General features: G+C 62.1%; 36 protein-coding genes (1 of these 36 cut by a window edge). 10 read left to right on the top strand and 26 right to left on the bottom strand.

The window, feature by feature from the left end:
• Together VJ464_06210 and VJ464_06215 are read left to right on the top strand one after the other, a co-directional pair.
• A protein-coding gene (locus VJ464_06210; protein ID HKQ04706.1) for a hypothetical protein crosses the window boundary here: on the top strand, positions 1–522 show its 3' portion. Its footprint begins 129 nt before the window's first position; 522 of the gene's 651 nt are visible here — the last part of the coding sequence; its start codon lies off the left edge, out of view; it ends in the stop codon at positions 520–522.
• 35 nt (positions 523–557) lie between these two features.
• Positions 558–764: a hypothetical protein gene (locus tag VJ464_06215; GenBank protein HKQ04707.1), complete on the top strand. Its 207-nt coding sequence runs from the start codon at positions 558–560 to the stop codon at positions 762–764.
• Between the two features lie 27 nt (positions 765–791).
• Here the strand turns inward: VJ464_06215 and VJ464_06220 are convergent, their stop codons facing one another.
• The 8 genes from VJ464_06220 to VJ464_06255 form a co-directional block, all read right to left on the bottom strand.
• Positions 792–3,152, bottom strand: coding sequence for a hypothetical protein (locus VJ464_06220; GenBank protein ID HKQ04708.1), 2,361 nt, complete (start codon positions 3,150–3,152; stop codon positions 792–794).
• Positions 3,153–3,536: 384 nt separating this feature from the next.
• Positions 3,537–4,157, bottom strand: a complete 621-nt coding sequence (locus VJ464_06225) for a DUF1579 domain-containing protein (GenBank protein ID HKQ04709.1) — start codon at positions 4,155–4,157, stop codon at positions 3,537–3,539.
• Positions 4,158–4,188: 31 nt separating this feature from the next.
• Complete coding sequence (locus tag VJ464_06230) at positions 4,189–4,683, bottom strand: VOC family protein (protein ID HKQ04710.1); 495 nt, start codon at positions 4,681–4,683, stop codon at positions 4,189–4,191.
• Positions 4,684–4,777: 94 nt separating this feature from the next.
• Positions 4,778–5,233, bottom strand: coding sequence for a VOC family protein (locus VJ464_06235; GenBank protein ID HKQ04711.1), 456 nt, complete (start codon positions 5,231–5,233; stop codon positions 4,778–4,780).
• Positions 5,234–5,292: 59 nt separating this feature from the next.
• The gene (locus VJ464_06240; protein ID HKQ04712.1) at positions 5,293–5,679 is read right to left on the bottom strand and encodes a VOC family protein; all 387 of its coding nucleotides are present in this window, start codon (positions 5,677–5,679) and stop codon (positions 5,293–5,295) included.
• Positions 5,680–5,774: 95 nt separating this feature from the next.
• Complete coding sequence (gene lexA / locus VJ464_06245) at positions 5,775–6,383, bottom strand: transcriptional repressor LexA (protein HKQ04713.1); 609 nt, start codon at positions 6,381–6,383, stop codon at positions 5,775–5,777.
• On the bottom strand, positions 6,358–6,612 hold the full coding sequence (locus tag VJ464_06250) for a hypothetical protein (protein ID HKQ04714.1): 255 nt from the start codon (positions 6,610–6,612) through the stop codon (positions 6,358–6,360). The genes lexA and VJ464_06250 overlap by 26 nt, the downstream gene beginning before the upstream one ends.
• A gap of 163 nt (positions 6,613–6,775) precedes the next feature.
• Positions 6,776–8,740: an ABC transporter ATP-binding protein gene (locus VJ464_06255; protein ID HKQ04715.1), complete on the bottom strand. Its 1,965-nt coding sequence runs from the start codon at positions 8,738–8,740 to the stop codon at positions 6,776–6,778.
• Between the two features lie 176 nt (positions 8,741–8,916).
• Here VJ464_06255 and VJ464_06260 point away from each other — a divergent pair, with 176 nt between their 5' ends.
• A complete protein-coding gene (locus VJ464_06260) occupies positions 8,917–9,891 on the top strand; it encodes a hypothetical protein (protein ID HKQ04716.1) in 975 nt (324 codons plus the stop codon).
• Here VJ464_06260 and VJ464_06265 read toward each other — a convergent pair.
• The 12 genes from VJ464_06265 to VJ464_06320 all read right to left on the bottom strand — a co-directional run bounded on the left by VJ464_06265 (position 9,886) and on the right by VJ464_06320 (position 23,065).
• Positions 9,886–10,329 (bottom strand): peptide deformylase, encoded by a 444-nt coding sequence (locus VJ464_06265; protein ID HKQ04717.1) that lies wholly within the window; start codon positions 10,327–10,329, stop codon positions 9,886–9,888. The genes VJ464_06260 and VJ464_06265 overlap by 6 nt on opposite strands.
• Positions 10,330–10,410: 81 nt before the next feature.
• Positions 10,411–12,828 carry an ABC transporter permease gene (locus VJ464_06270; protein ID HKQ04718.1) on the bottom strand — a complete coding sequence of 806 codons (2,418 nt, stop codon included), beginning with the start codon at positions 12,826–12,828 and terminating at the stop codon, positions 10,411–10,413.
• A gap of 131 nt (positions 12,829–12,959) precedes the next feature.
• Entirely contained in the window at positions 12,960–14,120 is a 1,161-nt protein-coding gene (locus tag VJ464_06275; protein HKQ04719.1) for a DUF4388 domain-containing protein, read from the bottom strand.
• A 9-nt stretch (positions 14,121–14,129) separates the two neighbouring features.
• On the bottom strand, positions 14,130–14,510 hold the full coding sequence (locus tag VJ464_06280) for a response regulator (protein ID HKQ04720.1): 381 nt from the start codon (positions 14,508–14,510) through the stop codon (positions 14,130–14,132).
• A gap of 18 nt (positions 14,511–14,528) precedes the next feature.
• Entirely contained in the window at positions 14,529–15,350 is an 822-nt protein-coding gene (locus tag VJ464_06285; GenBank protein HKQ04721.1) for a GAF domain-containing protein, read from the bottom strand.
• Positions 15,351–15,358: 8 nt separating this feature from the next.
• Positions 15,359–15,820, bottom strand: coding sequence for a chemotaxis protein CheX (locus tag VJ464_06290; GenBank protein ID HKQ04722.1), 462 nt, complete (start codon positions 15,818–15,820; stop codon positions 15,359–15,361).
• 84 nt (positions 15,821–15,904) lie between these two features.
• Positions 15,905–16,312, bottom strand: a complete 408-nt coding sequence (locus VJ464_06295; protein HKQ04723.1) for a response regulator — start codon at positions 16,310–16,312, stop codon at positions 15,905–15,907.
• Positions 16,305–17,375 (bottom strand): chemotaxis response regulator protein-glutamate methylesterase, encoded by a 1,071-nt coding sequence (locus tag VJ464_06300; protein ID HKQ04724.1) that lies wholly within the window; start codon positions 17,373–17,375, stop codon positions 16,305–16,307. Before VJ464_06300 ends, VJ464_06295 begins: the two co-directional genes overlap by 8 nt.
• 1 nt (position 17,376) lies before the next feature.
• The gene (locus tag VJ464_06305) at positions 17,377–19,110 is read right to left on the bottom strand and encodes a chemotaxis protein CheA (GenBank protein ID HKQ04725.1); all 1,734 of its coding nucleotides are present in this window, start codon (positions 19,108–19,110) and stop codon (positions 17,377–17,379) included.
• 95 nt (positions 19,111–19,205) lie between these two features.
• Positions 19,206–20,120: a CheR family methyltransferase gene (locus tag VJ464_06310; GenBank protein HKQ04726.1), complete on the bottom strand. Its 915-nt coding sequence runs from the start codon at positions 20,118–20,120 to the stop codon at positions 19,206–19,208.
• A 15-nt stretch (positions 20,121–20,135) separates the two neighbouring features.
• Positions 20,136–20,639: a chemotaxis protein CheW gene (locus VJ464_06315; protein ID HKQ04727.1), complete on the bottom strand. Its 504-nt coding sequence runs from the start codon at positions 20,637–20,639 to the stop codon at positions 20,136–20,138.
• 47 nt (positions 20,640–20,686) lie between these two features.
• Complete coding sequence (locus tag VJ464_06320) at positions 20,687–23,065, bottom strand: methyl-accepting chemotaxis protein (protein HKQ04728.1); 2,379 nt, start codon at positions 23,063–23,065, stop codon at positions 20,687–20,689.
• Positions 23,066–23,342: 277 nt separating this feature from the next.
• Between VJ464_06320 and VJ464_06325 the strand changes: the two genes are divergently transcribed.
• From VJ464_06325 to VJ464_06335, 3 genes are all read left to right on the top strand, one after another.
• The gene (locus tag VJ464_06325; GenBank protein ID HKQ04729.1) at positions 23,343–24,047 is read left to right on the top strand and encodes a gamma-glutamyl-gamma-aminobutyrate hydrolase family protein; all 705 of its coding nucleotides are present in this window, start codon (positions 23,343–23,345) and stop codon (positions 24,045–24,047) included.
• A gap of 65 nt (positions 24,048–24,112) precedes the next feature.
• Entirely contained in the window at positions 24,113–24,703 is a 591-nt protein-coding gene (locus VJ464_06330; GenBank protein HKQ04730.1) for a Uma2 family endonuclease, read from the top strand.
• A gap of 343 nt (positions 24,704–25,046) precedes the next feature.
• Positions 25,047–28,313 carry a S41 family peptidase gene (locus VJ464_06335; GenBank protein ID HKQ04731.1) on the top strand — a complete coding sequence of 1,089 codons (3,267 nt, stop codon included), beginning with the start codon at positions 25,047–25,049 and terminating at the stop codon, positions 28,311–28,313.
• Between the two features lie 87 nt (positions 28,314–28,400).
• Here VJ464_06335 and VJ464_06340 read toward each other — a convergent pair whose 3' ends face one another.
• Entirely contained in the window at positions 28,401–29,780 is a 1,380-nt protein-coding gene (locus tag VJ464_06340; protein HKQ04732.1) for a S41 family peptidase, read from the bottom strand.
• A gap of 193 nt (positions 29,781–29,973) precedes the next feature.
• Between VJ464_06340 and VJ464_06345 the strand changes: the two genes are divergently transcribed.
• The gene (locus VJ464_06345; GenBank protein ID HKQ04733.1) at positions 29,974–31,737 is read left to right on the top strand and encodes an amidase; all 1,764 of its coding nucleotides are present in this window, start codon (positions 29,974–29,976) and stop codon (positions 31,735–31,737) included.
• Between the two features lie 42 nt (positions 31,738–31,779).
• Here the strand turns inward: VJ464_06345 and VJ464_06350 are convergent, their stop codons facing one another.
• The 3 genes from VJ464_06350 to VJ464_06360 all read right to left on the bottom strand — a co-directional run bounded on the left by VJ464_06350 (position 31,780) and on the right by VJ464_06360 (position 34,388).
• Positions 31,780–32,733 (bottom strand): aldose 1-epimerase, encoded by a 954-nt coding sequence (locus VJ464_06350; GenBank protein ID HKQ04734.1) that lies wholly within the window; start codon positions 32,731–32,733, stop codon positions 31,780–31,782.
• 77 nt (positions 32,734–32,810) lie between these two features.
• The gene (locus tag VJ464_06355) at positions 32,811–33,416 is read right to left on the bottom strand and encodes a DUF4230 domain-containing protein (GenBank protein HKQ04735.1); all 606 of its coding nucleotides are present in this window, start codon (positions 33,414–33,416) and stop codon (positions 32,811–32,813) included.
• A 108-nt stretch (positions 33,417–33,524) separates the two neighbouring features.
• Positions 33,525–34,388 (bottom strand): neutral zinc metallopeptidase, encoded by an 864-nt coding sequence (locus tag VJ464_06360; protein HKQ04736.1) that lies wholly within the window; start codon positions 34,386–34,388, stop codon positions 33,525–33,527.
• A 193-nt stretch (positions 34,389–34,581) separates the two neighbouring features.
• On the opposite strand from VJ464_06360, the gene VJ464_06365 reads away from it, so the two are divergent.
• The gene (locus tag VJ464_06365; GenBank protein ID HKQ04737.1) at positions 34,582–34,824 is read left to right on the top strand and encodes a hypothetical protein; all 243 of its coding nucleotides are present in this window, start codon (positions 34,582–34,584) and stop codon (positions 34,822–34,824) included.
• 14 nt (positions 34,825–34,838) lie between these two features.
• Here the strand turns inward: VJ464_06365 and VJ464_06370 are convergent, their stop codons facing one another.
• Together VJ464_06370 and uxaC are read right to left on the bottom strand one after the other, a co-directional pair.
• Positions 34,839–36,110, bottom strand: a complete 1,272-nt coding sequence (locus tag VJ464_06370) for a lactate racemase domain-containing protein (protein ID HKQ04738.1) — start codon at positions 36,108–36,110, stop codon at positions 34,839–34,841.
• Between the two features lie 13 nt (positions 36,111–36,123).
• A complete protein-coding gene (gene uxaC, locus VJ464_06375) occupies positions 36,124–37,557 on the bottom strand; it encodes a glucuronate isomerase (GenBank protein ID HKQ04739.1) in 1,434 nt (477 codons plus the stop codon).
• Between the two features lie 238 nt (positions 37,558–37,795).
• Here uxaC and VJ464_06380 point away from each other — a divergent pair, with 238 nt between their 5' ends.
• A complete protein-coding gene (locus tag VJ464_06380) occupies positions 37,796–41,203 on the top strand; it encodes a S41 family peptidase (protein ID HKQ04740.1) in 3,408 nt (1,135 codons plus the stop codon).
• Positions 41,204–41,393: 190 nt separating this feature from the next.
• Positions 41,394–44,241 (top strand): PDZ domain-containing protein (locus tag VJ464_06385; GenBank protein ID HKQ04741.1); only part of this gene is annotated, 2,848 nt, incomplete at its 3' end.

Raw genomic sequence — 44,241 nt, forward strand, 5'->3', positions numbered from 1 at the left:
CCGATTAAGGAAACCGGCGCCGAGGTGACGACCCGGCTGCCGATGTTCCGCCGCCTCGACGCCAACTACATGCGCGGCGCTGTGCCGACCAGCGGCGGCATCGAAACGCTGACCCGGCTGGGCGTTAAGACGGTGGTCGATCTGCGCTCGATTTATGACCACACGGATGCGGTCGGCGTGGCCGCCGAGCGCGCCGGCCTGCGCTATTACTGGCTGCCGCTGGGCGTCTGGAACCCGGCAACCGACGCGCAGGCAAGAGAGTTTGTCGCCGTGGTCACGGACGAAGCGAAAGGGCCGTTTTACGTCTTCTGCGACGACGGCCTGCACCGTACAGGCGAGATGAGCGCCATCTACCGCGTCGCCCGCCACCACTGGAGCGTCGAGCAGGCGCTGAAAGAGTTAGACGAAGTCGGTTTCAACCCCTATTACTACAGCCTGCGCAGCTATGTCTGGACCTACGCGCGCAAGTTCAACCCGCAAGCCGTGCCGAGCCAGGCGCGCCGCGTCAGCGCCTTCGAATAACGGCGGCCTGACGCCGCCGGGCTGGGGGTATAGAAATGGCTGAAGAGAAAACTACCGAGCAGGAAGAGCCGAAGAAGCGTGAAGAGACTGACCGGCAGGATTCGCGGCACCCCGACCAGTCACCGCCGGACGACGAAACGCCCGCTCATTCGATCAAGCCGTTCGGCGAAAAGATCGGCGAAGACCGCGACAATCTCCGCCGCCGCGAAGAATGGTTCCAACGTCGTTCGGGCGGCAAGTGACGCCCGTATCGCGCGACGATTGACCCGCTAAATCTTCAGCCGCCAGATGCTCCTGCCATAGGTGGCGGCGCTGAGCGTCCGATCCTTCTCGTGATAAACCAGATCAACTACCATCACATGCGGCAAGTTCCGCGTCAGGTTCATCCACGTCCCGCCGGCGTCGGGCGAGACAAAGACGCCGACATCGTTGCACACATAAATGGTATTGGGAGAGCTGCGCGGGATGGCCATCGAGTGGTGCGGCACGTCCGGCAGTTGCCCTTTATCGGCGTCCTCCCAGGTCAGCCCGCCATCCTTCGAGCGAAAGACGTGGGAATGCCCGAAGTTGGCGACCGTCGCAAAAATCTGGTTGGCGTTGCCGGGATTCGTGCCCAGGCGCGTGATGCTGTGGCCGGGCAGAGGGCCTGCCAGATTCGAGCTCCAGGTGTTCCCGCCATCCATGCTGCGGAAGAAGCCGCCGTTCTCCGTGCCGACATAGACTTGCTTGGAGTTCGCCGGCGCGATTTCGATGGCCGAGACGGTGCTGCCATCCAGCGTCGCGGAAACGGGCGTCCAGGTGTCGCCATCATTCTTTGTGCGCCAGACGCGACTCGAAGCGGTGAACAGCGTGTTACGGTCATTCGGGTCCATGGCGATGAAACACATCCAGACGCTGTTCTGCTCGTCAACCGGAGCCGGGGGCGGCACCTCCTTATTTGTGCCGTCGCGAAAACGGACGATGTAGAGGTTATAGACTGAGGCAAAGAGATGCCCGGCATCTTTCGGATCAATCACCATCCAGCCGCCGTCGCCTCCAAGAATCTCGTGGTGGTCGTCACTGCCCCCATCCGTCGTGATTAAGGTGCCGTTGTCCTGCGCGCCGCCGCCAAAGACTCTGCCGTCACTCTGAGCAACGTCTAAGTCGTAGTACATGTTCGTGGCGAGGCCATTGCTGCGATTGACCCAGGTGAGCCCGCCATCTTCACTCAAATCCATGCCGCCGTCGTTCGGGTCATAGACGCGGCCCGGCCTGCCCACGGGCATCAACAGGCAATGGTGATCGGCATGAGCGTACTTCGGGTTCGTGCCGCGGTCGGCGTCCCATCTCGTGACCTTCGTCCAATGCTTCCCGCCGTCAGTCGAGAGGTGCAAGTCAACGCCGCCGCAGATGACGTGGTTGGAACTCTTGGGATGTACGGCAATCGTGTTGCCGTAAGAGATTTGGCCTTCCTTCTTGAAATGCGTCCCGGCGACGTTCGTCCATGTCTTACCGCCGTTGCTGGTGCGGAATACACCGAGCATCTGGTCCGAAGATGCGCTCATTTCGTCGGCGGCGAACGCATACAGGACCTTGGTGTTGGAAGGACTGAGAGCAAGGCTGGTGCGGCCTATGCTGGATGCCGGCGGTAGCCCGCCTTTCAACTGCGCCCAGTTCTTGCCGCCGTCCGTTGACTTGTAGATGCCGCTGCGCGGCCCGCGGGCGGTGCATGTCGCGTAGATCGTCCCCCTGGTTTTCGGGTCGAAAACAATCGCGTGACACCAGTAGTTAGTCGATAAGACGAAGGTCTCGCGCTGCCACGTAATCCCCCCATCATGCGTAAAGTACATGCCGCCGAGATCATCCGCCCCGCCTCCGGTTTCGGCGAAGCCGACGCCGCCGATGCGGATGTGCTTCGTGTCGAAGGGGTCTATGGCGATGGCGCCGATGCGCGCGGGAATCCCCGTCTTATCCGTCGCGGCAAACAGGTGCCAGTTCTTGCCGCCATCGAGGGTGCGATAAATTCCGACCCCGGCGTATGAGTCTGCCGAGAGGTTGGCTTCGCCTGTGCCGCAATACAGGATGTCCGGGTTGACGGGGTCAATAGCCAGCGAGCCGACATTCAGAACGTCTTCGTCATGCCATTGGGAATGCCACGTCTGTCCCGCATCCGGGCTGAACCAGACGCCGCCGCCCGCCGCCCCCGCCCAAATGCGCTCGGGTTGCGCCGGGTGGCAGACGATGCTCGTCATGCGCCCGCCAATATTCGTCGGACCGACAAGCTCCCATTGAGCCGGCCCGGGAGCCGGCGCCAGCGTCTTCTTACTTTGGCCGCGCTCTCGCACCATCGTTTGTGTGGGCGCTTCTCGATATGGCCATGCCGCCCGCGCCTGGAACCACTTACTGCGTTTCTTGTGATATTCGAGGCGGGGCGGCGGCGCACCTTCCACCCCGCGCTTGCGGGGGCCGCGAATGAGTGTCGTTTGCGGCTCTATTTGGCCCGGTATCAACTCTTCTCTAGGCGGCATATCCACCTCTTTGGGAGCCACCGTTGCCTCGACCTTCGGCACGCGGGCCTTCACGCTCGCCTTTGTCCCTGCCCCGGCCTTGCTGCTTTTTTGCGCACTGCTCTTGCGTTTTCGCTTTTCCATATGACCTCCAATGACTACACAGTCGCCCCGACGCCATGCGATTTGATTATCTGATACATTGTGCCCTCCTTACTGTGGGGAGTGACGTGTTTGGCAGACTATAACTAACCACCACCAGTGTCAAGGAGGACTAAATCCGGCAATATGGCTTTCGTCACCGACGTATAAACGAGGACCGGGCGGGGGATGCGCGGAACAAGGCGAGGGCGCGGCGCGGGCGGCCGACCTCAGAGCGGGAGCCGACCTCAGGCCGCGCCGCTCGTCCAAATAAAAAGGCGAGACGGAACGTGGGGGCGCGTTCCGTCTCGCCGCAGGGGGCTAGACTCGGCAACTGCTTTCTTCATTTGTCAGGCTAAGAGCCAGACTGCGGGAACAACTGTGCGCTCACGGCCTCGCGCGCGTGTACGTGAGTTCGAGTACCTTGAACTCGTGCGGGCTGCCGACCTCGTCATAGACTTCAAAGACGTACTTGTCTTTGCTGAGCAGGCGCGTGACATATTTCACGGGCTTGTCGTGCTCGTCCATTATCGGATCGTCCATCTTGCCGAAGACGGTCATGACCTGCTTTGACGGGTCGAGCTTGCCTTCGCCGGTCGAGAGTGCCGTGCCCAGGTTATCGATGTGGAAGACCACGTAGTGCTTCTTGTAGTTGTCATAGCCGATAACGTCTATGCCTTTGAACGGCATGCCCATGATCTGGCTGCTCATTTCGCTGTAAAGAAAGCGCCCTTCCAGCATCCATTTGGCCTCGCAGGTGCCTTTTGATTCCTGCGGCGGCTTTCCCGGCTCCATCCAGGCGCGCAGGGTGATGTCCCATTTGCCGGCCATCTGATCGAGGTACTTGTGGCCTTCGCCGGGCGTCGCCACTTCCATCCACCTCTTCATCATCTCCTGCATGTTAGGGGCCGCCTTGGCGTCGCCTTTCGCCGGCTCCTGGGCGAGCGCATTGCCCTGCAATGCGGCGCAGATCATTACGGTTGTGCAAAGCACGATTCTCAATCTCATGGCTATTCTCCTTTCACCTGCTGGGCCAGCGTCAGGATGCGGCGTCGGCCTTCTGCTCGTCGCCGCTGAAAAACTTCGCAGAGGCGGCGGCCATCTCTTCGGGCGTGACATCGCGGACGTGCGTCGAGAAATTCCACTTGTGGCCGTACGGATCGCTGATGACGCCGACGCGGTCGCCCCAGAAGGTCTCTTCCACCGGACGGATGATCGCCGCCCCGGCGTTGACGGCGCGGTTGAACGATTCGTCGCTATTCTCGACGTAAAGATAAAACGCACCGCTGTTGCCGTTGAGCGTTTCCGGCGACTGCGCGCCCCATTCGGGAAACTCGTCACAGATGAACAAGTGGCTATCGCCAACCTTCAGCTCGCCATGAACGACCTTGCCGCCGTCGGGCGTGGTGTGGCGCGAGATCTCTTCCGCGCCGAATGCCTGCTTGTAAAACTCCATTGCCTGCGCCGCGCCCCTGACAAAGATCGTCGGCGTGATGGTGTGAAAACCGCTCGGAATTCTTCGCACTTCAGACATCGTTTCAATCTCCTTCGTTGTTTGAAATCTCGGGCTGCCGGGCACTCAGGCAGCGAATGATTGTTGGGTGCGTCCTGCCGAGGCCGACTCGGGCTCAGCCACATTGTTCCTGGTGTTGATCTTTGAACGCGGCGGCGCGGCGGGCCAGTTCTTCGTCCGTCACATCTTCAATGTGTGTGCTGATCCACCACTGCATGCCGGAGGCGTCCTGAACGGCGCCGCTGCGGTCTCCATAAAACTGATCCGCCACTTCGCGCACAGAAGTCGCGCCGGCGGCAAGGGCGCGCTGGTAGGTGGCGTCAACGTCTTCGACGTAGAGACCGATCATGCATGGGCGTGCCGGGTACTCGGGCTGCGCGTCGGCCAGCATCAGCATCGAGTCGCCAATGCGGAGTTCGGCGTGGCCGACCGTGCCGTCCTTGCCCGACATGCGGGAAACCTCCTGCGCGTTAAAGGCCGCTTTCAAAAAATCGATCAGCTTGGCCGCCCCCTCGATGATTAGAAAAGGCGTTAAGGTGTGATAACCCTCAGGAATCGGTTTAACTGCCATTGTCGTTTCTCCTTTCACGGTTTAGCTCACGATTTCGGGCAACGCCGCAATCGCGGTTCTCAACTCTGCCGCTCGCCGAGACAGTAACAAAGCCGGTCGGGCGCGATGACGAAAAAGACTTTGAAGGCGGTGTCGCCGTGCTGGTCAATGCGGAAGTTAGCTTCTTCTCTTCCCAGGCCATTCGCCCGCAACTCTGCAAAGGCCGCTTCGGCGTCATCTACCTCAAAGAAACAGCCTTCCTGCTCTGGGTCGCCGCCATTTTCGGCCAGCCCGATCTGAATCGTGTCGCGAGCGAGGACGGCCGACTTACAGGGCGCGGCTTGCCGCGACACGACTCGAAATCCCATGACCGTTTCGTAAAACGGGATGGCGGCTTCGACATTTTCGACCGGCAGGTTCATGGCGTCCTCGCGGTACGGCCATGCGCTTTTGAAGACTGCTTTCATCTGCGTCTCCTCGGCTTCGCGGACACACGACGAGCTAGACGGCGTCGCTTCGCGCCGGTTCAGCTTCTTGTCAGGCACGCCAAACTGGCGGCGTGTCAGTGGTGATACTTGCGAATCACGCCGATGACAACGCCCTGAATATGGACGCGCTCGGCGGGCTTGATGATGGGTTGATAAGCTGGATTGGCCGGCTCCAGCCTGATCTGGTTGGCTTCCTTATAAAACCGCTTCACGGTGGTGTCGCTGCCGTCAACGAGCGCAACGACCGTCTGCCCGTTCTCTGCCGTCTCGCGTGATTCGACGATCAAGAAATCGCCATCACGTATCTGTTCATCGATCATCGAATCGCCGCGCACGCGCAAGGCAAAGGTTCGCTTGCGTCCGAGCATGTCGGGCGGGATGACCACCGATTCATGATTCAAGACGGCTTCTATCGGCTGGCCCGCCGCGACCACGCCGAGCAGCGGTATCTCGCACGGCGCGTCATCGCTTTCGGCTTTGACCAGCTCGATGCCGCGGCTGGCGTGCTTGATGCGGCGGATCAAGCCTTCGCGCTCCAGCACAGACAACAACTGATGCACAGTTGCCGGCGAGCTGAGCCCGAGATGGCCGCGGATTTCGGCAATCGTCGGCGCGTAGCCATGAACTTCGGCAAAGCGCCGGATGTATTCGTAGACTTCACGCTGCCGTGGAGTTAAGACCATACGCATCGTCTCCCTGTCCGACCAGCCATTCGACGTCGTAGCCCATGGTATAGACGTTGCCGGCGACGGTGATGACTTCTATGCGATTGCGGCCCCGCCGCGTTTGAATGCGCCCGATCTCGGCGCCGTTGAGCAGAACTCGGTCGTGACGGCACCAGCCGCCGAAGGTGCGGATTTTCGGCCCCGGCTCAATACGCACGTTCGCCCTTAGCGCTTGCAGAAGCGTCATAAACAAACCTCTCCCGGTTCAATGTTGCCTGCTTTCGGGGGAATGAAAATCTACCGAACCTTATACGAAAATAACCGAAAATTGTCAAGCAAAATTTTCACCGGTGAGACATTTTTTCGCCTTGTCCTATGGATGAAACGCCGCGATGAGACAAGCAAAGGACTTAGCGGTAGCCTTCGGCCTGGAGAGTAAATAGCTCGGCATAGAGGCCGCGGCGTGCCAACAGGTCTTCGTGGGTGCCATCTTCGACGACGCGCCCCTCGGTCAGCACAACGATGCGGTCGGCCATCCGCACGGTCGAGAAGCGGTGCGAGATGATTACCGCCATGCGGCCGGCCACCAGCTCCGAGAAGCGCTTGAAGACTTCGTACTCGGCGCGGGCGTCGAGCGCGGCGGTCGGCTCGTCAAGAATCAACACCTGCGCGTCGCGCATATAAGCGCGCCCGAGCGCCACCTTCTGCCATTCGCCGCCCGACAGGTCTACGCCGCCTTCGAATCGCCGCCCGAGCATCTGCCGGTAGCCGCTGGTGAAGCGTCCGAGCAAGGTTGAAGCGAGTGACTTATCTGCCGCCGCGGTGATCGGCTCCGGCACATCCGCGCCTTCAGTTGTCTGTGCGGCCGCTTCGACGTCTTTGGTAAAGCGGCCCGGCTTGCCGTTGCCGGTCGTGGGTGATTCAGCGCCGTGGTCGCCGTTGCCTGGCTCATTCGCCACCGTATCGAGATAAGCGCGCACCTTGTCAATCTCGCCGACGCCGATGTTTTCGTCGAAGCGCATGGCGTAGCGCACGAAGTCTTGAAAGATGACGCTGATGGCCCGCCGCAGCGATCCCAGGTCGTATTCGCGCAGGTCGCGGCCATCGAGCAGGATGCGCCCTTCGGTCGGGTCGTAGAGCCGCGCCAGCAACTTCGTCAGCGTCGTCTTGCCGGCGCCGTTTTCGCCGACGAAGGCGACGCGCTCGCCCGGCGGCAAATGAAAGCTGACATGGCGCACCGCCCAGCGGTCACTGCCCGGATATTGAAAGCCGACGTTTTCAAAGACGAAGCCTTCGCGAATCGGCTCAGGCACAGGCACGGCCTCGGCAGACGAAGTGATCGTCGGGCGCATCTCGAAGAAATCGAAAAGGTCTTTCAGGTAAAGCGCCTGCTGCGTGATCTCGCTTGCGCCCATCAGCAGGCGTTGAATCAGGTCGCGGCTGCGCGCAAACGAGCCCGCGAGAAAGGTCAGCGAGCCGATGGTGATCGTCCCCAGCACGGCGCGCACCAGGATGATCGCATAGGCGCCATAGTACCCGGCGGTGCCGACGACAGAGAGCAAGGTCGAAATGAACGCCTTGCGCACAGAGAGCCGCTTGTTCTCTTCGTAAAACTTCTCTGACAGCGCCCGGAAGCGCTCGATCAGCCACGGCGCCAGGCCGAACATCTGCACCTCTTTGGCGGTCACGTCGCTTGCGCCAATGTAGCGCAGGTAATCCAACTGGCGGCGCTCCGGCGTCCAGCGAAAAAGTAACGAATACTCCAGCGAGGCAAAATGCGTTTCGCCCAAAAAGCTCGGCACCACGGCGACCGCCAGCAACAGCAGCAGCCACGGGCTGTAGACCAGCAGCGCGCCGCCCAGGCTGATGAGCGTGATGGTGTCTTGCGCCATTTGAATGAGCTGCATCAGCAGGCCGATTCTGCTGGTCGTCTGCCGCCGCGCCCGTTCCAGTTGATCATAGAAGGTCGGGTCTTCGAAGTGGTAGAGGTCGAGCGCCGCCGCGTGCTCCATCAAACGCACGCTCGTCAGGTTCGAGAACAAATCGCCGAGCAGGCTTTCAACGAGTGACGACGCACGCGCCAGCATCTCGCCGCCAAGCACGATGACGATTTCGAGAGCGACCAGTTGCCACAGCCGCTTGAAGCTTGCCTGCCCGTCGCGCATGGCGACGACCGTATCGATGATCAGCTTGCCGACCCACAGCGTTGCTACGGGGATGAAGGCGCGCAGCAGTCGCAGCACGACCATCACCGATGTAAAACCGCGATGCGTCTGCCAGACCAATCGCACGAGCGGCGGCACATAACGCAACGCCGCGATGCGCTCGCGCCAGCCTGGCCGCTCTTTCTGTGGTGGACGATGCGCAGACGCCATACCAAAACCGTAACGCCTGCACGCCCCTCAGACAAGGATTCTGGACGGCGCGCCCTCCGCCGGCTCTTTTTTCGCAAGCTTCATGGCCGCGCGCCGTCTTGTTCGGGCTTTCGAGTTGCAACCCCTCACCGAATGGCGTAACGTGTGTGAACTTCTATTCAGAAAGGAATTAAACAATGTCGCAAAATGACTCGTCCGACATGTCTCCGGGGGCGCTCGACGCAACGATCTCCTGGAAAATTCGGGACGCCGATTATGAGAACAGCGGCCTCGAACCGAAAATCGCAATCAACGACGGCCTCCTTGTCATCGAGCTTCATGTGGGGGGCAGCGGCCAAGGCTTATGGTATAGCCTGGGGGTATTGGAGGCAGACGGCGCAGTAAATTGGGGACAGCATCACCCACTACCCGACGTCATGATGGATAGTGGGCCGGCAATCGCGATGGACGATAGCGGGAACATCGTCACCCTCGAATTGGATTTAGACCTGAATATCTATTACCGCATCGGGGGTCCCGATGACACCCCATTCATCGGCAAGGCGATTCCGTGCAATGCAGAGGGCATCAACCCCTCGGTCTCCCTGAACAATAATGGGATCGTCGTTCAGTTCTACGAGGGTACGAAGGGGCTTAGTTACCGCATCGGCGAGTTGGAGGCGAGCCAGGGCACGATAAGCTGGCAAGCTCCAACCGCGTTCAGCTACAGCGCCGGTCATAAGCCGGCGGTCGGGATTAACGACAATGGGGTAGTGATTCTGCTCCTTGAAGCGGATGTAGGTTTCCCAGGTTCCAATGGCCAGCTATGGCAATATGTCGGGCAGTTACAGCCGGACGGACAGAGCATCGTGTGGCAGCACCATGTGGTCTACGACCTCGACGGCGTACACCCTGGGGTCGCGATCAATAACGCGGGGATCATCGTTCAGGTCAATCGGGACGCGCATGATGAATTGTGGTATCGCATCGGCAAATTAGATGGGCAGACGGTCACCTGGACCTCTCGCGTCGCGCTCAGTCAGAAGGATAAGGATAAGGGCCAGGAGCCGGCGGTGAGCCTGACTCAAAGCAACAACGTCATCGCGGTCTACCGCAAAGAAAGCACTCACACGCTGCGGCTTTCGACCGGCGTCGTCGAGGTGTCATCATGATCCCTCCGCCTGACCGGAGCAGAGGCGGCCTTCGAGGTGGTCGTACTCGTGCTGAATGACCTGGGCGCGAAAGCCCTTGATGCGCTCCTGCCGCCACTTGCCTTTGCGGTTCTGCCAGCGCAGCAGAATTTCATTATAGCGGCGCACCTTATAGTCGTAGCGCTCCTTCTCTAAACTGTAACAACCTTCTTCGTAGACAGTGGTGCCGGCTTCTTCCACAGGCGTCAGCTCCGGGTTGATGTAGACCTGTTTCAAAGCGATGAAGATGCGCACGTTGTGGCCGACCTGCGGCGCTGCCAGGCCGACAGGCTCGCCCCACGTCAGCTCGCCCTTCATAAAGGCAAACATCTCGTCCACAAAATCTCTGACCTCTTTAGTGATCTCGACCGGCGCCGACTTTTTGAACAGGATGGGGTTCGGGTACTTGATCAATTCCATGAACCTATTTTTTATCGAAGGGCGGGAAATTGCTAGCGCGGATAGTGGCGACGCGTCCCCGCGTCACTCTTCCCGCGTCGCTTATTCGTAACGCAGCGCGATCATCGGATCGACTCGCGTGGCGCGACGCGCCGGCAAATAACTGGCCAGCAGCGCGACCGTGGATAAGACGAGCGCCATGGCCGCAAACACCAGCGGGTCGCCGGCGCTGACGCCATAGAGCAAGCTCGTCAGCGCGCGCGTCAAGACGAACGACAGGGCTAGGCCGATAGCGACGCCGATCAATGCCAGCTTCCAGCCCTGAGCCAGCACCAGGTACAGCACGTCGCGGCGGCTGGCGCCTAACGCCATGCGGATGCCAAGCTCGCGCGTCCGTTGCGCCACCGAATAGCTGACGACGCCAAAGATGCCTATCCCTGCCAGCGCCAAACCGACCATGCCCAGCACGCTGACGATGGCTGAGGCCAGCCGCAGGGGGACTAAAGAGAAAGCGATCTGCCCGCTCATCGGCATCACGCTCAGCAGCGGCAGGTTCTTGTCCAGACGTTGCGTCGCCTGCCGGATGGCAGCGACTACGGCCGCCGCATCATTCGGCGCGGCGCGGACGTGCAACGTCATATTGGCCGAATACGACTGCGCGAAAGGCATGTATAAGTAAGGCGTCGGCTCTTCGCCGAGCGTTTCGTACTTGCCGTCGCGAGCGACGCCGACAATCTCAATCGGGTCCTTGTCCAAGGTGAAGCGCTTGCCGATGGCGTCCGCGTTGGGAAAGAAGCGGCGCACGAAGGCTTCGTTGACGATGGCGACGCGCGGCGCGCCCTGTTTGTCCGCTTCGCTGAACGAGCGCCCGCGCCGCAACGGCACTTCGAGGGTTTCAAAATAGCGCGCGTCAACGACGTTGCAATCAACCGGAATGCGGTCGAGTCCCGGCGGCGGCTCGACGCCTTCGATCTGAATTCCCCAGGTCATCACGTTGCCGCTGAGCGGTACGAATTGCGCGAGACTCGCCGAGCGCACGCCCGGCGTCGCCTCGACCTGCTCGATGAGCTGGCGATAAAACGCGCGGCCCTGCGCTTCGTCATAATCTTGAATGCGCAGGTTGTAGCCGACCGTCTGCACGCCATCGGGGTTGAAGCCCGGATCGATGTGCGCGGCGTTCATCAGGCTGCGCATAAAGAGGCCGCCGACGATTAATAGCACCAGCGAAATCGCGACCTGCGCGATAACAAAAACATTGCGCGCCCGCGAGCGGTGCGCGCCGCCGCCCGGCGTGTCGCTCTTGAGCGCCGGCAGCACGTCAGGCTTTGACGCTTGCAGCGCCGGCGACAGCCCGAACAACAACCCTGTCACGAGCGAAGCGATGAGCGTGAAGCCGAGCACGCGCCAATCTAATGCGAGATCGATGAAGATGGGCATATCAACCGGCAGCTTGACCGCCGCAAGCAGGTTGGTCGCCCACACCGCCATCAGTGTGCCGGCCACGCCGCCGCAGAGAAACAGCAGCAGGCTTTCGATCATCACCTGACGGATAATGCGTCCGCGCGTCGCGCCGATTGCCAGACGGATAGCGACCTCCTTGCGCCGCGCCGTCGTGCGCGTCAAAAACATTGCCGCGACGTTGGCGCAGGCAATCAACAGCACCAGCCCGACGATCATCATCAGAATGCCCATGAAGCCGACGACCGCGCCGCGCACTGCACCGGGAACGGCGCTCGCCGGTTGCAGCCGCACGCCAAGATCACGGTTGGTGTCGGGGTAAGCTTGCTGCAACTGGCCGGCAAGTGTCACAAGCTCGGCTTGCGCCTGATCAATCGAAACGCCCGGACGCAGCCGCCCAAAGGCTTGCAGCCAGCGCGAATTGCGCGTCAGCACCTCGCCGGACAAGGCCGCTTTGCGCATCGTTACCGGCACCCATAGGTCCGGGCTGACGCCGACCAGCGTGCCCCTGAAGTTTTTCTGAGCGATGCCGATGATGGTGTAAGAATGGTTGTTCACCGTCATGGCGCGACCGACCGCCTGCGGGTCGCCGCCGAAACGCCGCTGCCATAAGCTGTAGCTGATGACGACCGGATGCGCGTCCGGCGTCTGCCCTTCTTCGGGCGTGAAGAAGCGGCCAAGTGCAGGGCGCGCGCCCAGCACATCAAAGTAATTGCCCGAAACCAGATTGCCAAACGTATGCTCGGGTTGATCGCCTGTGTTCAGATAAGCTTCGAGCATGGTGTATGCGGCGATGCCTTCAAACTGGTTTGTATGATCGCGGTAATACTCATAGTCGGGATAAGAAAAGGTGCCGTACTGGCCGTGCGGTGAAGTGGCGTGCAGGTCAACCAGGCGTGACGGCTCTTGCAGGCCCGGCAGCGGGCGCAGCAGCAGCGCGTTGACGATGCTGAACACGGTCGTATTCGCGCCGATGCCGATGGCTAACGATAGCACGGCGACCAGCGTGAAGGCAGGCGTCTTCCCCAGCATGCGCATGCTATAGCGCAAGTCTTGCAGCATAATTGTTCGGTGTCCTTCCTCTAATCTCTAGTGGCTTAATCCGCCCCTGACTTGTTGGAATGTACGCGAGGTGTTGTAGAGAAGTTCCTGTGGATTCGTCTGTTGAAAGTAAGGCGGGAAGGGTTCGCGGGTTAGTTAACGCCGGCGCCGACCTGGTGTAACAGCGTCTTGTCGAGCGCCAGGGTCGCCACGCTGGTCAGCGCGACCAATTCGTCAATCGCCATCAGCGGCTCGCTGGTGCCGAAGTTGTCGGCATAGATGACGTACATGACCTGGCCATCCCTGAGCAGCGGCACCGCCAGCGCCTGCAAGCCATCGTGGCCGCCGCCGATGGCTTCAAGCATCTCGGCGTTCCAGTAACTCTGCTCCAGCGGCCCGACCACCGGAGCGCGCTCGCGCGCCACCCGCGCCACCAGCGCGTCACCCGTGAGCGGCAAGCGGATGGCGCGAATCAAGCTATCCACATTATGGCTATGCACGAAGCGGTCAACGCCGAACTGGCCGATGCCATGCAGCGCGCCTTCGTGAAGCCCGAACAATATGCCGCGTGACGCCTGCTCGCTGGCGTAGCGCATCACCAGCAAGCTGATCTCCATCAGCACCGAGTTGGCGCTCAACTCAGCCAGCAGCGCGTAAAAGCGCTCGGGGCCCGGGTGCCCGTTGCCGTTCTTTTCTGCCGCCCCATTCCCATTGCCGTTAACCGCGCGGCTCGCCGCGGGGCCGGTTGCGCCGTTCACTGGCATTCGCGCGGGCTCGGCGGCGGCGCTGGCTCGGCGCGGCGGCATCGGTTCGGGCCGGCGTTGCGCCTCGTCGCGCCGGGTCGCCGATTGCAGCAAGACCTCGCCAATATCCAGACCGTCGGCGAGCCGCACGTTGTCGCGGTCATCGGTCAATGCCGTCTCGTTGAGCAGCAATCGGAAGCTACCTTTGCCGATCTCGACCAGCCGCGACACCAGCGACGAAACGTGCAGGCTGGCGGCTTCCTGAAGCTCGCCGATGCTCAACAGCCCGCTTTCCAGCAGCAGGCTCGGCAAGCTCCAGGCGGCGCAGCTCTCGCCGATGCGGCGCAGCAGCGCCAGCGTGTCGGCATTGAGCTTGCCGCGATGCAGCAGGCTATCGGCGAGGCCGCCGCCGGGCTCCGCCTCTGCGCCGGTGATGCGGCCCGCCTCAATGACAATGCGCCCCTTGAGGCTGCCGTTTTCGACCAGCAGCGTCCCCGTCTTTCTGCCGAGACTGAGGATTTGTAAGATGTCGGCGAGCGCGAAATCGCTCAGGTCGCCGTTCAGGTGCATAGTCGCCTCTCACATGGCCAGCAGTCCGCTCACCACCTCCCGCAAGCGCGGCAACGAGATCGGCTTTAGCAAATAACAGTTGGCGCCGTTCTTCATCCCCTGTTCGACGAACGCCTCTTCGCCCTTGGTGCTGATGATGACAATCGGCACGCGGCTCTGTAACTCCGACCGCACACGCGAGACCAGCTCCAGGCCGTTGAGGTTCGGCATCATCACATCGGTTAGCACCAGATCGAACGCCTTGGATTGCATCTTGTTGAGCGCGTCGGCGCCATCACAGGCCTGCGTGATGTCGCCCTGCGAGATGCCTTCCAGGCGTGTCAGGCTCATGCAAAGCAGTTGTCTGAAGGTTGCCGAATCGTCAACCACGAGCAGTGATTTTCTCTCCATCTTTCTTTACCTTTCGCCTTAGCTTTCGCGGAGCAGGCTCATGACCCCTTCCCAGGTTTTCAGCTTGCGGTCCGTCTGCGCGTAGAGCTTCGAGCTGACGATTGCCGTCGCCGCATGGCCGGCCAACAGCTCAAGCAAGTGGTGATCTAGGTCAGTCAACTGCCGCTTGTGCGCCAGCAGTTTGTAAATCGCGATCACCCCGACCACCTGCGCTTTGAGCTTTAAGGGGAAGCAGGCGCAGACTTCCCCCGTCTCGCCGGTGTCGAGCGCGAAGAAGGCTTCGCCGCTCGCCGCCACCATGCCTTCGAGGCCCTCGCCCACCGCCATCCGATCCGCGTGCAGCATCGTCAGCGCGTCGCCCTCGTAGCCGGTCAGCGCCAGCTCGCCGCTCTCTTCGTCCAGCACGTAGAGCGCGAACTCTTCGGCGCCGATCAGGTTCAACAGAATCTCCGTGATGCAGCCGATCACCTCTTGCGGGTCGAGCGTCGAGTGCAGGTTGTAGCTGGCGACGTAGAGATTCGCCAGGCTCTCGTTCTGCTCTTCGACCTCGACGTAGCGTTGCGCGAAGTCCTTGTTCTCTTCCTCGATCTCGTGGAAGCGGCCATCGAGAAAGTCGGCCCGCTGCCGTGCGAGATCGGCTTCGAGCCGCAGCTTTTCGACCTCGCGCTTGTGCATCTCTTCGGCGCTGGCGCGCTCGGCCTCCATCTGCACCAGGCGATAGCGCAGCCGCTCGTTCTCGCTCATCAGCTCTTCGGTGAAGGCGCGGCCTCGCTGAATCATGTCCAGCAGCTCTTCGCTCTTCGAGAATACTTTTAGAATGTCTTCCGGTCGTTGGCTCATAACCCTCCTTAATCGAGATCGTGAATCATGACATTGACGCGCACTTCGCCGAACGGCGTCTGCACGGGAAAGGTCAGCGTTTCAAAGCAGACCTCGGCGCGGGCCAGCCCGCCGTCGCCGATCACCGGCGGCTCCATCCGCACGCGCCTCCCTTGATCGTTAATGGTTGAAATCGCATGGCCGATGATCATCGAGGCCAGCTCGGCGATGGCGCTCTCGGCCAGCGGCGTCATCATCGCGGGCGGCTCGTCGAGCAGCCGCCCGGCCAGTCGCATGGCGGTTGCCGAGTCCATATCAAACGTCACGCGCCCGCGCGCCTCGCCGTCGAGCGCAATGACCGTCGTCACCTCGCGCCCGGCAAGCGGCGTCGGATGCATAGCCATAGCCGCCACGTCGTCGACAGGCCCGACGATCTGCTGCAACATCTCGCCGGTCGAATCGCGGAAGGCTTTCACAACTTCGAGTCGCATAGTCTTACCCTTCAATGTGGCGCAAGCGGTCAGCTTGCGCGAGGCAATGCGCAAGCTAACCGCTTGCGCCACATTCAAACCGCTTTACGCCGCCGCGGTGAAGGCGCGGTCAATCGCCTGGCGCAACTGTTCGGTCGTCACCGGCTTGGCGACGAAGCACTTGGCGCCGGCGGCCAGCGCCTCTTCGACCTTCTCGTGATAACTGAGCGAGCTGATCATGATGACGCGGGCCGACGGGTCGTGCTCGCAGATCTGCTTGACGGTTTCGATGCCGCCGAGCCCCGGCATGACAATGTCCATCAGCACGATGTCGGGCTTGAAGCGCGCATACTCGGTCACCGCCTCGTTGCCGTTGGCTGCCTCGCGCGCCACGACGTTATCGAAAGCGTCCATCAAGCGCTTCAGGTGAAATCGCATGAAGGCCGAATCGTCCACAATGAGGCAAGTGAGCGGCGCGCGCGGCGGTGCCATCTCTCCGGTCATCTCAAACATGTTTTTTCTCCACGTAACCACTCTGTCCTATTCTCGAAATCAGATGAGGGGCGATGTCTGTGAGGGCAAGCACCTGCTTAACGCCGCCACGCTGCACGGCGACGCGCGGCATGCCGTAGACCGCGCAACTGGCCTCGTCCTGCGCAATGGTGTAGCCGCCGGCGCTGCGAATCTCGCCGAGCCCGCTGGCACCGTCGCTGCCCATGCCGGTCAGAATCACCGCGGTCGCCGCCGCCCCGAAACTCTCGGCGACCGAATTGAACAGCACATCCACCGAAGGCATGTGGCCGTTGACCGGCGCGCCCGACTCCAGTTGAATCTCCGCGCCGCCCGTCACCTTTCTCACTTTCATATGCGCCCGCGCCGGTGCCAGGTAAACACAGCCCGGCCGGGCCAGCTCGCCCGCGGTCGCCTCTTTGACCTCAAGCGCGCAGAGCTCGTCGAGCCAGCGCGCCAGCATCGCCGAAAAGGCTTCGGGCAGATGCTGGACAATCAAAACCGGCGCCGCGAAATTCGCCGGCAATCGCGGCAGCAGGTGGCGCAAGGCGTGCGGCCCGCCGCTTGACGCGCCGATGGCGACGAGCTGTGTGCGGCCCGGAGTCGCCATGACCTGCCGCTTTGCCTTTTGGCTGTCGGCGCTGCTGAAGCCGAGGTTAAGGGTTGCCACCTCGCTGCGCGCCGCGCCCTTGACCTTCGATATCAGCTCGTCGGCAAGGCCCACGATCTGCGCCGCCACTTTCGGCTTGCAGACAAAATCGACCGCGCCTTTCTCCAGCGCCTTCATCGTCGCCTCCGCGCCGCGCTCGGTAAACGAGCTGAGCATGATGACCGGCAAGTGGTACTCGTTGACGATGTGCTCAAGCGTCGTCAGCCCATCCATGCGCGGCATCTCGACGTCCAGCGTCACCACGTCCGGCTTCACCTGCTCGATCTTGCCGAGCGCGAAGTCGCCGTCTATGGCGGTGGCGATCACTTCGATCTCGTCGTCGCGCGCCAGCAGATTTGATATCAGCTTGCGCATGACGGCCGAGTCATCAACGACCAGCACGCGTATCTTGTTCATCTCAGCTCGCATAGGCCAGCTTGCCTTCTCTCTTCAGCCGCTCGAAGCGGACTGCTTTGCGCAGCAGGTTCTCGGCGTCGAGAATCAACACGATCTGGCCGTTGCCGACCAGCGTCGCGCCGGTGATCGCGTCGTTGTGCAGCCAGCGGTCGTCGAGCGCTTTGACGACGACTTCCTCTTCGCCGTAGAGCGTTTCGGCGACGATGCCATAGGTGCGGCCCGCGACCGTCACGACGATGACAAACACATGCGCAGGCTCCGTGCGCAGCCCCGCGCCGGCGCCGCCGCGGCGGCGCTCAAAGCCGAGCGCCCAGCCCGGGCGCACCACCGTGATGAAGCGGTCGCGCAGCCGATAGCTTTCGACGCCGTCAACACGGGTAATCTCCGCGGGCCGAATGCGCACCACCTCGTTGATCGCCAGCAGCGGCAGCGCCAACCACTTGCCGGCGGCGGCAAACAGCAAAGCGCGAATGATGGCCAGCGTCAGCGGCAGCCGTAACGTAAAGCAGGTCCCCAATCCCGCCTCGCTCGCCACCGTCACGGTGCCGTGCAGGGCTTCGACGGCGCGCTTGACCGCCGCCGCGCCGACGCCGCGACCCGCCACCTGTGTCAACTGCTCGGCGGTCGAAAGCCCGTCGAGAAACAATAGCTCGATGCCCTCCTGCTCGTTCATCTCGGCGGCGCGCGCGGCGCTCAGCAGGCCGGCGCTGATGGCTTTGGCCTTGAGCGCCGTCGGGCTGATGCCGCGCCCGTCGTCGCGCGCTTCGATGACAATCTGATTGCCGTCGTGATAAGCGCGCACGGTGATTCTGGCGACCTCCGGCTTGCCCGACTGCCGGCGCTCGCCGGGCGTTTCGACGCCGTGAGCGATGGCGTTGCGCAGCAAGTGCAACAGCGGCTCGTAGAGCGCGTCGGTGAGCGCGCGGTCAAGCTCGGTTTCACCGCCCAGCATCTCAAGCTCGATCTGCTTGCCGCTCTCGATGGCCAGTTGGCGCATCGGGCGGGCGAAGCGCTTGAAGATGGTGTTGATCGTCACCATGCGCATTCTCAGGACCTGCTTCTGCAATTCGCTGATCAGCTTGGTGAGGTGCAGGTGCGAGTCCCTGGCGCGGCGCACCACCTCGTTGTCGCCCATCTGCTGCTCGAACTGCGCGCCCACCTGATTCAGCACCGAGCGCGCGATGACCATCTCGCTGGCAAGGTTCAACAGCATATCGACCTTCTCGGCTTCGATGCGCACATAAGGCTCCGAGCGCCGGGCCACCGTCGGCGCGGCGGACGGCTCATCCGGCGAGTCAACGGCGGTGGCTTTAGCCGGCTTTTGATCTTTGTGCGCCGCTTCACTGATCTCCGTTTCCAGATCATCGGTCCATCGCTTCACCGAGTCAGCCGCGACATCTTCGATGGCTTCGCGGTCAAGCGACTCGCGCATCAGGTCGAGGCCGCCGAGCATGGCATCAACCGCGCTGCGGTCAAAGTCGCCGCCGCGCGCCATCACCTCGGCCATCAGGTCTTCGATGCGGTGAGCAATCTCGGCGACGCCTTCGAGCATCACGCAGACCGAATCGCCCTTGATCGTGTGCGCCGCACGACGCAGCCGCGCCACGGCCTCGCCGTCGGCGGTGCCGGCTTCCAACGCCAGCAAGTCTGCCGTCATCTCGTCGAGCAAATGCAGCGTCTGCTCGCGGTAAACCGCCAGCAAGGTCGCCATCTCGTTTTGCGTCAGCTCGTCCATCGTCTAGCCAATAAATGATGAATGCGGAATGATGAATGATGAATTGCCGGAGACAAGTCCCATGGTTGTCCGGCGGGTTTTCTGTCATTCATCATTCATCGCTCATCATTCCTCGTTTCTGCCTTCCCCTGGCCGTTGAAGCGATAGGCAATGCCTTTGTCGCGGTGCAGCATCGCGAATTGCTGCGACACGCCCTGAAGGCTCTCGGCGTGGCCGATGAAAAGATAGCCGCCGGGCAGCAAACAGTTGGCAAACCGCGTCACCAGCCGGCGCTGCTCTTCGACATCGAAATAGATCATCACGTTGCGGCAGAAGACGAGGTCGAGCGAGCGCAGGCCGTTGTCATGCTTGAGGTTGTGATAATCAAAGACGACGCGCCGCCGCAGATCATCGTTGACCACGTAATTGTCCTGCTCGCGATGAAAGTATTTCGACAGGTGCGGCTCGCGCAGGCCGCGAATCTGCTCGGCGCTGTAGACGCCCGCCTGCGCCCGTTCGAGCGCCGTGAACGACAGGTCAGAGGCGAAGACGCGCAGGTTCCAGGTCTCGGGGTCGGGCAGCCGCTCAAGCACCGCCATCGCCGCGCTGTAAGGCTCCTGGCCGGTCGAGCAGCCGGCGCTCCACAGTCGCAGCAGGCGTGAGTTGGCGCGCAGCTTATGATTGATGATCTCCGGCAGCACCACGTCGTTGAGCAGGTCGAACTGCGGCTGGTTGCGGAAGAACGAGGTTTCGCAAATCATCAGGATGTCGAGCAGCGCCGGCATCTCGCGCATCCTGGTCTTCGAGTAACGCACGACGCCGTAGTATTCGAGCGCCGTCGTGACGCCGAGCGCCGCCATCCGCCGCCGCAATCGCGATTCGAGAAAGCCGCGCTTCTCGCCGCCGATTTTAACGCCGCACTCCTCATAGATCAGCTCGCGGAAGAGCGCGAACTCGTTGTCGGAGAGTACTACAGCCGGGTGACGCAGGAACCCCGGCGCATAGATGGTCTCCGCATTCTGAAAGCTCATGGCTATCCTTTCGACTCAACCGACCTGTGCCGGCGCGACCGGCTTCCGGCGGCCTGCGAGCGCCTTCATCACGGCATCAAGCTCGCCCGTGATCTCACCCGTCAGCGCCGCTTGCAAATCCATCAGCGTCACGAAGCGCGCGTCGAGGTTGATAATCCCGGCGACGTAATCGGCGCCGACTTCGCGCATCATATCGGGCGCCGGCTCGATCTGCTCCTGACCGACGCGCACGACTTCGCTGGTGCCGTCAACAATCAGGCCGATCATTTGGCTATCTAAGCGACAGATGAGGATGCGCTGCTCATGGCTGTTGGTCAGGCGGCGGGCGCGCAGCCGCTTTCTCAGATCAACGACCGGCACGAGCTGGCCGCGCAGGTTCATCACGCCTTCGACAAACCCCGCGGTTTCGGGCACCGGCGTGATCTCGCGCATCATCACCACCTCTTTGACGAGCAGAATGTCGACGGCGAACGCTTCGTCGCCGACCTTGAAGATGATCATCTGTTGCTTTGCCGCCACGTCCCTCTCCTCTGATGTAGCGCAAGCTATTAGCTTGCGCTACATTGCTAATCGCCCTGCTGGAAGCTGAAGAATGATGCCGGGCCGGCGGGGCCGCTGAGCGGCGCTTGCGGCAGCTCGCCGGCATAGGCGTGATGCGCGCTGCTGTTGATCTGCAAGCCGCCGATGACGACGTTCAACTGCTCGACCTGCCCGACCATCGATTGAATCGTCTGCGCCGTCTCGTGGGTGCCGGCCGTCGTTTCCAGCGTGATGCTCGATATGGTCTGCATCGCCATCGCCAGGTCGCGCGTCACCCGCGCCTGTTCTTCGCTGGCGGCGGAAATCTCTTGCATCAGCTCGGAAGATTCGCGCACGGCGCTGCTCATGTCCTGGAGCGCGTGGCTCGCCTGATCCGCAAGCACGCTGCCGTTGTTGGCCTCACTGAGGCCGGCTTCCATCGCCGTGATGGCCTGCGCGGTTTCGCTCTGGATGGCTTTAATCAGGTTGCCGACGTCTTTGGTGGCCTTCGACGAGCGCTGCGCCAGGCGGCGAATCTCGTCGGCGACGACGCTGAAGCCGGCGCCCGCCTCGCCCGCATGCGCGGCTTCGATGGCGGCGTTGAGCGACAGCAGGTTGGTCTGCGCGGCGATCTCTTCGATGAGCGTGATGATCTCGCTGATCTCGTTGCTGCGCGCGCCGAGCGAATGCATCTTGCCCGAAGTCTGCTGCACGGCGGTGTTGATGCGGCGCATGGCCTCGGCGGTATCGCCCATGGCGCGGTCGCCGTGCTCGGCGCGCGCGAGCGCCCGGCGCGCCGCTTCGGCCGACATCTCGGCGTTGCGCGATACCTGATTCATCGAAGCGGCCATCTCTTCGACGGCGCTGCTGTTCTTGGTGATCTCTTCGGCCTGCCGCTGAGCGCCGGCGGCGATCTGCTCGGCGGCGGCGAGGATTTCCGTGGCGCTCGAAGAGACCGACAACCCCATGCGCTTGACCTGGACGATCATGGCCGTGAAGTCGTCAAACATCTTATTGACGATGCGGGCGATGCGCCCGACGGCGTCGTCGCCTTCGCGGGCGCGCAAGGTCAGGTCGCCGTGCGATACCGGCTTGACGACTTTGAGGAATTCCGCAAGGTGTTTTTCCAGCTCCTCTTTCTGCTCGGTCTCGCGGCGCATCATCTCGGCCAGCCGATCCATCATCTGGTTGAAGCCCTCGCCGACGCGCTGCAACTCGTCGCCGGTGGTGATGCGTGTGCGCGCTTGCAAGTCGCCCTGGCTGACGCGCTCGGTGACATCGAAAAGGCTCTGCACGGCGCGCGAGACACTGCTCGCGAGCAGCAGCGCCAGCGCCCCGAAGACCACAAACAATCCCGCGCCCCAGAGGCCAATCGTTCGCAGCATGACGGTGGCGGGCTGATAGACTTCGCTCTGGCTGTTATCAACGACAAACGTCCAGCCGAAGCCGGGATATTGTAGGCTGGCGGTCGAAGTGCCGTGCGATTGCGCGAACGACAGCAGCCGCGTATCGCCCTCCTGATCGTAGTGCAAGACGCGGCCGTCGCCGGCTGCCGCCAGCTCAAGCAAGTGGCTCTGGCGCAGCGTCTCATCAATTGGCTGGGTGCGCTTCAGCTCGTTCGGATGGAGGATGATCGTCCCGTCGCGGCTGATCGCGTAAGCGTAGCCGGTATTATATTCCTTGAATCGGGCAATGTAGTTCTGGGCGTCGCGGAGGTTGTATTTGACTTTCAAGACGCCATTGGGCTGGCCGGTCTTCGGGTGCGGGATGGCGACGCATATTTCCATCGCCAGGCCGCCGGTCACTTTGTCAAAGCCCACATCGGTGAGCGACAACCCGCCGTGCATGGCCTTCTGCCACCAATCCTCGTCGCACTGCACATAATCATCGGTCATCTGCGTCATGCCAACGGTCAGGCCATAGCGGTCGGTAAAAAAGGCGCGGTCAAAGACGCCTTTCAAATGGCTCTTGGCATCGAGCAGGGCGGTGGTCTGGTCCGCCGTCGTGTCGAGCGTGTGCGTTTTTTCGAAGCGCGCTTCGAGCGCATTGATCGCCGCGCCGCTTGGCTGCGCGTGGAGGTCGAGTTGTTTTTCGGCCTCCTGGGCGGCCCACTCGGCTTTCTCGACCAGCATGGGATCGCTGGCAATCGAGCGCACAAACTGAATATTTTCGGCGATCAGCAGATCAACCGTCTCTGCCGACGACACCGCCACTTTGTGCAGGTGGTCGCTGGAATCAATCGCCATGTAAAAGCTGCGATAGGCAATGGCGCAGGTCAGCAGGATAGACAGGCCGGTCAGCAGCAATCCGCCGACAATCAGCTTGCGGCGCACCGTCTTGATGCCGACGCGGTTCATCAGGTAGAGCAGGTCAAACTTGCGCACGCCCACACGGCGCTCCGGCGTCGAAGGTTGGTTTGTTTTCATGACTTCGCTTTTCTCGTCGCGGGGCGGAACTTTTCAATGCCGCACGTGGCACAAACACCGGAAGATCACCGGACACCATGCGAGGCGCAAACTACAAAGGGGCATCGGAGATGCGACGTTTTGATAGCGTACCTGCATTATGTCTGTCGGCGGGTGACAGTCAACAGTTTTCTTCAATGAAGCTCATGGCGGCCCCTGATGAGAGCCCCAAACATAGGGCATCTTTTGCGGAAATTCTTTAAAATAAGGAGCGGGATAAACAGTGAAGGAGACATTTATGCGGCGACCCATCATCGGCATCACGGTCGGCATCGATCACGGCGAGCGCCTGCGCGCCGGTCACGATTATCTCTACGTCAAGCGGGCTTATGCGCAGGCCGTCGCCGAGGCCGGCGGCCAGCCGGTGCTGGTCTCTGCCGAGCTTGAGCCGGCGGCGGTCGCAGAGATTTGTGACGGGCTGGTGATTTCCGGCGGCGACGACATTCCGCCGCAGCTTTACGGCGAGCGCCCCACCGCGCCGATGCGCCCTGAATCGCGCGAGCGCATCGCCTGGGAGCGGCAACTGCTCGATCACTTTTCGCAAACCGCGACGCCGCTGCTCGGCGTCTGTTACGGGATGCAACTGATCAACGTTCACTTCGGCGGCACGCTGATGCAGGACATCCGCACCGAGAATCCGTCGGCATTCGATCATGGCGGCGGCGAGCGGGCGACGGCGCATGAGATCAAGACCGCTGTGGATTCTTTTCTGCGCCCGCTTTTCGGCGAGGCGGTCATGGTCTGCTCGACGCATCATCAAGCGGTGGCGCGCGTCGCGCCCGGCTTTCGCGTCGCGGCGACCGCAGAAGACGGCATCATCGAAGCCATCGAGCGCGACCACCTGCTCGCCGTCGAATGGCACCCGGAAGCCGACCAGACCGGCGCGGCCATCTATCGCCTGCTGGTCGAACGTGCCGCCGCACACCGCCAGACGAGATCATAAAAGTGACATAAAGTACGCGATCCGTGCTATACTTCGCCGCAAGACGACTACAGGAGCAAACTGAGATGGCAACGACAATCCGCTGGACTTCGGCAGACCTTGAGAAGCTTCCCCACGACGAGACTCACCGCTACGAGATCATCGAGGGGGAGCTAATTGTGTCGAAATCACCTCACTTCAATCATCAATTGGTCTGCATGAACGCAGGCACTTTACTGAAAGGCTGGAACGACAAAACGGGAGTGGGACTGACCGTTTCCGTGCCGGGTTTGATCTTCTCTGAAGACAACGACGTGATCCCGGATGTCGTCTGGATCAGCAAGGCGCGGCTTCAGACGGCGCTTGGGGCGGGCGGCCACCTCTATCAAGCGCCCGAGTTGGTGATCGAAGTGCTGTCACCCGGCAGCCAGAATACTCGGCGCGACCGCGAGCTGAAGCTCAAGCTCTACTCGCGCTGCGGCGTTGACGAATATTGGATTATGGATTGGCCAACGCGCCGCGTCGAAGTCTTTCGCCGCACGGAAGCCGGCTTGCAACTCGCCTGCACGCTCGACGAGGGCGACACGCTCACCACGCCGCTGCTCGAAGGCTTCGCCGCCCCGGTCGCCAGCTTCTTTGAAGGCCTCCCGCCGCAGACTCAGCCGGATAACGCTTGAACATTTCAGCGGATTTCAAACGGTTCGCCTCTGTAGCGCAAGCTGTTAGCTTGCGCTACACAAAAAAAGTTAAGGGCCGCGCGAGGAGGAGCGCGGCCCGTGGTCTCAAGTACAGATTGGAAGGACGGAATCTAGCTCTCAATTAGTTGGCCTCAGTATAAGCCGTCATCCTGGCAAAATCAGTGACCGCCGTCACGCCTCAATGTTTATTCCTCACAATTCTCAGTTTTTCCAGCTGCGCCGCCCGCGCCCGCTTCTCTTGTAACCGCCAGGCTACAGCCGGCGTCTATGTTATTCTTCAGCACGCATCGATTACATTAAGGATCAATCCCAAGGAGGCTCTATGAAAAGACTCTATGCGCTTGCATTGCTCGCTCTCGCCTGCCTGCCGATAGCGGCGGCGGGCCGCGAAGCCCGGCTGGTGCGCTACCCGCATTATTACAAAGGACGCATTGCATTTACCTACCTCGGCGACGTCTGGACGGCTAACGAAGACGGCTCGAACGTCACGCGCTTGACGGTGCATAAGGCGCGCGATGTCTACCCGCGCTTTTCGCCTGATGGCCGCTGGATCGCTTTCTCGTCCGACCGCGACGGCAATCTCGATGTCTTCATCATTCCGGCTGGCGGCGGCACCGCCAAACAACTGACCTTCCACTCCGCCGACGACGCGGTGCTGGGCTGGACGCCGGATTCGCGCGCCGTCCTCTTCTCTTCGCAGCGCGGCGAAGACTTCATGCCGAAGCTCTACACGGTTAGCGTAGACGGCGGCCTGCCGCGTAGCGCCGGCCCCGACATGGGCGTCTGGGCCAGCTATTCGCCCGACGGCCAGAAGCTCGCCGTCAACCGCCGCTCGCAGGTCTACTGGCGCAAGTATTATCGCGGCGCGTATCAAAGCGACGTGACGGTGATGGACGTGGCGGCAAAGAAGTTCACCGACATCACAGACTTCAATGGCGCGGACTCGTGGCCGATGTGGGCCTCGGACGGCTTCATCTATTTCGTCAGCGACCGCGACGGCAACGGCCTGACCAACATCTGGCGCGTCGCCGAAAGCGGCGGCAAGGCCGAGCGCGTCACCACCTTCAAGAGCGGCGACGTGCGCTGGCCGGCCATCAGCGGTGACGGCAAGACCATCATGTTCGAGCATGACTTTGGCGTCTGGAAACTCGACACCGCGAGCCGCCGGGCGACGCCCATCAAGCTCGACATCGCCGCCGAGACGCAAGAGAACGCCAGCGAGACGCGCGACTTCAACTCGCAGGTTGACGATTACGACCTCGCGCCGTCGGGCCGCCGCATCGCCCTGACGATTCACGGCGAAATATTTACCGCGCCGACCGACGAAGGCGACCTGCGGCAAATCACCAACAGCCCCTGGCGCGACAAAGACCCGCAGTATTCGCCTGACGGCAAGTGGGTCGCTTTCGTCAGCGACCAGAGCGGGCGCGAAGAAATCTACATCGCCCCGGCGGACGCTAGCCTCCAGCCGCAGAAGATCACCGACATCGATGCCCTGAAGCTCAACTTCGCATGGTCGCCCGGCTCGAAAGAGATTGTCTTCACGGCGTCTGATGACAAGCTGCGCAAGTACAACGTCGACAGCAAGCAGACCGTCGAGCTGGCCACGTCGAAGTACGGCAACATCGGCGCGCCGGTCTGGTCGCCCGATGGTAAGTGGATCGCTTACGCGAAGCCCGACTACACGCGCACACAAGACATTATCTTGATCTCGGCTTCGGGCGGCGAGGAGCGCAAGGTGACGTTCGACTCGTCAAACGACATCAACCCGCACTTCACGCACGACGGGCGCAAGCTCTACTTCGTGCGCACGGAAGCCGGCGCGGGTGGCGGCGGGCAGCCGTCGGCGCAGCTTTACGCGGTCGCCCTCGAACGCCAGGAGCGCGACCCCGCCGACCCCGAAGACCGCCCCGAAACCACCGATCAAGACCAGGACGGCGCGCAACGTCGAGCGATGGGCGCGCCGCGCAATCAGCCGGTCAAAGAGATCAACATTGACTGGGCGGGCCTCAAGCGCCGCACTACGCAAGTGACGCGCATGCCGTTCGCGGTCTTCAACTACACCCTCGCGCCGGACAACCGCACGGTGGTATTTGTGACGACGGAGCCCGCCGGCACGCGCAGCATCCCTGTGATCTACTCGATTCAGGAAGACGGCAAGCGCTTGACGCGGCTGGCCGCGGGCGAAGCGCCGAGCGGCGAAGGCGAAGGCGGCGGCGGCGGTTTCTTTGGCCGCGGCGGCATCTCGAATCTGAACGTCACGCGCGATGGCCGCTCGCTCTTTTATCAGGAAGGCAACGCCGTCTATTCTCTCGCCTTGCAAGCTCAGGCGGCAGGCGCGGCGGCGGCTCCGACCGGCGCGACGGCGGGTGGCCGCGAGAGCGCGCGGCGGCGCGTCAACTTTGTCGCCAAGGTCAAGATTGATAAGCCCGAGGAATGGGCCGAAATGTTCGACGATGCATGGCGGACGATGAAGTACCGCTTCTATGATCCGCAGATGCATGGCAAGGACTGGGACGCGGCGCGCGCCAAGTACCAGCCGCTCGTCGCAGATGTCGGCGACCGGCAAGAGCTGTTAAACATCATCAACGAGATGATCGGCGAGTTGAACGCTTCGCACACCGGCGCGGCCCCGCCGACGCGCGGTCGCGAAGGCGGCGCGGCGACCGTGCATCTCGGCTTTGATCTTGAGCCCGACGCGGCGGCGGGCCGTTACAAAGTGACGGCGATTTATGAAGACGGCCCGGCGGATAAAGACTGGGTGAAGGTCAAGGCGGGCGATTACCTGATCGCCATTGACGGCAAGCCTGTGAAGGCCGGCGACGATTACTGGGAGCTGTTGAACGACCGCTTGAATCGCAAGGTGACCGTGACCTTAAACGACAAGCCGAGCGAAGAGGGCGCGTGGCGGGCGCGCATCGAGCCGGTGTCGATGCAGGCGTTCAGCCAGTTGCGTTACGAGCGCTGGGTACGGCAGCGGCGCGAGATGGTCGACAAGCTCTCTGGCGGGCGCATCGGTTACCTGCACATTCAGGCGATGAACCCGCCCAGCTTGCGCCGGTTCGAGAAAGAGATTCGCGAGAACCGCAACAAGGAAGCGCTGATCATTGACCAGCGTTGGAACGGCGGCGGCAACATCGAACAGGAGCTGCTGGCGATACTCGTGCAACGCGAATATCAAATCTGGCAGCCGCGCGGCGCCGAAGCGACGGGCCGTCCGTTCGCAGGCTTCTTCGGCCCCAAGGTGGTGCTGCAAAACTGGCGCTCGGCTTCAAACGCCGAGATGTTCCCGGCGGGCTTCCGCGCGTTGGGATTGGGCAAGGTGATCGGCACGCCAACGATGGGCGCGGTGATCGGCACGGGCAGTTATTCGCTGATTGACGGCTCGACGGTGCGGACGCCGGGCGTCGGCGTTTTCCTCGCCGACCAGAAGCGCACGAACATGGAGAACTACGGCGTGCAGCCCGACATCCTGGTCGAGAATACGCCTGAAGACAACCTCGCGGGCCGCGACCGCCAGCTTGAGACTGCCGTGCAGGAGTTGTTGAAAGAGCTCGGCTCGCGCAGCCAGCAGGCAAAGAAAGATTAAGTCCGCATCACTTCAACCGCCAAGACGCCAAGAACGCCAAGAAGAGCGAATCTATCTTGGCGTTCTTGGCGTCTTGGCGGTTGATCTTTATTTTAATATCTCAAGCGCTTTCTCTAGGGCCGTATCACGTCCAGCTTCGAGGTCAGCTTTCGGGAAGACCAGCACACGAATCTCCGGCGGCACGCCTGTAGCCTCGAAGTGCTTGCCCTGCTCGGTCAGAAAGACTTCATTCGGCAAGCCGAAGCGCCAGCCGTTGGGGAGCTGGCGCACCAGCACATCTGAATAAACGCCCTGCGTGTTTTCGCCGATGCGTGTGATGTGCGGCTGCCGTCCCATCAAGGCCATCGTGAAGGTCTCGCCGGCGCTCACGGTGTCGGGGCCGATCAGCTCGACGACGCGCTTGAGGAAACGCGGGCGGTCGCTCGGACGGGCCGTAGAAGGTTGCGGCGGCGTCCAGCTTTCGGGATTCTGCGCGTCATTGCGTGCCCGCTTGACGAACGCAACGTAAGCTTTGTCGGTCAGCCGCCCGGCGATCTGCACGCCGTAAGGGTCAGCGCCGCCGCCATTGATCCGCACATCGATCACCAGCCCGCGCAGCCCTTGAACATCTTTCATGATTTCATCGAGCGCCGCGTCGAGCGCGAGCGCGCCTTCGTCGAAACTGCCTTTGGCGTAGTCCGCAAACGCGTCGATGCGCAGGTAGCCCGCGCCGCCTTTCAAGCGGGCGTAGCGCACGTGGCCGTTGCACCACGAGCGCAATTTATCTTCGAGGTAGCGGCTTTCGAGAATCTCAATCGTCCGTTTCTTCTCGTCGCCGGTCAGCGCCAGCGTGCCGGGCCGCTTGCCGCCAAACCCCTTCTTGATACTCCGCGCCGCGATGAAGGTGTGAGCGTCGTGCAGCGGCTCGATCATCGCCTTGAAGATGTCGAACAGCTCTTCTGGCTTCGTCTCGGCAGTCACCTTCGCGCGGTAGGTCCGGGTGACGGCGGCCCAGTCTACGCCGCGGTGCTTCAGAAAACCATGATGCGCGGCAAAGGTCGCGGCGAAGACTTCGAAGTTGGTCACCGGGTCGTTCGCGGTCTCGTGGCCGCAGACTTCGGGGCGCGAAGTTGCGCGGCGGAATAGCACCTTGGAAGCTGCGCCGAGGTAGTGAAACCACTCCGTATTCGGCGATGGGCCTGGGGTCAGGAAGAGGACATCGTCATCGTTGACGAATCGCCTACCGCGCGGGTCGGCGGGCTCGGCCTGTAGCTTGAAAGTGTCGCCGCGCATGCAACTGAGCGAGGTGATTTCAAACAGCTTGATCTCGCCGCCCTTGACCTCGGCCAGAAGACCGTAGCCATCCGAGAGCCAGTAGCCATCAAGCGAGTGCGCCGCCGTGTCGGTGGCTTTGACCAGCGGCAGCACGACGAGACTGCACAGGATGAAGAGTAGAACGATGCGCCTTGTGACAATCGGTCGGGCCATCGCGCCTCCTTGTGTGAGCCATGATTGGTAGAGAGTCCGCTTCGTCGGCGTGACCCAGATTATGCGAAACCAGCGAAGCAGGCAAGCACGACTACGGCGCGCCCCGGCTGATGGATTTCTGCCTGCCCTGATGATATAAACCAGAGGCCACGGCAAAGCCTTTGCCGCGCTCAATCCACCCGTTAATGGAAAGATGATGAAAAAAGCCTCGCGTGAAAAAACTGCTCGCAAGAAAAGTGATTCGGCTAACCGGGTCAACCGCCGCGCCTTCGTCAAGCTGCTCCCGGCTGCCGGCGCCACGGCGATTGCCGCTACGCGCATCGACACGGCGACGCTGGCGCAGCCGCCGCAGCAGCCGCAGCCGCCACAGCGCATCACCAAAGAGATGCTGCACAGCGCCGAGCAACTGATCGGCGTCGATCTCACGCCTGCGCAAGAAGAGATGGCGCTGCCGGGCGTCAACCGCAACCTCACGGCTTACGAATCATTGCGCAAGATCGATGTGCCGCTCGACACCGAGCCGGCCATCACGTTTCACCCGGCGCTGCCCGGCAAGAAGTTCAACACCACGCCGACAAAATTCAAGTTGAGCAAGCAAGCGCCGCCAACCTTCAAGTCGGTCGAAGAGGTCGCTTTCTTCACCGCCGCGCAGCTCGGCGAATTGATTCGCACGCGGCGACTGTCACCCGTCGAGCTGACGCGGATGTATATCGCGCGGCTCAAGCGCTACGGGCCGAAGCTCAACTGCGTCGTCACGCTGATGGAAGAAACGGCGACGCGGCAGGCCGAGCAGGCCGAGCGCGAGATCAAGAGCGGCAAATGGCGCGGGCCGCTGCACGGCGTCCCCTGGGGCGCGAAAGACTTGTTCGCCACCCGTGGCACACGAACGACCTGGGGGGCCGAGCCCTTCCGCGAGCAGATGATCGATACGGACGCCACGGTGGTCGAGCGGCTGCGCGAAGCCGGCGCGGTGTTGTTGGCCAAACTTTCGATGGGCGCGCTGGCGCAGGGGCCACGCTGGTTCGGCGGCGTGACCCGCAACCCGTGGGTGCCGGACGAAGACCGCATCGGGTCGAGCGGTTCGTCGGCAGGCTCGGCGGCGGCGACCGCTGCCGGCCTGGTCGGCTTTGCCGTCGGCACCGAAACGCTCGGCTCGATTGTTTCGCCGTCGTCGCGCTGCGGCGTGGTCGGATTGCGCCCGACCTATGGGCGCATCAGCCGCTACGGAGCGATGGGGTTGAGCTGGACGATGGACAAGGTCGGGCCGATCTGTCGCGGCGTCGAAGACTGCGCGGCGGTGCTTCAGGCGGCTTACGGGCCGGACGGGCACGACCTGACCGTAGGCGATGCGGCATTCAACTGGATGCCCGACAGGCCGCTTGCCGGAATGCGTATCGCTTACCTGCAAGCCGAGTTCGAGCGCGGCGACGACAAGCAGAAAGCCATGTACAAAGAGGCGCTCGACGCCTTGCGGGCCGCGGGCGCAAAGCTTGAAGCGACGGAGCTGCCGAAGTTTTCAACCGACGGACTGCGCATCATCTTGAGTGCCGAAGCGGCGACGGCTTTCGATGACATCACCCGCGATGGCCGGATCAATCAACTGTCGGGGCAGACGCCGAACGATTGGCCGAACTCGTTTCGCACTTCGCGTTTCATCACGGCGGTCGAATACCTGCGCGCCCAGCGCGCCCGCACGCTGCTGATGCGCGAGATGGATCAGTTCATGTCGAGGTGGGATGTCTTCGTTTCGCCTGCGCCCGGTAGCGCCAGCTTGCTCATCACTAACCTGACCGGCCACCCGGCGGTCTGTCTGCCGTGCGGCTTTATAGACAATCTGCCGCGCTCGCTGATGTTCACCGGCGGCTTGTATGACGAAGCCGCGCCGCTCCGCGTGGCGATGGCTTTCGAGCGCGCGACGCAGTGGCACACCATGCACCCGAAGATGGATTGGGCTTGAGCCATCGCACAACCGCGACCGGCGGTAATCGAGCGGTCAGAATTAGGCTAGCAATCGTTGATAGAGCCACACATCAAAGCTCGCCTGTGCGCCGGGCGCAAGCGTCAGGACGTTGCTCGGGAGGCCGCGCTGCTCAAGGTTGAACGCATCCGTCGGGCAGCTATTCGGTTCAATGCAGATGGCCGGGCGTGGCGCGGGCGGCGTGTAGACGACGACAAACGGGAATTGTCGCGGGCTGAATTCGATGATGGTTTCCAGGCGTTGCGTGTCATCCGTCAATCGGCACTCGGTCACCGCGTCGGCGGCGCTCAGGCCGCTATAAATATCATCCAGCACCAGACTGTCGAGGTCGCGCGGCTGACGTAAATCATAAGCCTCATCCACCTCCATCACCTTGCCGGTCGGTAAGCTGTCGGCAAGCTCCCAGCGATGGCTCGCGGGGACTTGAATCGAGCCGCGAGCCGGGCGGCGAAAGTAAGGGTGCAGGCCGAAGCCCGCGGGCATCGCCCGCTCGCCGGTGTTGGTCGCCATCAGGTGAATGCCGAGCCTGCCTTCATGCAGGCGATAGGTCATCTCCAATACAAAAGGGAATGGGAACTGGCCGAGAATCGCTTCGCCATAGTCGCGGGCGTCGAAGCGGCAGCGCAACCACGCGCCGTCCGTTTCAGAAGCCTCGGCTTCGACGACCGTCCAGGCTTTATCACGCACAAAGCCGTGGCGCGGCGGATTGATTTGATAGGCGGTTCCCTGAAAAGTGAACTGGCCGTCGCGAATGCGATTCGGGAAGGGGAATAGCACAGGGATGCCGTAGCTTGTCGGGCGGCTGACGAAGTCATCGAAGGCGACCGGCTCTAAAACATCGGACGCCGCGCGCAATGCGAAGCAGTTGTTGCCGAGCGCCGGGGCGACCTCGGCCTGTGCCTGCCCGGCTTGTTCGAGAATAAAAATCTCAACGCCGCTGCGCGTCTGGCGATGGACGGCATAATCATTGGCCATATCAAATCCCTCCGCCGGCCAATCCTATCGCAGGTCGCGGCCATCGCAAAGCGCACCGATGAAAAAGAGCTTGGCGGTTAACGGTAAGTGATTTCGGCGCGGTAGCCATTTGTGGAAAACATGGCTTGCAGCATCTCGGTGGCGCTCTGCTGGGCGGCGTCGGCGACCTTCATCTCGTTGCCGGTTTCGGCAAACTTATCGCGCGCCAGTTTGTAGATCGCGTCGTGGTCGGCAGCCGTGAAGGGGTTCCACAGACCGCGCTGCTCGTCGTAGGTCTGCACGTTGGTGATCTCGATGGCCAGCACTTCGGGCCGCGGCAGACTGATGGTGATTAGTTTGGTCTTGTCGTCAATCTGCACGTCTGTGCCTTTGTCGAGGTTGATGCCCGCGAGCAACTTTCCGGTAATCACAACCAGGGCTTTCTTGGTCGAGCCGTAATAGGTGTTTTCGTAGACGACGACATCGCGCAGGGTGGTTTCGCTCGACACCAGCTTGGCGACTTTCTCGACTTGCTGGACGACCGCCGACTGCGTCACCTGCGTCTGGCTGGCGTTGCCGGCCATCAGGTTGAGCCGCGCAATCGCCAGCCAGATGGCCAGCGACAGCACGACGCCCAGCAAGGCCAGCCCGACCGCCCACGGCCACAGCCGGCGCGGCTGCGCGTTCTGTTGATTGAATCTCATAGCAAGACCATCAATATTGTAGCAGCAAACCGCAGAGGGCGCAGAGAGCGCAGAGGAGTGAATTCCTCTGCGCCTCTCTGCGCCCTCTGCGGTTTATCAGGCGATCACCTACAGGCTGTCGTAGCTGCGGTTGAAGAGCTCCATCATCCGCGACAGGTCGCCGGTATCGTAGCCGAGCCGGAACCAGCGGGCGCGCTGCTCACTGGTGCCGTGCGTGAACGAATCGGGCACGACGTAGCCGCGCCCTTGCTGCTGCAAGCGGTCGTCGCCGACGGCGCTGGCGGCGCGCAGCGCTTCTTCGAGGTCGCCCGGCTCCAGGATATCTTTCATCTGTTGCGCGTGGTGCGCCCAGACGCCGGCCAGATAGTCCGCCTGTAATTCCGTCCGCACCGACAGGTGATTCGCTTCGGCCTTGCTCACCTGCTGCTCTTTGGCATGGACCTGATCGAGAATGCCCAGGACTTTCTGAACGTGATGGCCGATCTCGTGGGCGATGACATAAGCCTGCGCGAAGTCGCCCGCTGCATGGAAGCGGGTCTGCAACTCATCAAAGAATTGCAGATCAATATAGACGTGGCGGTCGTTGGGACAGTAGAACGGGCCGGTCGCCGCCGAAGCAAAGCCGCAGCCGGATTGGCTGGTGTCGGTAAACAGCGTCAGCGTCGGCTTCGGATACGTCTTGCCTTGCTGGCGAAACAGTTGATCCCATACGTCCTCTGTGTAACCGAGAACGACCGCGACAAATTTTTTCTCTTGCTCTTCGCGGGCGGGGTCTATGCTGCGACGCGCCCCCGGCATACCGCTCGGATTACCGCCGCCATCCGGTTGTAACGACCCCGGATCATGGCCGGTCAGTAAGCTTACGACCAGCACGATCAAACCCAGAAGCCCGCCGCCCGCCGCAATGCCGCCGCCCGACATGCCGCGCCGGTCTTCGATGTTGCTGCTCTCACGACCGCCTATCCAACGCATCATGCACCTCTCAAATCAATGATCATTCTTGCCGATTCCGCAAGCACTGTGTAGCGGAAGCCGACAGCCTGTACGAAGATCAGCATATTTCCCGGCGCGCATTTTGGCCATTGGCCGATTATCATCGCGCCTCACTTTGCGGAGCAATTTCATTGCCACGACTGAGGCCGGGCGGCTGTGGTATCATCGAGGCATGGCGAGAGGATGGGAGAGTAAGGCGGTCGAGGCGCAGATCGAAACCGCTGAAGCGCGCGCTACCCCGGGCAAGTCGAAGCGAACGCCCGAAGAGATCGAAAAAGCGCGGCGGCGCGAGAGCCTGCTGCTGTCGCGCAATCGCGTCCTGCAAGACCTGCAACAGAGCCGCGACCCGCGTTATCAAAAGATGCTCAACGAAGCCCTCGCGCATCTCGACGTCCAGCTCGCTGAGCTTGATTAAGATGGCGGAGGCGGCTAGGCGTTGATTGCCGCCGGCTTCAATCGGTAGAGCATCTCGCCGGCCTTCGGCACCAGCAAGCGGCCTTCAGCTTCACGCCCGCGCCAATCTTCAATATTAATTTCTGCGGGATCGAGATAACCAAGATGCAAGCGGCGGCAGCGCTCCTCAGGTATCCGCGTCGCCAGTGTCACACGGATGCGCGGCGCTTCGATGCCCGTCTCAGCGTCAAAGGTTCCCGTGCCGCGCAGGTGCGTGCTGTGCGCCAGGACGCCGCCGGGATAGTGCGCGAAGCGCGGCCACTGTTTCAAAAAATAATCACGAACGTGGTAGCCGACGCGGTTGAGCAGCGCGCCGTGCGTATAGCTGACTTCGTCAATGTGCGGCGCGTAGATGATGATCTCGCCGCCGTCGGCGACCACAGGCTCCAGCTTGTACATGCCCTTTGCCGCCGTCCAGATGTCGGCGTACATTTCAGGCATCACCGACAAGACGCGCGCAAACGGGCGCTCGACCCAGCGGATATGTAATTTCGCCGACAGGTCGGCTGCGGCTTCGTAAGCGGCTTCGGGCGAGCCGATGAAGAGCCCGGCCAACTGCTCGCCTTTAACGACCAGGCTGAAGCAGAGCTTCGGGCGATCAATCATCGCCGCCGCCCGGTCAATGACGCGGCGCACAGGCGTGTAGCGTGTGCCGATCACTTCATAGCTGGTAATCAATGCGCCGAGCCAGTGCGAAAAGTTGATGACCTCGGCGCCGCCGATGCCGGGGAAGAAATACTTATTGCCGCCCGAAAAGCCGACCACTTCGTGCGGGAAGGTCGGCCCGCAGATGATGATCTGATCGTAATCGAAGATCAGCCGGTTCAAGCGAACGTCTACCGCTTGATTAAGCAGGCCGCCGGTCATCTCGCTGATCTCTGTCGCGGGAATCTCGCCGAGCGTCGTGAAGGTTTCCGGCACGTCCCATCGGTGGTTGAATATCCGGACGCCGGCAAACACGGTGGCGCGCTCTTGCGCCGTCACGCCGACCAGTTGATTGATGGCCGCTTCATTCAACGGCTGATGGGTGCCGAGCGCAATCAGATAATCGAGCGCGGCGACGCGCCCGCCGAGCAGTTCGTGAAAGAGGCGAAACATCTGTGGGATGGGCGCGGTGCGTGTGCGGTCGGGGATGAGAATCAGCACGCGCTTGCCGTCGAGTTCGGCAGCCGCGAGCGCTTCGCTCATCAGCCCGCGAATCTCGGCTTCCGTCAAGAAGCCCTCTTCATACCCTTTGCCGATCAGCATCACTACGCCGCCTTCAATCGAACTTGTACGCCTGCTTTGCCAGGCGGTAAGCCAGATCGTGAATCATCTCTTCGGCGTCACTCAGATCAATCACGCCGCGCACCACCAGCCCCGCCAGCCAGTCCGCATCCACGCGCCGCGCCAGGTCGTGCCGCGCCGGGATCGAAGGAAACGCCCGCGTGTCGTCGTTGAAGCCGACGGTGTTGTAGAGCCCTGCGGTCTCCATCACCTGATCGCGGTAACGCCGCATGCCGTTGATGCTGTCGTGAAACCACCAGGGCGGGCCGAGCTTCACCGCAGGGTAATGACCCGCCAGCGGCGCAAGCTCTCTGGCGTAGCTGGTCTCGTCGAGCGTGAAGAGGATCAGCTGGAGCCGCGCGTCGTTGCCGAAGCGTTCAAGCAAGGGACGAAGGTTGCGCGTGTACTCTGTCGCCAGGGGGATGTCCGCGCCTTTGTCCATGCCGAAGCGCTCGAACAGCGCGCGGTTGTGGTCGCGGTACGAGCCGGGATGAAACTGCATCACCAGCCCGTCTTCGGCGCTCATGCGAGCGCTCTCGATCAACAGGTGCCCGGTGAAGCGCCGCGCATCGTCACTGCTTGCCTCACCCTGCAATGCCCGCGCGAAGATCGCTTCGGCCTCGTCGTCCGACAATACTTCGGTGTAAGGCGTCAGCGCCGCATGATCCGTGGCGGTCGCGCCCATCGCTTTGAAATAAGCGCGCCGGTCTTCGAGCGCCGCAATCAAACGGCGATAGCTGGTGACTTCCATACGGCTCGCGCGGCTCAAGTCGTTGATGTTGTCGCGCCAGCCGGGGCGGTCTATGTTCACAACGCCATCGGGGCGGAAGGTCGGCACGACTCTACCCGTCCAGCCCGATTCGCGGATGGCCCGATGGTGTTCCAGTGAATCGCTCGCCGCATCGGTCGTCGCCAGCACGTCGATGTTGAAGCGCTCGAACAGGCGGCGCGGGCGGAACTCTGGCTGTGTAAGGCAGGCGGCAATCTGGTCATAGATGTCCTGCGCCGATTCCGCGGTCAAGCGGTCTGTGATGCCGAATACATCATGAAGCTCGTGCGCCAGCCACGCGCCCGTCGGCGTGCCGCGAAATAGATAGAAGTGATCGGCGAAGAGCTGCCAGATGCGGCGGTGATCGCCTTCGACTTCGCCGCCGTCGCGGCGCGCAATGCCCAGCCGTTCCAGCGCGACGCCCTGCGAATAGAGCATGCGGAAGATGTAATGATCGGGGATGAGCAGCAAATCCGCGGGCGTGCCGAACGAGTAATCGGGATCGGCAAATAGTCGCGGGTCAACGTGACCGTGCGGGCAGACGAGCGGCGCGCCGGCGACTTCGTCATAGAGGCGGCGGGCGAGCGCTCGCTGCCGCGGGTCAGGATCGAAATAGCGGTCTGCCGACAGGGTGATCTTTGCGCGGTTTGCTTTCGCCATAAGCGCTCTCATTCTACAACGCAACCGGCCCGGCTTGAAGCCTGGGGGCGACCAAAACGGCGTGACAAAAGGCCGCCGCTTGCGTAGACTGCAACTTAACCTACGCGGCTCTGATTTTCCGGGAATGTGCCCTTTCTCAGCCGCGTATGTCAACCCGCTCGCACATTCAATGAGTCAGACCATGAGCCTGATGCGCTCGATCAACGATCACCCAAACGTTATTTCGGAGGATGTTTTTATGTCTACACGATGGTTTCGTGTGCTAATTCTCGCGGCGCTGTTTCTCCTGCCCGCGGCGGTGTCGGCGCAGACCAAGCTGCTGCGCTTTCCCGACATTCATGGCGACCGCGTCGTCTTCACTTATGGCGGCGACCTGTGGACGGCGTCCACGAGCGGCGGCACCGCGACCCGCCTGACGGCGCACCCCGGCATGGAGGTCTTTGCCAAGTTCTCGCCCGACGGCAAGTGGATCGCCTTCACAGGCCAGTACGATGGCGACGAGCAGGTTTACGTCATGCCTGCGGGCGGCGGCGAGCCGAAGCAGTTGACCTTCTACCCGGCGCGCGGCCCGCTGCCGCAACGCTGGGGCTGGGACAATCAAGTTTACGGCTGGTCGCGTGACGGGCGCAGCATCATCTTCCGCTCGCTGCGCGATTCGTGGACGCTGCCCGTCGCCCATCTCTACAGCGTCTCGGTCAACGGCGGCCCTGCCGAGCAACTGCCGATGCCCGAAGCGGGCTCAGGCGACCTGTCGCCCGACGGCTCGCAGATCGCCTACTCGCCGCAATTCCGCGATTTTCGCCCGGAAAAACGCTACGGCGGCGGCCAGGCGAACGTCCTCTACATCTTCAACCTGAAGACCTACGACTCGCGGCGCATCAGCGAAGGCGTGCGCCCGAGCCGCGACCCGATGTGGATCGGCAATACCGTCTATTACGACTCGGATCGTGACGGCCATTACAACCTCTATGCCTATGACGTGCCGAGCGCCAAGACCACGCAGGTGACTTTCAGCAAGACCTGGGACGTGCGCTGGCCTTCGAGCGATAGCGAGAGCCGCATCGTCTACGAGCTGGACGGCGAGCTGCACGTCTTTGACACGCGGGCGAAAAAAGACAACGCCATCTCGATCTTCGTGCCTGACGATGGCCTGCACAAGCGACCGAGCCGCATCAATGTGGCGCAGAACATCGAAGACTATTCGCTCAGCCCGAAAGGCGAGCGTGTCCTGTTCTGCGCGCGCGGCGACATCTTCACCGCGCCGGTCGAGCATGGCCCGACGCGCAACCTGACCAACTCAAGCGGCGCGCACGACAAGTGGCCGCGCTGGTCGCCCGACGGCTCGCGCATCGCCTTCATCTCTGACAAGAGCGGCGAAGAAGAAGTCTGGGTCGTGCCGCAAGACGGCTCGAAGCCCGCCGAGCAGATCACCAACGGCGGCCACGCCATGCGCTACGCGCCCGAATGGTCTGCCGACGGCAAGCTGATCGCCTTTAGCGACAAAGACGGCAAGATATTTATTCTCACCCTCGCCGACCGCAAGCTGACAGAGATCGTTGATTCTTCGCGCGGCCAGATACGCGATTATGCGTGGTCGCCCAAGGGCAACTTCCTGGCCTTCAGCATGCCTGAGGCGAACAACAACTCGGCGGTCTATGTCTGGAGCGCCGCCGACAACAAGCTGCACCGCATCACCGACGGCTTCTTCAATGCACAGAACCCGGCGTGGGACCCTGCGGGCGATTACCTCTACTACCTGAGCGACCGCGAATTCGCGCCGCAGATTTCTTCCATCGAGTTCAACTACGCGCTCAACCGCGAGACCAACATCTATGCGGTCACCCTGCGCAAATCGGTCAAGCCCCCCTTCCCGCCCGAAAGCGACGAAGTCACAGTCGCTAAGGAAGGCGAAACGCCCGCCGCCAAGCCGCAAGACAAAGGCGACCCGCAGGTGCCGCGCGAGCCGGTCAAAGACGTCAAGCGCGAGCCGGCGCAAGCTCAACCCGGCAAGCCTGAGCCGCCCGCGGGCGACCAGCAAGCCGCGCCTACAGACAAACCCGCGGCGCCCGCGGCCAAAGCGCCAGCGACGATGACCATCGACTTCGACGGCATCACCGGGCGCGTCGCTCGCGTCCCTGTGCAAGCCGACAACTACGGCGGCTTGAGCGCCAAGGCCGGCCACCTGCTTTACGGCGTCGGCCCGGCCTTCTACTACGGGCGCGCCCCCGACCGCCAGACGCAGTTGCGCATCTTCTCGATGAAAGACCGCAAAGAGACGACGCTGGTCGATGGCATGTTCGGTTACGCGCTCGCCGATGACGGCTCGAAGATTGTCGTCCGCACCGCTCAGGGCCTCGTGATGATGGACGCCATCGCCCGCGCCGAGCAGCCGAAGAAACCGATCTCGACCACCGGCCTGATGGTAGACCGCGTGCCGACCGAAGAGTGGAATCAAATCTTCAACGAAGTCTGGCGGCGTTACCGCGACTGGTTCTACGTCACCAACATGCACGGCTTCAACTGGGAAGGCTTGCGCGAGCAGTACCGCCCGCTGTTGCAATACGTCGCGCACCGCTCGGACCTGAACTACATCATCAGCGAGATGATCGGCGAATTGACGATCCAGCACACCTATGTCGAGGGCGGCGATATACTGCTGCCGCCGCGCCCGCGGGTGGCGCTGCCCGGCGCGCGCTTCGATCTAGACAAAGAAGCGCGGCGCTACAAGATCGGCAAGATATTCGAGGGCCAGAACGAAGAAGAGATTTATCGCTCGCCGCTCACCGAAGTCGGCGTTGATGTGAAAGTCGGCGATTATGTCCTGGCCATTAACGGCGAAGAGCTGAAGGCCGAAGACGATCCCTACCGCTTGCTTCGCAACCGCGCAGACAACCCGGTTTACCTGACCGTCAACAGCCGCCCGACGCTCGATGGCGCGCGGACGGTCTCGTTCCGCCCGGTCACCGATGAGAGCAAGCTGATCTATCTCGATTGGGTCGTCGGCAATCGCCGCAAGGTCGAACAGTTGAGCGGCGGGCGCGTCGGTTACCTGCACGTTCCCGACATGGGAGCCGACGGCATCCGCGAGTTCATCAAGTGGTATTACCCGCAGCTCAACAAAGAGGCGCTGGTCATCGATGACCGCGCCAATGGCGGCGGCAACGTTTCGCGCATGCTGATCGAGCGCCTGAGCCGCAAGTGGCTGGGGGTGAATTACAGCCGCACCAGCGAGACGGGGAACACCTATCCGGACGGCGTTTTCATCGGGCCGATGGTCTGTCTGCTCGATCAGAACTCGGCGTCCGACGGCGACATCTTCCCCTATATGTTCCGCGAGGCCGGCCTGGGGACATTGATCGGCAAGCGCTCGTGGGGCGGCGTCGTCGGCATCAGCAACCGCGGGCCGCTGATCGACGGCGGCGGCATCAGCGTTCCCGAATCCGGCCTGGCCAGCAAGAACGGCGAGTGGATCATCGAAGGCTATGGCGTTGATCCCGACATCGAGGTCGAGCGCGAGCCGAAGGCGCTGATCGAAGGCCACGACCAGCAGCTTGAGCGCGCCGTCAGCGAAGTGATGGGCAAGCTCAAAGGCCGCGAGGTCAAGCTGCCGCCGAAGCCCGCCGGCCCGGTCAAGACGTCGAAATAGTGACAAGTGACAAGTGACGAGTGACAAGAGCGCGCCGTACCCCTCGGTACGGCGCGCTCTTCCTTATTGCTCACTGCCAGCCTCTTTCTTGTCACTTGTCACTTGTCACTTGTCACACCTTTGACCGAGCCCCCGCTTCGTGATAGAAGCATTGAAGTCAGCAACTCAACAATTCATCGGAGGCCACCTTATGTCTACGCGCCGTGCTGCGACTATCGCCTGTTGCATCATTCTTCTCTCCATCACCGGCCGGCTGGCGCTGGCCGCTACACCGAATGGCGGCCCGACGCGCCTGCTGCGCATGCCGACTGTCAGCGCCACGCAGATCGCTTTCGCTTATGCGAACAACATCTGGGTCGTCGAACGCACGGGCGGCACCGCCCGCCGCCTGACCAGCTTTCAAGGGCAGACCGCCAACCCGCACTTCTCACCTGACGGCAAGTGGATCGCCTTCAGCGGCGAGTACGCCGGCAACATGGATGTCTATGTCGTGCCCGCCGAAGGCGGCGAGCCGCGCCGTTTGACCTGGCATCCCGGACCGGACATGGTGCAGGGATGGACGGCGGATGGCAAAGCGATTCTCTTCGCTTCGACGCGGGCGACCTGGGCGCCGAGCGGCGCGCCGCGCTTCTGGACTGTCCCGGCGGAAGGCGGCGTCGAATCGCCGATGCCATTGCCGCGTGGCTATCAAGGAAAGATATCCGCCGACGGCTCGCGCATCGCTTATCGCATGAACAACTCGTGGGACGAAGAGCGCCGCAACTATCGCGGCGGCCAGAACCGCCCGGTCTGGATCGTTGATCTCAACAGCTTTGATCTGATCTCGCCGCCGTGGACCGACTCGAAAGACATGGAGCCGGTGTGGGTCGGCGACACGGTCTACTTCCTCTCGGACCGCGATGGCGTGTCGAACGTATGGGCCTACGACACGCGCTCGAAGAAGCTCGCGCAGGTGACGCGCTTTAATGACTTTGACGTGAAGACGATGGATGCGGGCGCCGGCGCGGTCGTCTTCGAGCAGGCCGGTTACATTCACGAGTTCGACCCGCGCACAGGCAAAGAGCACACGGTCAACATCACGGTCGCCGGCGACTATCCGTGGATGATGCCACGCTGGGAAGACGTAACCAACCGCATGACTAACCTGGCGCTGTCGCCGACAGGCCGCCGCATCGTCGTCGAAGCGCGCGGCGAAGTCTTCACGATCCCCGCCAAAAAAGGCGACGTGCGCAATCTATCTCACTCAAGCGCTTCAGCCGAACGCGACCCGGCGTGGTCGCCCGACGGCAAATACATCTCTTACTTCAGCGACAAGTCAGGCGAGTATAAGCTGATGATCGAAGCGCAGGATGGCTTGACGCCGCCGCGCGAGATTGCGCTCAAAAACCCGACGCACTACTACACGCCGTCGTGGTCGCCCGATTCCAAGAAGATCGTCTTCAGCGACACCAACCTGCACGTCTGGGTGCTGGACGTCGCCTCGGGCGAAGCCAAGATCGTCGGCAATGATCCGTGGATGGTGCCGCAACGGACGCTCAACCCGGTCTGGAGTCCCGATTCCAAGTGGGTGGCTTATTCGAGCCGGCTGCGGTCGCTCTATCACGCCATCTTCGTGAGCAACGTCGAAACCGGCGAAACCAGGCAAGTCACCGACGGGCTGGCCGATTCCGTCTGGCCGGCGTGGGACGCCAGCGGCAAGTATCTCTGGTTCTTTGCCTCGACCGATTTCGGGCTGCGCTCGCAGTGGCTCGACATGACCTCTTATGACCACGACGAAACTTTCGGGCTATACCTGGCGGTCTTGAAGAAAGGTGAGCCGAGCCCGCTGCTTCCCGAAAGTGACGAAGACAAAGGCATCGGCAACGCGCCGCCTCCGGGCAATCGCGCGGCCTGCGGCGGTGATGCCGCAGGCGCGGACACGCCCGTCGCCGACGCGGCTCAGACCGACACGCCACCGCAAGCCGAGCGCCGCCCGCGCCCGCCGGTCAACGTGCAGATTAACTTCGATGGCTTGCAGCAACGCATCATCGCGGTGCCGGGGATTCCCGAGCGCCAGTATTCGCGATTGCGCGCAGGCGTCGCGGGCACAGTCTATTACCTCGAAACCAGTAACAGCGGACGCGGCGGACAGGGGGCGGGCGAGCCGGGCAGCACGCTCACTCGTTACCGCTTGAGCGAGCGCCGCGCCACGCCGTTTATCAGCAACGTCGCCGAATACGCGGTCAGCGCCGACGGTCACAAACTGCTCTATCGCACCCCTGCGCCGCCGCAACAGGGCGAACGCGCTGCCGGTGCAAACCCTGTTTCACTCTTCCTGGTTGATGCCGACTGTGTGCCGCCACAGGCAGGTCAGGGGCGCTTGAACGTCGCGCTGCGCATGTACCTTGAGCCGAAGGAAGAGTTCAAACAGATCTTCAACGAAGGCTGGCGCAATCAGCGCGACTATCTCTACGTGCCAAACATGCACGGTACGGACTGGCCAAAGATGAAACAGATGTACGGGCAGTTGCTGCCGTACGTGATGCATCGCGCTGACCTCAACTACCTGCTGGACATCATGGGCGCTGAGATCGCCGTCGGGCACTCGTACGTTCGTGGCGGCGACATGCCGACCGTACCGCAGGTAATCGGCGGCCTGCTCGGCGCGGATTTCGCGATCGAGAATGACCGCTACAAAGTCACGCGCATTTACGACAACGAGAGTTGGAACCCGGATCTGCGTTCGCCGCTTGCGACGCCGGGTGCGAACGTCAACGTTGGCGACTACATTCTTGCGATTAACGGCATGGAGCTGAAAGCGCCCGACAACATTTATCGCCTGTTGGACGGAACAGCCAACCGGCAAACAACGCTGACTGTAAACACGACTCCTTCGATGCAAGGCGCGCGAACAGTCACCGTCATTCCAGTTGCGAGCGAGCAGGCGTTGCGCACCAGAGCGTGGGTCGAGTCGAACCGGCGTCTGGTTGAAAAGCTTTCAGAAGGCCAGCTTGCTTACGTTTATCTGCCGAATACGGGTCAGCCCGGCTACAACAGTT

Source organism: Blastocatellia bacterium, from assembly GCA_035275065.1.
In the GTDB taxonomy this organism is placed as follows: Bacteria; Acidobacteriota; Blastocatellia; order UBA7656; family UBA7656; genus DATENM01.

What these genes read in the sequence shown, in the direction of transcription:
- VJ464_06265 (HKQ04717.1), bottom strand. Translation starts at nt 10,329, where the DNA reads ATGGAATTGATCAAGTACCCGAACCCCATCCTGTTCAAAAAGTCGGCG.
- VJ464_06260 (HKQ04716.1), top strand. Translation starts at nt 8,917, where the DNA reads ATGTCGCAAAATGACTCGTCCGACATGTCTCCGGGGGCGCTCGACGCA.
- VJ464_06215 (HKQ04707.1), top strand. Translation starts at nt 558, where the DNA reads ATGGCTGAAGAGAAAACTACCGAGCAGGAAGAGCCGAAGAAGCGTGAA.
- VJ464_06345 (HKQ04733.1), top strand. Translation starts at nt 29,974, where the DNA reads ATGATGAAAAAAGCCTCGCGTGAAAAAACTGCTCGCAAGAAAAGTGAT.
- VJ464_06350 (HKQ04734.1), bottom strand. Translation starts at nt 32,733, where the DNA reads ATGGCCAATGATTATGCCGTCCATCGCCAGACGCGCAGCGGCGTTGAG.
- VJ464_06355 (HKQ04735.1), bottom strand. Translation starts at nt 33,416, where the DNA reads ATGAGATTCAATCAACAGAACGCGCAGCCGCGCCGGCTGTGGCCGTGG.
- VJ464_06380 (HKQ04740.1), top strand. Translation starts at nt 37,796, where the DNA reads ATGTCTACACGATGGTTTCGTGTGCTAATTCTCGCGGCGCTGTTTCTC.
- VJ464_06295 (HKQ04723.1), bottom strand. Translation starts at nt 16,312, where the DNA reads ATGTTTGAGATGACCGGAGAGATGGCACCGCCGCGCGCGCCGCTCACT.
- VJ464_06310 (HKQ04726.1), bottom strand. Translation starts at nt 20,120, where the DNA reads ATGAGCTTTCAGAATGCGGAGACCATCTATGCGCCGGGGTTCCTGCGT.
- VJ464_06235 (HKQ04711.1), bottom strand. Translation starts at nt 5,233, where the DNA reads ATGGCAGTTAAACCGATTCCTGAGGGTTATCACACCTTAACGCCTTTT.
- VJ464_06300 (HKQ04724.1), bottom strand. Translation starts at nt 17,375, where the DNA reads ATGAACAAGATACGCGTGCTGGTCGTTGATGACTCGGCCGTCATGCGC.
- VJ464_06290 (HKQ04722.1), bottom strand. Translation starts at nt 15,820, where the DNA reads ATGCGACTCGAAGTTGTGAAAGCCTTCCGCGATTCGACCGGCGAGATG.
- VJ464_06305 (HKQ04725.1), bottom strand. Translation starts at nt 19,110, where the DNA reads ATGGACGAGCTGACGCAAAACGAGATGGCGACCTTGCTGGCGGTTTAC.
- VJ464_06230 (HKQ04710.1), bottom strand. Translation starts at nt 4,683, where the DNA reads ATGTCTGAAGTGCGAAGAATTCCGAGCGGTTTTCACACCATCACGCCG.
- VJ464_06255 (HKQ04715.1), bottom strand. Translation starts at nt 8,740, where the DNA reads ATGGCGTCTGCGCATCGTCCACCACAGAAAGAGCGGCCAGGCTGGCGC.
- VJ464_06285 (HKQ04721.1), bottom strand. Translation starts at nt 15,350, where the DNA reads ATGAGCCAACGACCGGAAGACATTCTAAAAGTATTCTCGAAGAGCGAA.
- VJ464_06240 (HKQ04712.1), bottom strand. Translation starts at nt 5,679, where the DNA reads ATGAAAGCAGTCTTCAAAAGCGCATGGCCGTACCGCGAGGACGCCATG.
- VJ464_06250 (HKQ04714.1), bottom strand. Translation starts at nt 6,612, where the DNA reads ATGACGCTTCTGCAAGCGCTAAGGGCGAACGTGCGTATTGAGCCGGGG.
- VJ464_06320 (HKQ04728.1), bottom strand. Translation starts at nt 23,065, where the DNA reads ATGAAAACAAACCAACCTTCGACGCCGGAGCGCCGTGTGGGCGTGCGC.
- VJ464_06365 (HKQ04737.1), top strand. Translation starts at nt 34,582, where the DNA reads ATGGCGAGAGGATGGGAGAGTAAGGCGGTCGAGGCGCAGATCGAAACC.
- VJ464_06360 (HKQ04736.1), bottom strand. Translation starts at nt 34,388, where the DNA reads ATGCGTTGGATAGGCGGTCGTGAGAGCAGCAACATCGAAGACCGGCGC.
- VJ464_06280 (HKQ04720.1), bottom strand. Translation starts at nt 14,510, where the DNA reads ATGGAGAGAAAATCACTGCTCGTGGTTGACGATTCGGCAACCTTCAGA.
- uxaC (HKQ04739.1), bottom strand. Translation starts at nt 37,557, where the DNA reads ATGGCGAAAGCAAACCGCGCAAAGATCACCCTGTCGGCAGACCGCTAT.
- VJ464_06370 (HKQ04738.1), bottom strand. Translation starts at nt 36,110, where the DNA reads ATGCTGATCGGCAAAGGGTATGAAGAGGGCTTCTTGACGGAAGCCGAG.
- VJ464_06275 (HKQ04719.1), bottom strand. Translation starts at nt 14,120, where the DNA reads ATGCACCTGAACGGCGACCTGAGCGATTTCGCGCTCGCCGACATCTTA.
- VJ464_06330 (HKQ04730.1), top strand. Translation starts at nt 24,113, where the DNA reads ATGGCAACGACAATCCGCTGGACTTCGGCAGACCTTGAGAAGCTTCCC.
- VJ464_06220 (HKQ04708.1), bottom strand. Translation starts at nt 3,152, where the DNA reads ATGGAAAAGCGAAAACGCAAGAGCAGTGCGCAAAAAAGCAGCAAGGCC.
- VJ464_06325 (HKQ04729.1), top strand. Translation starts at nt 23,343, where the DNA reads ATGCGGCGACCCATCATCGGCATCACGGTCGGCATCGATCACGGCGAG.
- VJ464_06270 (HKQ04718.1), bottom strand. Translation starts at nt 12,828, where the DNA reads ATGCTGCAAGACTTGCGCTATAGCATGCGCATGCTGGGGAAGACGCCT.
- VJ464_06225 (HKQ04709.1), bottom strand. Translation starts at nt 4,157, where the DNA reads ATGAGATTGAGAATCGTGCTTTGCACAACCGTAATGATCTGCGCCGCA.
- VJ464_06340 (HKQ04732.1), bottom strand. Translation starts at nt 29,780, where the DNA reads ATGGCCCGACCGATTGTCACAAGGCGCATCGTTCTACTCTTCATCCTG.
- VJ464_06335 (HKQ04731.1), top strand. Translation starts at nt 25,047, where the DNA reads ATGAAAAGACTCTATGCGCTTGCATTGCTCGCTCTCGCCTGCCTGCCG.
- lexA (HKQ04713.1), bottom strand. Translation starts at nt 6,383, where the DNA reads ATGGTCTTAACTCCACGGCAGCGTGAAGTCTACGAATACATCCGGCGC.